Genomic DNA, 56464 nt, shown 5'->3' with positions numbered 1-56464 from the left:
CGACGCCCGGGTCCTCCTCGGCCACCGCGAGCCGTTCGGCCAGCTCCTCGGCCTCCTCGGTGGCCCGCAGCAGCGCCTCCTCGGCCTTGGCCGCCGCCGCCTCGCAGCGCTCGGCCTCGCCCGCGGCCGCCCGCGCCTGCCCGCCGAGCCGGCCCAGGTCCCCGGCGACCTTCGACTTCTCCCGATCCGCCGCCCGCCACCGCTCGGCCAGCTCCTCGACCAGCGCGGCACCCGCCGTACGGCGTTCCGCCGCGGCCCGCTGCGCCTCCGCCAGCCTCTCGCAGCGCGCCGCCAGTTCCTCCAGCTCGGCCGCCGCCTCGTCGACGGACGCCTGCACCTCCAGCAGACTCGGCGCACCGGCGGAACCGCCCTGGGCGAAGTGCGCCCCGAGCAGATCGCCCTCACCGGTCACGGCCATCAGCTCCGGCCGCGCGGCCACCAGGTCCTCGGCGTCCTCCAGCGTCCCGACCACCACGACATCCCGCAGCAAACGGGCCACGGCGGCGGTCAATTCCGCCGGGCCCCGGACCAGTTCCGCCGCCGGTACGGGCTCGGCACGGGGACCGGGGACACGGTGCACGGCCGCCTCGGACGCACCCGCACAGACCTCGACCACGGCCCCTTCGGCCGCCCCGGCGACGCCGTCGTCCCCACGCACCGGCTCGGCCCCGTGCGACCCGGCAGCACCGGTGCCCCCGGCAGCATTGGTGCCCCCGGCAGCCCCATCAGCGCTGAGGGCACCCGCGCCCCCATCCCGCGTCGCCCCCTCAGCACCATCAACAGCCCCCACGGCCTCCGCGGCTCCCCCGCCCACCGTGGCCTCCACCGCCCGTGCGGGCGCGGGCACCCGTCCCGTCCCGCTCCGGCCCCCGGTTCCCCCCAGCACCATCGCCGCCCGGCCCGCGTCCTGCCGGCGCAGCAGCCGGATGGCCTCGGCGGCGGTGGCCGGGCCGGTGACGGCCACGGCGTCCGCGGCCGCGCCGAGCGCCGCCGCCACCGGGACCTCGAAGCCGGGGGTGACGGTCAGCAGTTCCGCCGCCGGCCCGAGCAGTCCGGTGAGCCGGTCCGCGGCAGCGAGCAGCGCACCGGTGCCGTCCTTACGGCGCAGCCCGAGCGCCAGCGCGTCGTGCCGGGCGGCGGTCGCGGCCCGCTCGCGCTCGGCCGCGGTCAGTGCCTCGCGGGCGGCGGTCAGCGCGGTCTCCGTCTCCGCCAGCTCGCGGCGGGCCGCCTCGTGCCGCTCCGCGATCTCCTCGTCGTCCGCGTCCAGCCCGTCGACCTCGGCCCTGAGCTGCTCGTACTCCTCCTGGGCGGTGTCCGCCCGGCGCCGGGCGGCGTCCCTGGACTCGGCGAGCCGGCCGATCTCCGCCTGCGCCGAGGCGGCCCGGCCCCGGGCGGCGGTGACCTGCCCGCTCAGCCGGGCCAGGCCCTCCCGGCGGTCGGCGATGGCACGTGCCACGTCCCGCAGCCGCCGCTCCTCGTCCGCCAACTGCCGCTCCAGTCCGGCACGGTGTTCGACGGTGTCCTCCAGCGCCCGGCTCGCCGCCTCCAGCGCGGCGGTCAACTCCGCCTCCTGCTCGCGGATCCGGGCCGCTTCCCGCTCCATGTCCTCGGGGTCCCGCCCGTGCCGCTCCTCCGGCGGCGCCGCCGTGGCGCTCTTCACCCGCGCCTCGGCCAGCGAGATCGTGCCGCGCACCCGCTCCGCGAGCTGCGACAGCTCGTACCAGGTCTGCTGCGCACGCTGCACCCGCGGCGTCAGCGTACGGACCTCCTCCTCCAGTGCCGCCTCCCGCTGCTGGGCGGTGCGCAGCCGGTCCTCGGCGGTCTGCTTGCGTTCCTTGAGCGCCGCCTCGTCCGCGATCTCGGCGCGCAGGGCCCGGCGCAGGGTGACGAGGTCGTCGGCGAGCAGCCGCAGCCGGGCGTCGCGCAGGTCCGCCTGGATGACGGCGGCGCGCCGGGCGACCGCGGCCTGCCGCCCCAGCGGCTTGAGCTGGCGCCGCAGCTCATCGGTCAGATCCTGGACCCGGGCGAGATTGGCCTTCATCGCGTCCAGCTTCCGCAGCGCCTTCTCCTTGCGCTTGCGGTGCTTGAGAACGCCGGCCGCTTCCTCGATGAAGGCCCGGCGCCCCATCGGGTCGGCGTGCAGTACGGAGTCGAGCTGGCCCTGCCCGACGATGACATGCATCTCCCGGCCGATACCGGAATCGGAGAGCAATTCCTGGATGTCCAGCAGCCGGCAGGTGTCACCGTTGATCTGGTACTCGCTGCCGCCGTTGCGGAACATGATCCGGGTGAGGGTGACTTCGGCGTACTCGATCGGCAGTGCACCGTCGGAATTGTCGATGGTGAGCGAGACCTCGGCACGGCCGAGCGGCAGCCGCCCGGTCGTCCCGGCGAAGATCACGTCCTCCATCTTCCCGCCGCGGAGCGACTTGGCGCCCTGCTCGCCCATGACCCAGGACAGCGCGTCCACGACGTTGGACTTGCCGGAGCCGTTGGGGCCCACGACGCAGGTGATGCCCGGCTCGAAGCGCAGCGTCGTTGCGGAGGCGAAGGACTTGAAACCTCGCAGGGTCAGACTCTTGAGATGCACGCCGTGGGACTCTACCGGCCGCTCCCCGGCGGCGGATCCCAACATTCCGGACCGCTCCCCGGCCCCGTACGGCCCCCGGGTATACCGCACCGTTCATTTTCGGTTTCACTGCCGAAAGCGCAGGGCACATCATGCGGTAAGGGAGGGCCGTCAGGGCTGAAGTGACCAGGTGGTTCGCAGGAAAAGCCGCAGTACGGAAAAGCCGGAAACGACGAAGGGACGCCGAAGCGTCCCTTGCAGATCTTGAAGAAAGCGGTGCCTCAAGCGGCTGGCGAGCAGCCCTACCGGCCCTGGGGGCGGGGTCAGGTGAGCGCGGGCTCCGCCTGGGGTACGTCGATGTCGAGCATCGAGTCGTCGCGACGTGCGGCAGCGGACAGCATGTCGTTTTCGGCCTGCATCCGAATAAGTTCGGATTCAAGGTCTTGGACGCGCTGCTGAAGCCGTCGCATCTCGGAGAGGACTCGGGGGTCGGAGCCGCCGACGTAACCGAGAAGCGCCTTTGCCATGATGGATGGTCCTCCACAATGAGTGACCGACCGAAGCGGTGTGGGTCGTGAGGGATTCGCACCCGCGGTGCTTGTCATTCTCTGGTGTACTCAATGCCAAACAGCTAAGGTGCGCGGGGATTCCAGAGTCTCACCAAACGGTTTGACGGTCAACACGATCACACCCCGTATCCTCGGGCACCTGAGAGTGCGCGGCCGTGAAGGCACTGCGCCGACTCTCCAGAAAGGTCCCGTCGGGGCGTGGAGATCATCCGTACAGCGGCAGCCTTGCACGGGTCGGCCGAGTTGGCAACCACCAGGGCTTATCTCCCGTAAGCAGCTCACAAAGACGCATCCGCGAGATCGCTCATGACGGCCGTACGGACGGTTCCGGCGGGCCGGATCAGCGGATCTCGAAGCCGTCGTAACCGCCGCGGGGCGTGTCCCAGATCTCAGTGACTCCGTCGACCCGCCCGGGCGTGTCTCCGGTGCGGAGCCAGTCGAGCAGCTGATCGCAGCGCTCCTTCGAGCCCTCGGCGACCACCTGGACGCGGCCGTCACCCAGATTGACGGCAAATCCCGCGAGTTCGCCGATGCGAAGGGCGTTGGCCCGGGTGAACCAGCGGAACCCGACGCCCTGGACCTGACCACGCACCCACGCGGTCACTCGGACAGCTTCATTCATGTGTGCACGTTAACCGGCCAATTGCTCAGTGGTCACTTCTGCCTCTTACGCCATGGCGTACAGTCCCCCGACAGCGAGGCTCACTCGTATGGGTGAGTCATCTTGACGCCAGGAAAGCTGTGCGGCGTAGCCGCTCCAGTGGAGCCGGTGCTCGCACCGGTGGAAGGAAGACAGCGGATGGGCCGGCATCGACGCTCTGCTCCCCCTGCCCCCGACTCCGCCGGTGCGGGGCCTGTTGACGCCCCGACGGCGGAACGGCCGGACACGACGCGGCACCGCGGACACCGCGCGGCACGCGGGAGCGGGAGGGCACCCGTCCGCACCGGACTGCTCGGTGCCTCCGCGATGGTGGCGATGGGAGCCGTGGCGGTCGCCTCCGGACTGGTCCCCGGCCACGGCCAGTTCGACGGTGGTGCGGACGGCGAGCAGGGCGACCGGGTCCGGGCCGGTGCGCTGCCGGAGGCCACCGAGCCGATGGGCGGCGTCACGGCCTCGCCGACCGACCGCGCCACCGAGGAGGCGAGCCGCGGCGGAGCCCGTACCGAGGCCCCCGAGAGCGGGCGCCCCTCCCGCAGCGCCACCCGCCCGGTGTCCCCCGCCCCGCACCAGCCGTCCAAATCGCCCACCGGGGCGACCGGTTCGCACCGGTCCGCCAAGCCCGCCGAACGGCCGGGCTCCGCGGCGCCCGAGCGCACCGTGGCGGCGTCGAAGACCCCCGACGCCCAGTCGTCCGCGGAGGCCCAGGTCCTGTCGCTGGTCAATCAGGAGCGCGCCCAGGCCGGCTGCTCGCCCGTGACGGCGGACAAGGAATTGGCCGGTCTCGCCCAGGGTTTCAGTGACGACATGGCCCGGCGGGGCTTCTTCGACCACACGGACCCGGACGGCGACACGCCCTGGGACCGTGCCGAGGACGCGGGCATCGACGACCTCGGCGGCGAGAACATAGCCCGCGGCCAGGCCAACGCCCAGTCCGTCATGGACTCCTGGATGAACAGCCCCGGCCACCGCGCGAACATCCTCAACTGCGAGTACAAGACCCTCGGCGTCGGCGCCCACTTCGGGTCGGGCGGCCCGTGGTGGACCCAGGATTTCGGCTTCTGAGGCAACCCGCCCCGCGGTGACACCGCCGCGTCCGGACGAAGGCCCGCGCCGCCCCGTGATCGATCACGGGGCGGCGCGGGCGTTTCGCGTACCGGGCCTGCGCCCTGCGCTGTGCCGGTCAGGCGGCGAGTGCCGCGCGGCCCGCGACGACGATGCGGGCCTGCTCGGCGATCCGCCGTCCGAGGTGCTCGGCGGTGGCGATATCGGCCTTGTGGACGCCCTCGGCCCCCTGGTCATTGGGGGACTGGGCGGCGGCGCCCAGGAAGAAGCCCAGCCGGTTGAGGTCGTTCTCGGACGCGGTGGAGGAGTTCCAGCCGGGGAGCAGGTTGAGGCTGACCCAGTTCATCCCGTGCTGGGCGGCGAGCACCGTGAAGAACTGGAGGGTGTGCAGCTTGTCGCCGCTCTTGGAGGCGGAGTTGGTGAAGCCGGCGGCGAGCTTGTCCTGCCAGGCGCGGGTGGCCCAGCGCTTGGAGCTCGCCTCGGCGAAGGTGTGGAAGGCGCCGGAGGCCGTACCCATGTACGTCGGCGAGCCGAAGACGATCGCGTCGGAGGCGTCGAGCTGTGCCCACTGGGCTTCGGTGATCTCGTCGACCTTGATCAGGTGAACGGTGGCGCCGGCCTCGGCGGCGGCGCTCCGGACGGCCTCGGCCAGTACGGCGGTGTGGCCGAAGCCGGAGTGGTAGGCGAGCGAGACGACGGGGGCGGGCAGAGCAGGCGTGGTCACGGTGGTTTCTCCTCAGGGGTCACGGCATGCCGGGACGGCCGGCACCCGGGAACGTCGGGCTGCGATGAGGAAAAGAGAAGCACTAACTTTTAGAGAGCGCAACCCGTTGGTTAGCGCTGCGCAGGGGTAGGGTGTCTCCATGGCGACCGAAACCACCGGCGAGACGGACGGGGAGCCCACCCCCGGCTGTACGGACGACCTGGCCTACAACGTCTTCGCGCGCGACTGCCCGTCCCGCGACGCGCTCCGGCACATCACCGACCGATGGGGCAGCCTGACCCTCGGCGCCCTGCTCGACGGCACCTTCCGCTTCAACGAACTGCGCCGCCGGGTGGCCGGGGTGAGCGAGAAAATGCTGGCCCAGACCCTGCACGCGCTGGAGCGGGACGGACTCGTGCACCGCACCGCACAGCACACCAACCCGCCCCGGGTCGATTACGCGCTGACGCCGCTGGGCGACCAGGTCGCCCGTCAGCTGCGGATGCTGATCGACCTGGTGGAGGACCGGATGCCGCAGGTCATGCAGGCCCGCGAGCAGTACGACGCGCAGCGCCCCGCCGGCTGAGCCGACGCACGGGCCACGGGCCGGCGCTCAGCCGCGCGGCGGCCGCTGGCAGCGGGGGCAGAAGTAGCTGGAACGGTTCATCCAGGGGCGGCGGCGGATCGGCGTACCGCAGCGGCGGCAGGGCTCGTCCTCGCGGCCGTAGGCGTCCAGCGAGCGCTCGAAGTAGCCGGACTCACCGTTGACGTTGACATAGAGGCTGTCGAAGCTGGTGCCGCCGACGGCCAGCGCGGCGTTCATCACGTCCCGTACGTGGCCGAGCAGCTCGGCGGTGCGCGGCCGGGTGAAGGTGGCGGTCGGCCGCTCGTAGTGGAGCTTGCTGCGCCACAGCGCCTCGTCCGCGTAGATGTTGCCGACGCCGCTGATCAGCGTCTGGTCGAGCAGCGCGCGCTTGACGGTGGTCCGGCGGCGGCGCAGCGCGTCGTGGAAGGCCGCGTCGTCGAAGGCCGGATCGAGCGGGTCCCGGGCGATATGGGCGATGACGTCGGGCAGCAGGTCGGCGTCGCCGGGGACGGTGTCGTGCAGCGAGAGGCCGCCGAAGGTGCGCTGGTCGACGAAGCGGAGCTCGGTGGCCAGCTCGTCGGCGAAGCGGACCCGGATCCGCAGGTGCTTCTCGTCGGCGGCGTCCTGCGGCTGGACCAGCAGCTGGCCGCTCATGCCGAGGTGGGCCAGGATCGCCAGCCCGTGGGTGACGGAGGGCGTGACCCTCGGGGAGATGCCCTCCGCGGCGGTCTGGGCGGCCGGACCGCCACCGGTCACCGGAAGCCAGAGGTACTTGCCGCGCCGGCGCGCCGTCCCGAGGCGCAGCCCCTTGAGCCGGGCCGCGAAATCGGCCGCCCCGGCCGTGTGCCGGCGGATCGCACGCGGATGCCGCACCTCGACGGCGTCGATCGTGCGGCCGCTGACCCAGCGCTCCAGTCCGCGGCGTACGACCTCGACCTCGGGCAGCTCGGGCACGAAGGGCTCCTTGGGAACGACGGTGGGGTGAAAGACCTCTGACCCCGTCCGGAGCGACGCGCGGTCGCCCCGGACGGGGTCAGAGTCAGTGCTTCAGTGTGCCGACGACGAACCGTCGCCGGCGGCCGGAGCCGAGGAGGCCGCCTTGGCCGCCTCGTCCGCCGCGGCGCGAATCGCACGCCACGCGGACTCGGCCGCCTGCTGCTCGGCTTCCTTCTTGCTGCGGCCGGTGCCGGTGCCGTACGAGACACCACCGACGCGGGCGGCAGCAGTAAAGGTCTTCTCGTGATCGGGGCCGGTCTCGGTGACCAGGTACTCCGGAACGCCGAGGCCCTCGGTCGCGGTGAGTTCCTGGAGGCTGGTCTTCCAGTCCAGGCCCGCGCCCAGGCTGGAGGACTTCTCGATCAGCGGGTCGAAGAGCCGGTGCACCAGCTCGCCGGCCGCGTCGAGGCCCTGGTCGAGATAGACCGCGCCGATCACCGCTTCAAGGGTGTCGGCGAGGATGGAGGCCTTGTCCCGGCCGCCCGTACCCTCTTCGCCCCGTCCGAGGCGGATGAAGGCACCGAGGTCGAGGCCGCGGCCCACCTCGGCGAGCGCACGCGAGTTGACCACCGCGGCCCGGAGCTTGGCCAGCTGGCCTTCCGGGAGATCGGGGTGGATCCGGTACAGCGTGTCCGTGACCACCAGGCCGAGCACCGAGTCCCCGAGGAATTCGAGCCGCTCGTTGGTGGGCAGACCGCCGTTCTCGTATGCGTACGAGCGGTGCGTCAGCGCACGCACCAGAAGGGCGGACTCGAGCTGGTACCCGAGCCGCCCTTCCAGAAGCGTGTGCGACGAGGCTGTGTCCGCCGGAGTCGGTTCATCCCCGCGTTTGCGGGAAGTCGAATTGGCGTCTGACATGGAGCCTGTCACCAGCCGCTCAGACCTCGAGGACCTGGCGCTTGTTGTAGGTGCCGCAGCTCGGGCACGCGATGTGCTGCTGCTTCGGCTCGTGGCAGCGCTCGCACGCCACCAGGGTGGGGACCGCAGCCTTCCACTGCGACCGGCGGTGGCGCGTGTTGCTGCGCGACATCTTCCGCTTCGGAACAGCCACGGCTACTTCTCCTGCTTCTCGTCGACGCCCGCTTCGGCGCCGCCCATGTTGTCCTTCTCGCCGTCCTTGACGGTCCCGGCGAGTCCCTGCAGTGCCGCCCAACGGATGTCGACGGCGTCGTGGTGGTGGTCCGGGTCGTCCGCCAGCCGCACTCCGCAGTCGGAGCACAGGCCCGGGCAGTCGTCCTGGCACACCGGCTGCATCGGCAGTGCAAGCACCACCGCGTCTCGCAGCACGGGTTCGAGGTCGAACAGGTCGTCCTCGAGGAAGAGGGTGTCCTCCTCGTCCTCGGCGTCGTCGCCGGCGTCCTCATGGACCCGGGCATCGGCGTCGGGGTAGGCGAACATCTCCTGGAAGTCCGCGTCGAGCTCTCGCTCCAGCGGCTCCAGACACCTTACGCACTCCCCCTTGACGGTTGCACGGCCGGTGCCTGTGACAAGCACCCCGTCCATGACCGACTCCAGGCGGAGGTCGAGCTCGATCGGTGCGCCCTCGGGCACGCCGATGACCTCATTGCCGAGGTCCCGGGGAGCCTCGACGGAGCGGGAGACCCTCTTGAGCGCACCGGGACGCCGCCCCAGCTCGCGTGTGTCGAACACGAGAGGGGAACGGTGGTCGAGGCGGGCGTTGATGGCTTCCTGCTTTCTACGGGGTTTACGCGCCGCCCGTATTCCAGCAGTGCGGGATTCGGGCAGCAGAGATCGCGGACATACGCGCGACCGAAGAGCCAGGATACTGGACGGGCCCCGATAGGCCCAATCCGCTCCCGGCCGTCCCCCCGGTCCCGCGGGCGGCAGCGCCTACTGGCGCCCCTCCTCGTACGCCCGGAGCTGGTCCAGGTCGATCATGCTCGTGTCGAAGAGGCTGGTCTCGTCCAGCGCGCCCGGCCGGTCGGCGTGGCCGTGCGGGGCGTGCTGGGGCTGCGGGGGCACCTGCTGCTGGAGGTACGCGTGCGGGTCGTAGCCCTGCTGCTGGGCCTGCTGCTGGGCCTGCTGCTGCCAGTCGTAGCCGTACGCATTCTGCTGCTGGGGGTCCTGGGCGTAGGCCGCCTGCTGCGGCTGCTGATAGCCGTAGACGTCCTGCTGCGGGTACGCCGCGGGGTCGGTGTAGTAGCCCTGCTGCTGAAGCTGGGGCTGGAGGGGCTGCTGATGCTCCTGGGGCTGCTGCTGGGGTTGCGTCTGGGGCATCGGGGGCGCCTGGGGCGGCTGCGGGGACTGCTCGGCGCCGATGTCCGCCAGGCCGGCGAGGTAGTCGGCGTCGGCCTGCGGAGGGGCGGACTGCGGATCGCCCTGCGCCGCCAGGTGAATGGCCAGCTCATCGATCGCGCGGGCGCCCTGGAGCTTGTCGCGGCCCCGGCCGACGGCCTCCAGCGTCTTGGTCAGCACGGCCTGGAACGCCCCGAACTTGGCGTCCACATAGGCGTCGGCACGCTGCCTGAGGGTCTCCGGGTCGCCGCTGCGCTCCGGGGCCTCGGTGTCCTCGTAGCCCTGCTCGTCGAGCCCCGGGCCCCGGCCGAGCAGCTTCTCCCGGCCGCGGTCGACGGAACCGATGGTCTTGGTGAGCACGACCTCGAAGTTGGCGAGCTTGCTGTCGACGTAGTCGTCGGCCTCGGCGCGGATCTCCTCCGCCTCCCGGCGGGCCTCCGCCAGGATCCGGTCCGCCTCCTCCTGGGACTGCCGGGCGACCTCGGTGTCGGAGATCAGCGAGCCGCGCTGGGCGTGCGCGGTCTCGATGATCCGCTCCGCTTCCGCCCGCGCCTGCTCGACCATCTGCTCCCGCCCGCCGATCAGCTCCTGCGCCTGTGCGAGGGAGCCCGGCAGCGCCGCGCGCACCTCTTCCAGCATGGCGAGCAGCTCGGCGCGGTTGACCACGCACGAGGCCGACATGGGCATGGACCGGGCACCGCCGACGGTCGCGACGATGTCGTCGAGCTTCTTCTGCACGTCCACCTTGGACTCGCCACTCTCTGAAGGGTTTTGAACGACGGGAACGGGACGACTGTACGTCCACCGGCCCTCCGCCCGACACCGGCCGACGCACCGTCAGTCCGGCATCGCGCGCGGTGCGCCGGGGGCGCGGCTCAGCCCTTCTTCCGCAGGCGCTCGGTGAGGGCTTCGAGGACGAACGGCGGGACCAGGTGGGAGACATCGCCGCCCCAGGCGGCGACCTCCTTCACGAGGCTGGAGGAGAGGAAGCTGTAGGTCGGGTTGGTGGGGACGAAGAGCGTCTCCACACCGGACAGGCCGTTGTTCATCTGGGCCATCTGGAGCTCGTAGTCGAAGTCGCTGACGGCCCGCAGCCCCTTGACGATCGCGGGGATGTCACGCTGCTTGCAGAAGTCGACGAGCAGGCCGTGGAAGGCCTCGACCTCCACGTTGCCGTACTCGGCGGTGGCCCGGCGGATCAGGTCGATCCGCTCGTCGACCGTGAACAGCCCCTGCTTGGACTGGTTGATCATCACGGCGACATGGACCACGTCATACAGCTTGGAGGCACGGGCGATGATGTCCAGGTGCCCGTTGGTGATGGGGTCGAACGACCCCGGACAGACGGCGCGGCGCAACTCGGTCTCCTCGCTCTCCGGTCCGGTCATGACACGGCTGCTGACGTCGATTCGGCCGACGTCGAAGCGGCGCGACCGTACCAAAGCGTCCCCTCGCCGTAGCGACGGGCCTTGATCGCTTCAAATCCGTCCGGCCATGGGAACGTGCCGCCTCTGGTGCTGCGTTCCACGGTGACGAGTGCCTGCTCCGCAAACCAGCCCTGACCACGGAGTGTGAGCAGGATCTCGCAGAGTTGGGCGTCGGTGACCACGTAGGGCGGGTCCAGGAAGACGATGTCGTACGGCTCGCCCGGGGGCGGTGCCGCGGCGGTCTGCTCGGCCTTGCCGGTCCGGACCTCGACGCCGGGCAGGCCGACCGTACGGACGTTGTCCCGGATCGTGCGCACGGCGCGGGCATCGGCCTCCACCAGCAGGACATGCGCGGCGCCGCGGGAGAGCGCCTCCAGGCCGACCGCGCCGGATCCGCCGTACAGATCGAGGACCCGGGCACCGGCCAGCGGCCCGTCGAGCGACTCCCAGGTGGAGAACATGCCCTCGCGCGCCCGGTCGGAGGTGGGGCGGGTGCCGTTTCCCGGTGGTACGGCCAGGCGGCGGCCGCCGGCCGTACCGGCGATCACGCGGGTCATGGGCCCGTCCTTACGTTGCGCGTGGTCGGTCTGCTGAGGGGGAGCCGGGCAGGCTCCGCACCTCCACGATATTCCGTCAGCCGACGGCCGATGCCCGCCCGGAGCCTCCGGGGAGCGCGGCGGGCGGTGATCGATCTCACCCGCGGCGGGCCGGCGGACCCGTTCGCCGCGCCCTCCCTGCGCCGCGGCGGTGCTCATCCCTTATCCAGATACTGCTCCCGTTCGTCGTCCAGCAGGGCGGACAGGGCGATCCGCAGCTCCGGATATCCGGCCAGCTCGGGGTCGGCGGCGACGAGTTCGGTGGCCTCGTCGCGGGCGGCCGCGATCACTTCCTCGTCGTCGATGACCGCGAGCATCCGCAGTGAGGAGCGGACGCCGGACTGCGCCTGGCCGAGGACATCGCCCTCACGGCGCTGTTCCAGATCGATACGGGAGAGTTCGAAGCCGTCGAGGGTGCCGGCGACGGCGGCGAGCCGGGCGCGGGCGGGGCTGGCCTCGGGCATCTCGCTGACCAGCAGGCACAGGCCGGGGGCCGCGCCACGGCCGACCCGGCCGCGCAGCTGGTGCAGCTGGGAGACGCCGAAGCGGTCCGCGTCCATGATCACCATGGCGGTGGCGTTCGGGACGTTCACACCCACCTCGATGACGGTCGTCGCGACCAGCACATCCAGCTCACCGGCCGCGAACCGGCGCATCACGTCGTCCTTGTCGTCCGGCGCCATCCGGCCGTGCAGCACCGCCACCCGCAGGCCGTCGAGCGGGCCGGTGGTGAGCTGGTCGGCGATGTCGAGCACCGCGAGCGGCGGCCGCTTCTCCGCCACGTCCTCCGGTGACGGTGAACTCGCCTTGGCCGCCGCGCCCTTGGAGCCGGACGCGCCCTTCTTCGCTCCCTTGGGCGTGTCCTCCTCGTCGCCGATCCGGGGGCAGACCACATAGCCCTGGTGCCCGGCCGCCACCTCTTCGCGGACCCGCTCCCAGGCGCGCGCCAGGAAATGCGGCTTGTCCTTGGCGGGCACCACATGGCTGGCGATCGGCGAGCGTCCGGCGGGGAGCTGGTCCAGGACGGAGGTCTCCAGATCGCCGAAGACGGTCATGGCGACCGTGCGCGGAATCGGGGTCGCCGTCATCACCAGCAGATGCGGTGGCTGTTTGCCCTTGCCGCGCAGGGCGTCCCGCTGCTCGACGCCGAAGCGGTGCTGTTCGTCGACGACGACCAGCCCCAGGTCGTGGAACTGCACCTTGTCCTCGATCAGGGCATGGGTGCCGACGACGATGCCTGCCTCGCCGGTGACCAGATCGAGCAGCGCCTGGCGGCGGGCGGCGGCACCCATGGAGCCGGTCAGCAGCACCACCTTGGTGCCGCGCTCCGCGCCGCCGAGCATCCCGCCCTCGGCCAGCTCCCCCATCATCTCGGTGATCGAGCGGTGGTGCTGCTGGGCCAGGACCTCGGTCGGCGCCAGCATCGCGGCCTGGCCGCCGCTGTCGACCACACCGAGCATGGCGCGCAGCGCGACCATGGTGTTGTGCGTGACGGTGAAGTGGTCGGTCACATAGGCGTGGTCGGGGTGCGCGACGCTGATGCACTGGACGGGTTTGCGGCCGACGTACTCGATGGCCTCGATGGTGCGGCGGAAGCCGGCGCCGTCCTCCGGGTGTCCGTCCGACCCGTCCGACCCACCCGGCACCGCCCGCTCGGGGGCCCGGTCGCGGAAGAGCGGATACGCCTCCGGCAGCGCCACCAGGACGTCGTACGCACCGTCCCGTACGGGGCGGAGCCGGGCACGGCCGCCCAGGGAACGCACCAGCCAGGCGAGGTCACCGGCCAGGGGAGCGGCCGCCGCGCGGTACATCGCGGCGCCCCCCGCGGGCTGCCCCCCGGCGTCCATCAGGCCCTGCACCACGGCCAGCCGGTCCTTGAGGGGGGCGTTGCGGCAGGCGTCCGGGACCCGGTCCGCCGGGCGGGCGGCGCCGTCGTCACCGAGCGCCCTCCCCACCTCGTAGGGGTCGAGCGGCCGGGCCTCGCCACCGTCCAGATCCACCGGGGTCGCCGGAGCGATGGACCACCGGGGCCGGCCGTCGGCGCCCAGCAGATCGCCGCGCAGCTCGCGCGTGGTCAGGACCCGCTCCGGGTCGGTGCCGTCCCCGACGATCCACAGATGCTCGTCGTCGCACTCGACGGTGCTCCCGTCGGACAGCACCAGCCGCCACACCTCCCGCTCCCCCTGCGGGAAGACGCCGTCCACCACGGCGAGGTCGCCGCTGGGCACCACCACTTCGGTGCCGACGGCCATCTCCCCCATGGGGCGGAAGCCGCGCGGCGTCAGTACCAGGGCGTCCAGGGGCTGCGCCTTGCCCGAGCCCACCTCGCCCTGGAGGAGGCGGTGCATGGGGTGCTCGGTCGCCAGGTCGTCGAAGATCTCCCGGCTGACCTTCTGCTGGCCGTCGGTGAGCGTGAAGGGCAGCTTGGCGTCGAACGCGTCGAGGATGCCGTCCTTGACCAACCGCCTTGCCACCGCCGGGAGTTGGGTCTCGGCGCGGCGGCGCCGGGCCAGCGCCACCTGGAGGACGAACGCCTCGTCCCACTTCAGCCGGGACCGCGCATCGGCGATATCGGCCTTGGTGGCCGGCCTATGGATCTTCAGCAGCGCCTCGGTGAGCGGGACGAGGGCCCGGCCGTCGCGCAGCGCCTCCGGCAGCGGGTCGACGGCGTCCTGCGCGCTGGGCAGCACCGCGTCGACCGCCTTGGCGATCTTCCAGGACGCCATCTGCTGGCAGGCCGGGTAGATCGGCATGAGCTGGTTGGCGAAGGCGCTGACGGCGTCATCCCCGTCGTCGGCCGTGCGGTCGAGGAGCTCGTATTCGGGGTGCGCGAGCTGGAGTTTGTGATTGAAGACAGAGACCTTGCCGGCGAACATCGCGCGGCGCCCCGGGAGCAGGTCCTTGTGGGGCTTGTGAATGCCCTTGCCGAAGAAGACCAGCCGGAGCCGGCCGCTGCCGTCGGTGAGCGTCACTTCGAGGCGCTGGCCCCGGCCGCCGTTGAATTTCAGCACCCGGGCGTCCGCGACCTGCGCGACGACCGTGACGTGCTCGTCCAGCGGGAGGTCGGCGAGGCGGGTCAGTTCGCCGCGCTCCGCATAGCGGCGCGGATAGTGGTGCAACAGGTCGCCGACCGTATGCAGGTCGAGATGCTCGGCCAGCACCTTCGCGGTGGTGCCACCGAGGATTTTCTTCAGGGGTTCGTCGAGCGCTGCCACGCATCCATTGCACACCACGCCTGTGACAATCGCGGTGCACTCACCGGTCCGGTGCGCTCACTCCACGCCGATGAGCAGCGGCGCCGCGCGCTGGCCGCCGTCGTAGACGACGGTGTCCACGGCGAGATGGCGCGCGCGGACATGCCGCTCCAGCCGCTCGGCGAGCCCGTCGGGCGCGTCCGCGCCGAGGACCAGGGTGACCATCTCGCCGCCCGCGGACAGCATCCGGTCGAGCACGGCCGTCGCGATGCGGGTGAGATCGGAGCCGATCACCACGACATCGCCGTCGATCAGGCCGAGCACGTCCCCGGCCTGGCAGACCCCGGCCATCGTCCACGACTGCCGCTCGGCGATGGCCAGCTCGGCGTAGCGGGTGGCGCCGGCGGCCGCGGTCATCGCGACCACGTCCTCGTCGAAGCTGCGCCCCGGTTCGTGGACGGCCAGCGCCGCGATGCCCTGGACGGCGGAGCGGGTGGGGATGAGCGCGACCCGTACGCCTTCGGTGCGGGCCTGTTCGGCGGCGGCCGCCGCGGTGTGCCGCAGGTCGGCGTCGTTCGGCAGCAGCATCACCTCGCGGGCGCGGGCCTGCCGGATCGCCTGCACCAGTTCGCCGCTGGCGGGCGGCTCTCCGGGCCGTACGGCGACCGGTGTCGCACCGGCCTGCGCGCACAGCCCGGCGAGCCCGTCGCCCGTTACCACCGCGACCACGGCCCGCGCCGTCATGGCGGGCTCCTTGGCGCGGGTGACGCCGCCGAAGTGCGTGATGCGGACGCGGTACGGACGGCCCGCCTCGATGCCGGCCTCCACCGCGGCGCCCGCGTCGTCGACATGGACATGGACGTTCCACAGGCCGTCGCCGCCGACCACCACCAGGGAGTCGCCGAGCCCGTCGAGGCGGGTCCGCAGCCGCGCCACCGCCGCGTCCTCGGCCTCCAGCAGGTAGATCACTTCGAAGGCGGGCCCCTCCGGGTCGCCGCGGCCGTCCGTGGCCGCCCGCGCCGCGACCGCGCAGCCGGCCGCCTCGGGGAGCGGGGCGTCGGCCCGTACGGCGACCGGGGTCGCCGAGACCTCCCCGGACAGCGCGTCGGCGAGCGCCCCCAGCAGCGCGACCAGGCCGCAGCCGCCGGCGTCGACCACACCGGCCCGGCCGAGGACCGCGAGCTGCCCCGGGGTGGCCTGGAGCGCGGTGCGGGCGCCCTCGTGGGCGGCGCGGGCGACCTCGGCCGCCCCGGCCCCGTCAGCCCGCTCCGCGGCGTCGGCGGCGGCGGTCGCGACCGTCAGGACGGTGCCCTCCACGGGGTGGGCGACGGCCTCGTACGTCGATGCCGCGGCCCGGCGCAGCGCCTGCCGCAGCGCGTCGGCCGAACCGTCGCCGGCCGCCAGCACCTCCGTCATCCCGCGCAGCAGCTGGGCCACGATCGTGCCGGAGTTGCCGCGCGCCCCGATGAGCGCGCCGTGGGCCATGGCGCCGATGGCGTCGGCGAGGCAGGGAGCGGTGCCGGCCGAGGTGTGCCCGTCGAAGGCGGCCTCGACCGCGCGGGCGGCCGATTCGAGCGTCAGATAGAGGTTGGTGCCGGTGTCGCCGTCGGCCACCGGGTAGACGTTGATGGCGTCGATCCGCTCGCGTTCCCGGCCGAGCGCCTCCAGAGCCAGCCCGCACCAGGAGCGGACCGCGGCGGCGTCGAGCGGGTACGGCACGTCGTCCTCCTGGGTCACGGGATGCACCGCACAGTAGCCGCGCTCCGGCAGGGCGGCCGGGGCGGGGGGCCGGGGGGTGCGTGGTAGTTTCGTTCTACGGGAGCGGTCGTTGTATGCTGCTCCGGTTGCCCGATGAGAATCGGGCCATTCCTCTCCTGACGGTGCCGGTCGGGCAATGCACTCGGCTCGTCGGGATTTCACCGTAAGTGCATCTGAAGTCTTTGGAGTGACCCGTGGCTGCCAACTGCGACGTCTGCGGCAAGGGGCCGGGCTTCGGCAAGAGTGTCTCGCACTCGCATCGCCGCACCAACCGTCGTTGGAACCCCAACATCCAGACGGTGCGTGCAGTGATCGGGCGCACGCCGAAGAAGCTGAACGCCTGCACCTCGTGCATCAAGGCCGGCAAGGTCTCGCGCTGACGTCTTAGCCGTAGCGCAGCCCAGCCGGTTGCTTGTGAAGCCGGTCCACCTCCGGGTGGGCCGGCTTTTGCCGTTCCCGGGGACGGGTGCGATCCCGGGAACGGCCGCACCCGGGAAGCCGGTCAGTGCGCGCCGCGCAGGCGCCAGCCGTGGTCGACGGGGCCGATGCCCGCGCCGAGCCGGAAGCCGGCCGCGAGGGCGCCGGTGACGTAGTCCTTCGCCGCCATGGCGGCCTGCGGGACGGTGTCCCCCTTGGCGAGCTGCGCGGCCAGCGCGCTGGCGAGGGTGCAGCCGGTGCCGTGGGTGTGCCGGTTGTCGTGCCGGGGCGCGCGCAGCCAGTGCTCCTCGGTGCCGTCGGTGAGCAGATCGACGGCGCTGTCGCCGGGCCCGTCGCCGGCCGTCAGATGGCCGCCCTTGATGAGCGCCCAGCGCGGCCCGAAGTCCAGGATCGCGGCGGCCGCCCGCCGCATATCGGCCTCCCCCTCGACCCGTAGGCCGGTCAGCTGGGCGACCTCGTCCAGGTTGGGGGTGGCGACGGTGGCCGTCGGCAGCAGGGCGCCGCGGACCGCGTCCAGCGCACTGGCGGCGAGCAGCGCATCGCCGTGCTTGGAGACCCCTACGGGGTCGATGACGACCGGGACCCGGAGGCCGGCGAGCAGTTCGGCGACGGTTTCGACGAGTTCGGCCGAGGAGAGCATGCCGGTCTTCACCGCCTGCACGCCGATGTCGTCGACGACGCTGCGGAACTGGGCCCGTACGGCCTCGGTGGGCAGCTCCCACGCGCCCTGCACGCCCAGGGAGTTCTGCGCGGTGACGGCGGTGACCACGCTCATGCCGTGGGTGCCGAGCGCCAGCATCGTCTTCAGGTCGGCCTGGATGCCCGCGCCGCCGCCGGAGTCGGAGCCGGCGACGGTCAGGACGCGTGGAGGTATGCGCATGCCGCCGAATCTACTCGGCGGCACCCCGCGGTCCCGCGGGCGCCCGGACCGGGCCGCCCGTATCCCGCACGCACTAGTCGGCGTCCCCGTTGTCACCGAAGTGGTCCCAGCCGGCCTTCACCCACGGGGCGCCGTCCACCGTCACCTGGGGCAGCGCGGAGGGGTGGAGCACCTCGCCGATGACCTTCCACCGGGCGGGCAGCTTCACGTCGGGCGGGAAGGTGGCCACGATCGCGTGATCTTCACCGCCGTTGAGCACCCACTGCATCGGGTCCACGCCGACGGCGGTGCCGATGTCGGACATCTGCGTGGGGATGTCGATGCCCGCTGACCGCAGATCGATCCGGACCTTGCTGGCCTCGGCGATGTGCCCGAGGTCGGCGACCAGCCCGTCGCTGACGTCGGTCATGGCGGTGGCGCCGAGTCCGGCCGCCGCGGGGCCCGCGTGGTACGGCGGCTCGGGGCGGCGGTGGGCCTCCACGAAGGCGCGCGGGGAACGGAAACCGCGGGAGAGGACGGCGTGCCCGGCGGCGGACCAGCCGAGCCAGCCGGTCACCGCGACCACGTCACCGGGCTGGGCACCGGCCCGGGTGACCGGCTCCTGGTTGCGCAGATCGCCGAGCGCGGTGATGGCGACGGTGATGGTCTCGCCGCGTACGACGTCCCCGCCCACCACCGCGGCGCCCGCCACCTGGCATTCGTCGCGCAGCCCGTCCATCAGCTCGGTCGGCCAGGTCGCGGGGAGGTCCGCGGGGACGACCAGGCCGAGCAGGATCGCGGTGGGCACCGCGCCCATCGCCGCGATGTCGGCGAGGTTCTGCGCGGCGGCCTTGCGGCCGACGTCGTAGGCGGTGGACCAGTCGCGCCTGAAGTGCCGGCCTTCCAGGAGGATGTCGGTGCTGGCGACCACCCTCCGGTCCGGCGCGGTGACCACCGCGGCGTCGTCACCCGGCCCGATCCGTACGGCCGGAGTGGAGGTGAGCCGGGAGGTGAGCTCCCTGATCAGCCCGAACTCCCCCAGCTCGCCCACGGTGCCCTTCATGCTGTTGCCCTTCCCATGTGTACGGACGGTCCGTACGTGGCTGACGACTGTGCCGCACTTGCCGAGTTCACCGCGCGGGTCTCCCCGCTCCGCACGGTGACGCGGTACCGTGGCGTCCCTTCTTCCCACATGATCCTCGTAGCCGCCCTGGAGGTTCCGTGGTACAGGCCTACATCCTGATCCAGACCGAGGTCGGCAAGGCCTCGGCGGTAGCTGAGGTGATCTCCAAGATCCACGGCGTGCTGCAGGCCGAGGACGTGACCGGGCCCTATGACGTCATCGTGCGCGCCGAGGCCGGCACCGTCGACGAGCTGGGCCGCATGGTGGTCGCGAAGGTCCAGCAAGTGGAAGGCATCACCCGCACCCTTACCTGCCCGGTCGTGCATCTCTAGCTCCCCGTATCCTCGGCCGGGTGATCTCTGCGCGCCGCCGGCACCTGGCCCTGCCCGCGCTCACCGTGCTGTTCGCCGCGGTGAGCTGTTCCCCTTCCGAGGACGTGGCCGTCCCCTCCCCCAAGGGTGCGGCTGCGCGGTACTGCACGGCGCTCCACGGGAAGTTGCCGCAGACCGTGGACGGGCTGAAGCGGGCCACCGCCGAGCCGGTCTCCGACTTCACTGCCATGTGGGGCGATCCTGCCGTGAAACTGCGCTGCGGGGTACCGAAGCCCGACGTCCTGACGCACGGGAGTGAACATTACAACCCCTACGCCGACGCGGCGGAAGTCAACGGGGTCCGATGGCTCTTCGAGAAGCAGGACGACGGATATCGCTTCACGACCGTGCTGCGCAAGGCCTATGTCGAGGTGACCGTGCCGGGGAAGTACGCCCCCGAGGTCGATGCGCTCACCGACCTCGCGGGCGCCGTGAAGAAGACCGTTCCCGTAGGGGTCTAAGGGGTGTGGGCGTCCGGCGTCCGGTCCGCCGGGGCAGGCCGGAACCGGCCCCGGGAACCGGCCCGGCTCAGCGCAGTCCCGTGGAGCGGTGCAGCGCGGCCTGGAGCAGCCGGTCGATCAGCTCCGGGTAGCTCACTCCGCTCTCCTGCCACATCCGCGGGTACATCGAGATGGGCGTGAATCCGGGCAGCGTGTTGATCTCGTTGATCACGAACTCGCCGTTGTCCTGGAGGAAGAAGTCCGCGCGCACCAGGCCCTCGCAGGACGCCGCGTCGAAGGCCGCGACCGCCAGTTCCTGGACCTTCGCGGTCTGCTCGGCGGTCAGCGGCGCCGGCACGATCCCGTCGGCCGAGTCGATGTACTTGGCCTCGAAGTCGTAGAAGTCGTGCGCGGTGACCGGCGGGATCTCGGCCGGCACGCTGGCCCGCGGGCCGTCCTCGAACTCCAGCACCCCGCACTCGATCTCGCGGCCGCGCAGCAGCGACTCCACGAGGATCTTGGGGTCGTGCCGGCGGGCCTCCTCGATCGCCTCGTCCAGGCCGCCGAGGTCGTCGACCTTGGTGATGCCCATGGACGAGCCGGCCCGCGCGGGCTTCACGAAGAGCGGCCAGCCGTGCTCGGCGGCGAAGTCCACGATCTTCCGGCGGGCGGCCGCCGGATCGTTTTCCCACTCCCGCGGGCGGATGACCTCGTACGGGCCGACCGGCAGCCCGAAGGAGGTGAACACCCGCTTCATGTAGTCCTTGTCCTGGCCGACGGCGGAGGCGAGCACGCCCGAACCGACGTAGGGCACGCCGGAGAGCTCCAGCAGACCCTGGAGGGTGCCGTCCTCCCCGTAGGGGCCGTGCAGGACGGGGAAGACGACGTCGACCTCGCCGAGCGCCTTGGGCACCGAGCCCGGCTCGCTGTAGACGACCTCGCGGTTGGTCGGGTCGACGGGGAGCACCACGGCGCCCTCGGCGGACTCGGTGAGCGCGGCCACGGTGGGCAGCTGCCGGTCCGCGATGGCCATCCGCTCGGGGTCGTCGGCGGTCAGCGCCCAGCGGCCGTCCGTGGTGATGCCGATGGGCAGCACGTCGTACTTCTCGCGGTCGATGGCGCGCAGCACGGCGCCGGCCGTGAGCACGGAGATGGCGTGCTCGGAGCTGCGGCCGCCGAACACGACGGCGACGCGGGGCTTGTGGTGGGAGGTCTCGCTGCTCATATCGGGTTGAGGGTACCTGCTGACCGGCACGGAGTCAGTGCTGCGGCGGCCGTTGGTGGCGTCGTGCCCGGGCACCGTGGGTGACGGGCACCCGGGCGAACGGCGCCGGACCGCCACATTCCGTACCGTTTTCAGTGCCGCTCGGACTTGGCGCTGCGCGACATCAGGTCCTTGAGGGCGACCATCGGCGGCTTGCCCTCGTGGACGATCTCCACGACCGTCTCGGTGAGCGGCATGTCGACACCGTGCCTGCGGGCCAGATCCAGCACGGATTCGCAGGACTTGACGCCCTCGGCGGTCTGCTTGGTGACCGCGATGGTCTCCTGGAGCGTCATCCCCCGGCCGAGGTTGGTGCCGAAGGTGTTGTTGCGCGACAGCGGCGAGGAGCAGGTGGCGACCAGGTCGCCCATACCGGCCAGGCCGGCGAAGGTGTGCGCGTCGGCTCCCATGGCGAGGCCGAGCCGGGTGGTCTCGGCGAGACCGCGGGTGATCAGCGACGCCTTGGCGTTGTCGCCCAGGCCCATCCCGGTGGCGATGCCGACGGCGAGCGCGATGACGTTCTTGACCGCGCCGCCCAGTTCACAGCCCACCACGTCGGTGTTGGTGTACGGGCGGAAGTACGAGGTGTGGCAGGCGGCCTGGAAGCGCCGGGCGACCGCCTCGTCGGCGCAGGCCACGACCGCGGTGGCGGGCTGCCTCGCTGCGACCTCCTTGGCGAGGTTGGGGCCGGTCAGCACCGCGACCCGCTCCGCGGGCACCTTGGCGACCTCCTCGATGACCTCGCTCATGCGCTTGGCCGTGCCCAGTTCGACGCCCTTCATCAGGGAGACCAGGACCGTGTCGGCGGGCAGCAGGGGCGCCCATTCGGCGAGATTGCCGCGCAGCGTCTGGGCGGGGACGGCCAGCACGGCGAACTCCGCACCGCGCGCCGCTTCCGCCGGGTCGGTGGTGGCCCGTACGGACGCGGGCAGCTCGACCCCCGGCAGGTAGTCGGGGTTCGTACGGCCGCTGTTGATGGCGTCGACCAGGGCCGCGCGGCGCCCCCACAGGGTCACCTCACATCCCGCGTCGGCGAGCACCATCGCGAAGGCGGTGCCCCAGGACCCCGTGCCGTAGACGGCGCAGCGCGTCACTTGCTTTCATCCTCCTGTGCCTGCTGGGTGCTTCGGGCCTGCTGCGGGCCGACGGCCGGTTCGGTGGCGGCGGCCGGTTCGTCGGGGGCCGGGGCCGTTCCGGCGCCCTGGGTGGCCTTGGCGACTGCCCGGGCGGCGCGGCGCTCCCGGGCGATCGCCTTGCGCCAGTCGTAGGGTTCGGCCGGCGCGGGCTCACCGCGGACGACGGCCAGCTGCTCGGTGATCGCGGTCATGATGACGTCGGTGGCGGCCCGCAGCACCTCGGCGGTCGGTTCCCGGTCGTAGAAGGCGCTCAGGTCGACCGGCGGTCCCGCCTGCACCCGCAGCGTCTTGCGCGGGAGGAGCCGGAGCTTCTTCTCCTTGGCGTACGGCGGCATCGCGTCGTTGGCGCCCCACTGCGCGACGGGAATGACCGGCGCCTTCGTCAGCAGCGCCACCCGCGCGGCACCCGTCTTGCCCTGCATGGGCCACAGGTCGGGGTCGCGGGTGAGGGTGCCCTCGGGGTAGAAGGCGACGCATTCGCCCTTCTCGATGGCGGTGACGGCGGCGCGGAACGCGTTGGCGGCGTCGGTGGTTTCCCGGTAGACGGGGATCTGTCCGGTGCCGCGCATCATCAGGCCGACAAAGCCGCTCTTGAAGAGTCCGGCCTTGGCGAGGAATCGGGGGACGCGCCCGGTGTTGTACTGATAGTGCGCATAGGAGAGCGGATCGAGATACGAGTTGTGGTTGACCGCGGTGATAAATCCGCCGTCGGCCGGAATGTGCTCCATTCCCTGCCAGTCCCGCTTGAACAGAACCAGGAGCGGCGGTTTGCAGATGACCGCGGCCAAGCGGTACCAGAAGCCGATTCTGCGGCGGGACACTGGGACACCCTCCTTGTGGGACCTGCGAAGCTGCTGCGGGCCGGCAGCCGCACAAGTGTCGCCCCAGGTACCCGCTATGTCGAGGACACCGTAACCCCGACGCTCCCGGAGAGCGGCGGCGGCAGGTGAGAATGACGCCGATGCGACGAGACGGAGCGGATGTGGGCTGGAGCCTGGTGGTGCCGCTGAAGCCGCTGGTGCGGGCCAAGAGCAGGCTCTCCCGGGCCGCGGGCGAGGAGTTCCGGCCCCGGCTGGCCCTGGCGTTCGCCCTCGACACCGTGACAGCGGCGCTGGCCTGCGAGAACGTCCGGGATGTGGCGGTTGTCACGGATGACCGGCTGGCCGCTGAGCGGCTGGCGGCGCTGGGCGCGCGGATCGTGCCCGACACACCGGCCCGCGGGCTCAACGCGGCGCTGGCCCATGGAGCGGGCGTGGTCCGGGCGCGTCGTCCGGGCGCGCCGGTCGCCGCGCTGAACGCCGATCTGCCCGCGCTGCGCCCCGCCGAGCTGGAACTGGTGCTCCATTCCGCTTCGCAATTTCCCCGTGCATTTCTCGCGGATGCGGCGGATATCGGGACAACACTTCTGACCGCGACTTCCGGCCGGGAATTGGAACCGGCATTCGGAGGCGCGTCGCGGGCCCGTCACCTGGCGTCCGGAGCGCGGGAGATCACCGGAGCGAAGGCCCCGTCGGTACGCCGGGACGTGGACACCGGCGAGGATCTGCTGGCCGCGCTGGCGCTGGGCGTGGGCCCGCACACGGCGCTCCAGGCGCCGCGGCTCGTGGCGGGGGCGGCCGCGCCGGAGGGGTCGAAGCGGCTGCCGCCGCCGCAGGTCAGAGCGTCTGGAGCGTGATCAGGACGATCCTGCGGTCGTCCCCTGCGCCGGTGAGCTCGATCCGGACCCGCTGACCGGGCCGCAGCAGCAGCAGGCCGCCGGCGTCGAAGGCCGCCGCGTCGAAGGGGAGCGGGGTGCCGTCGTCCAGCAGCACACTGCCGGAGCGGGTCTCGGAGTCGTACGTATACGCGGTGGCCTGCATGGGAGAGAGCCTAGACGAGGAGGTCCCGGGCCCCTTCGGCCGCCCGTAGGGCCAGCGGAAAGGCCCTGCGACCCCTGGCCGGCCGGTGCCGGACGCACCGCGGGCCGGGCTCCCCGAAGGGAGACCGGCCCCACGCGTGGCGTCGCCGCTGCCGAATTACCGCTTGCGGGCGGTGGTCTTCTTGGCGGTGGTCTTGCGTGCCGTGGCCTTCTTCGCGGGGGCCTTCTTCGCCGTCGTCTTCTTCGCGGGCGCGGTCTTCTTCGCCGTCGCCTTCTTCGCGGTGGTCTTCTTCGCCGTGGTCTTCTTGGCGGCGGCCTTCGTGGCGGGAGCCTTCTTCGCCGTCGTCTTCTTCGCGGTGGTCTTCTTCGCCGCGGTGGTCTTCTTCGCCGCTGCCTTCTTCGCCGTCGTCTTCTTGGCGGCGGCCTTCTTGGCGGTGGCCTTCTTCGCGGCAGCCTTCTTGATGGCGGCACCGCCGGTGAGGCTGCCCTTGGGCGCCTTCTTGACGGAGACCTCGCCACCCTTGGGGAGCTTCTTCGAGCCGCTCACCAGGTCCTTGAAGCCCTGACCGGCGCGGAAGCGCGGCACCGAGGTCTTCTTGACCCGCACGCGCTCACCCGTCTGCGGGTTGCGGGCGTAGCGGGCCGGGCGGTCAACCTTCTCGAACGAGCCGAATCCGGTGACCGAAACACGGTCGCCGGAGACAACTGAACGGACGATTGCGTCCAGTACGGCGTCCACCGCGTCCGCGGCGTTCTGGCGGCCGCCGAGCTTGTCGGCAATGGCTTCTACGAGCTGCGCCTTGTTCACGTCTTCCCCTTCGGAGACATTGCTGGAACGAAAGTTTCCAAGCTTTTTCGCACGTTAGGCAGATATATACCGCAAATCAAACACGAAACGGGCTAATCACCCTTGTGCCGCAACGAACTCGACCTTCACGGACTTCCGTCCGCGTGCACATCTTCGGGATAACGACCTTCGTCGAGGTCAGCCATGAAGCACTCCAGACGCCTTGCCGCGTCCGCAAGATCGTGTTTAGCCGCGGCCGTGATGACGAGCAGCTTCCGGGTCAGCGCCATCCGTACGCCCTCCGGGACTTGCAGTGTCCGCACTCTTGTATGTGCGTCCTTGAGCCGGTCGGCGACGAGACCGTAGAGCTCGAGTTGGTCGTCGCGTTCCATGCGCTAATTGTGCCATCTGCGGCGAGTTGTCGCTTCACGGGGCCTCAACAGCCGCCTCGACACGACGATGCGCCCCCTGCCAACTGCACAGGGGGCGCATCGTACGCAATATAGCTTTGAGCCATAAAACCCGAGGTCAGACCTCGATGGTACGCGGCTTGAACGACGGCCGGTTCGCCTCGTACTCCACGATGGAGGACTCCTCCCGAAGGGTGAGACTGATGTCGTCCAGCCCCTCCAGCAGGCGCCAACGGGCGTTCTCGTCCAGCTCGAAGTCGGCGGTGACACCCTCGGCACGCACCTGCCTGCCGACCAGGTCCACCGTCACCTCGGCGGCCGGGTCGTTCTCCAGCAGCGTCTGGAGCCGGTCGACGGTCTCCTGCGGCAGCACCACCGTCAGCAGCCCGTTCTTGAGGGAGTTGCCCCGGAAGATGTCCGCGAAGCGCGAGGAGATGACGGCCTTGAAGCCGTAGTTCTGCAGCGCCCAGACGGCGTGCTCACGCGAGGAGCCGGTACCGAAGTCGGGGCCGGCGACCAGCACCGTGGCGCCCTTGTACTGCTCCTGGTTGAGGACGAACTGCGGGTCCTTGCGCCAGGCCTCGAACAGCCCGTCCTCGAAGCCGTCGCGGGTGACCTTCTTCAGCCAGTGGGCCGGGATGATCTGGTCGGTGTCGACGTTGCTGCGGCGCAGCGGGACGGCCCGGCCGGTGTGGGTGGTGAAAGCTTCCATGGTTCAGACTCCCGCGGGCGTGGCGACGGCGACGTCGGACAGATCGGCCGGTGAGGCCAGATGGCCGAGAACCGCCGTTGCGGCGGCGACCTGCGGCGAGACCAGGTGCGTACGACCGCCCTTGCCCTGCCGGCCCTCGAAGTTGCGGTTGGAGGTGGACGCGGAGCGCTCACCGGGCGCCAGCTGGTCGGGGTTCATACCCAGACACATCGAGCAGCCCGCGTGCCGCCATTCGGCGCCCGCCGCGGTGAAGACCTTGTCCAGACCCTCGGCGACGGCCTCCAGGGAGACCCGGACCGAGCCGGGGACGATCAGCATCCGTACGCCGTCGGCGACCTTGCGGCCTTCCAGGATCCCGGCCGCGGACCGCAGGTCCTCGATACGGCCGTTGGTGCACGAACCTACGAAGACGGTGTCCACCTTGATGTCCCGCAGCGGCTGACCCGCCGTCAACCCCATGTACTCCAGGGCCTTTTCGGCGGCGAAGCGCTCCGAGGCGTCCTCGTACGAAGCCGGGTCGGGGACGCTCGCCGAAAGCGGCGCGCCCTGGCCGGGGTTGGTGCCCCAGGTGACGAACGGCGCGAGCGCGGAGGCGTCGATGTGCACCTCGGCGTCGAAGACCGCGTCGTCGTCGGTGCGCAGCGTCTTCCAGTACTCGACCGCCGCGTCCCAGTCCGCGCCCTGCGGGGAGTGGTCGCGGCCGCGCAGGTAGGCGAAGGTGGTCTCGTCCGGGGCGATCATGCCGGCCCGGGCACCCGCCTCGATCGACATGTTGCAGATGGTCATCCGGGCTTCCATCGACAGCTTCTCGATGGCCGAACCGCGGTATTCCAGGACGTAGCCCTGGCCGCCGCCGGTGCCGATCCGGGCGATGATCGCCAGGATCAGGTCCTTGGCGGTGACGCCGTCCGGCAGCTCACCGTCGACGGTGATCGCCATGGTCTTGAAGGGGGCCAGCGGCAGCGTCTGGGTGGCCAGCACATGCTCGACCTGGCTGGTGCCGATGCCGAACGCCAGCGCGCCGAAGGCGCCGTGGGTGGAGGTGTGGCTGTCACCGCAGACCACGGTGGTGCCGGGCTGGGTCAGTCCCAACTGCGGTCCCACGACGTGGACAACGCCCTGCTCGACATCGCCCAGCGGGTGCAGCCGGACCCCGAACTCCGCGCAGTTCTTGCGCAGCGTCTCCAGCTGGGTGCGGGAGACCGGGTCGGCGATCGGCTTGTCGATGTCGAGGGTCGGGGTGTTGTGATCCTCGGTGGCGATGGTCAGGTCCGTCCGGCGCACCTGGCGGCCGGCCTTGCGGAGGCCGTCGAACGCCTGCGGGCTGGTGACCTCGTGCAGCAGGTGCAGATCGATGAAGAGGAGGTCGGGCTCGCCTTCCGCGCGCCGGACGACATGGTCGTCCCAGACCTTCTCCGCGAGTGTCCGTCCCATCGCTTTCCCTCCGACCGGCCGCATTGCCGGCCTTTCCTCGTCCGTGCGCGATGCCCGCAGAAATCCCCTTGCCGGGCCGTACGCCGGGCCCTGGTCGAGGGCCACACCTACAGATTGACGACTTCCCTGGAAAATTGAACTTGCGTTTCACAGTGTGAGACGCGAGTATCGTTGCATGGACAACTCTAGCGGCGTCGGCGTTCTCGACAAGGCAGCTCTGGTTTTGAGTGCCCTGGAGTCCGGTCCGGCCACCCTCGCCGGGCTGGTCGCGGCGACAGGGCTCGCACGACCCACGGCCCACCGGCTGGCCGTGGCACTGGAACACCACCGGATGGTGGCGAGGGACATGCAGGGCCGGTTCATCCTGGGCCCGCGGCTCTCCGAGCTGGCCGCGGCGGCCGGTGAGGACCGCCTGCTGGCCACGGCGGGCCCGGTACTCACCCACCTGCGCGATGTGACCGGCGAGAGCGCCCAGCTCTATCGCCGGCAGGGCGATATGCGGATCTGCGTGGCGGCGGCCGAGCGGCTGTCCGGACTGCGGGACACCGTCCCGGTCGGCTCCACGCTGCCCATGAAGGCGGGCTCGGCCGCCCAGATCCTGATGGCCTGGGAGGAGCCCGAGCGACTGCACCGCGGCCTCCAGGGTGCGCGCTTCACGGCCACCGCGCTGTCCGGCGTACGGCGCCGGGGCTGGGCCCAGTCGATCGGCGAGCGCGAGCCGGGCGTGGCCTCGGTCTCCGCCCCCGTGCGCGGCCCCTCGAACCGCGTGGTGGCCGCCGTATCGGTCTCCGGTCCGATCGAGCGGCTGACCCGCCACCCGGGCCGGATGCACGCCCAGGCGGTCATCGACGCGGCAGCCCGCCTTTCCGAGGGCCTGCGGCGCACCGGCTGAGCACCCCGTTACGGGGCGGGGCAGGGCAGGGACCGCCGTCGGCTGCGGTCGCGACGCCGAAAAAGACCGCGCACCGGCCGAGCACCCCGCTACGGGACAAGCCGGGGCAGGGGCCGCCGTCGGCCGCGGTCACGACGCGAAGGGGCGGCCCCGTGCAGACACTCCACACAGGGCCGCCCCACGCGCTCAGGCCGCCATCCGGTCCGCGGCCCGCTCCCCGCGGCGGCCGACCGGCACCGTCCCCAGGGCCTCCCCCAGCCCGTACGCCGGCATATTGACGTAGATGCTCTCGTACGAGCCCGCCGGGACGGCATAGGTCTCGTGCCAGAAGCCGACCTTGTTCCGCCCCTCCCGCACCCGCCGGTTGAACGCCGCCCAGGCCGGGCGGTGCTCGCCGCCCTGGTCCGCGGCGTAGGCGAACAGCTTCTCCTTCGAGTCCCAGTACTGGAGGACGGCGAAGTGCCTCGGCAGTCCGGGCAGCAGCCGGTAGCCGATCATCCCGCTGTCCGGATCCCGGGCCAGCTCCTTGATCATGCGCGGCATGGCGAGGAACACCGGCAGCCAACTGCGCACCGCACGCCAGCTGTTGAAGCGCATCCCGATGAGGAAGACCACCACCTCCCGGTCACCGTCCGCCGTCATCCGCCCCTGTACCGGCTTGCCGCTCATGGCAGCCCCCTTCCGACATCGGATAGCGTCGCTATCCACCTTTAGATAGTGACACTCCCCAATCGGAGGCGCAAGGGGTGGGCGACCGGCGGAGCCGAGCGAGCGCAGCGGGGGGCGACGGCCATGATCAGGAACTACCTGCGCGAGGGACTGCCGCCACCGGGACCGCAGGATCACCGCACCCGCTCCGTGGGCGAAGGGGGACATCCGCACCAGCCCCGGCCGGCTCGGGTGTTGTGAACAAGGCCGGGCGGCGCCCAACCGGCGCCATGCGCACGGCAGTTGACACGAAAAGGCCCCCCGCATGATGCGGGGGGCCTTCTCCGTCTTGTACCCCCGACCGGATTCGAACCGGCGCTACCGCCTTGAGAGGGCGGCGTGCTAGGCCGCTACACAACGGGGGCAAGTCTTCTTGCAGTTGGGAGCTTCACGAGGATGCTCCGCGCTGGGCTACCAGGACTCGAACCTAGACTAAATGAACCAGAATCACTCGTGCTGCCAATTACACCATAGCCCATGGTGGTTTAGACCAGTACCCCCGACCGGATTCGAACCGGCGCTACCGCCTTGAGAGGGCGGCGTGCTAGGCCGCTACACAACGGGGGCCCTAGCGATCCCCACCCGGCGGAAGCCGGATGTTTGTCTCCGTGAGTGACAGTGGGTGCGACCCGGACTGTCTCCCTGGGAAGGATCTGTACCCCCGACCGGATTCGAACCGGCGCTACTGCCTTGAGAGGGCAGCGTGCTAGGCCGCTACACAACGGGGGCTTTGCAGATAAGCTCTGCGAGCTGGCCTACCAGGACTCGAACCTAGACTAACTGAACCAGAATCAGTCGTGCTGCCAATTACACCATAGGCCATCAAAGCGCAACCCCCCGTGGGGGGTCTTATTTTGACTGCGCCTCCCGGCCGGGCCTCTCGGCCCTCTCGGGCGGCGCAGGAAGAACATTACCTGATCGTGGACGGCGCACCAAAACCGATAACTCCGCGCAACAGCTCGGGGAGCTCCGCCAGGCTCGCGATCCGACGCACCCCCGCGGGCAGCTCCTCGCCGGTGCCCGCACGGTCCAGCCATACGGCCGTCAGCCCGGCGTCCCGGGCGCCCAGCGCGTCGATGTCGAGCTTGTCGCCGATGTACACGACCTCGGCGGGAGTTAGGCCGAGCGCCTGACAGGCGCCGGTGAACGCCTCCGCGGCGGGCTTGGCGCACCCCAGCTCGTCGGAGCAGAAGACCGCCTCGAAGCAGGTACGGATCCCCAGGGCGGCCAGCTTGCGCTCCTGGTTGGCGGTGGTGGCGTTGGACAGCACCGCCTGCCGTACCAAGGGGGCCAGGGCCGCCAGTGCGGGCGCGGAGTCCGGGAAGAGGGTCCAGGACGCCTCGTAGTGCGCGATGTACCGGCCGAACCAGGCGTCCGCCTCGGTGTCGGAGAGCGGGGTCCCCAGGAACGTCCGGGCCCGGCCTCTGCGGTGATCGAGAAAGCCCACCTCGCCGGCGAGGAAGCGGGCGAACTCGGTCTCCATGGCCGTCCGCCAGCGCTCCAGGGCCGCTTCCTCGCCGCCGTACGCGTCGAGGAGGCCCTCGGTCCGCAGGTGCCGCAGGACACCGGCCCGGTCCGATCCGGTGTAGTCGAAGAGGGTGTCGTCGAGGTCCCACAGGACGGCGCGGAGGGGCATACCGGCAATCTAGCGAAGGGGTCCGGATACGCCAGGGGCCCGGACACCGTGCGGTGTCCGGGCCCCTTCAGGCGGTCGCGGGATCAGCCGGCCAGCTTGGCCAGGGCCGCGTCGATGCGCTGGAGGGTGCGCTCCTTGCCCAGGATCTCCAGGGACTCGAAGAGCGGCAGGCCGACCGTGCGGCCGGTGACGGCCACCCGGACCGGGGCCTGGGCCTTGCCGAGCTTGAGGCCGTGCTCCTCACCGGCGGCCAGGACGGCCTCCTTGAGGGGCTCGGGGCCGGCGGTCCAGTCGGCGGCGTCCAGCTTGGCGCGGGCGGTGGTCAGCAGCGCCACCGGGTCGCCCTTGCCCATGGCCTTGGTCCAGGACGCCTCGTCCTCGACCGGCTCCTTGCGGAAGAGGAAGTCGACATTGGCGGTGATGTCGGAGAGGACCGTCAGGCGGGTCTGGGCGTGCGGGGCGATGGCGCGCCAGGCGGCCTCGTCGAAGTCCTCGGGGGCCCAGTTGGCGTGCGGGGCCGTCAGCCAGGGCTCGCAGGCCGTGATGAAGGACTCCAGGTCCAGGCGCCGGATGTGGTCGGCGTTGATCGCCTCGGCCTTCTTCAGGTCGAAGCGGGCCGGGTTGGCGTTGACGTCCGCGATGTCGAACTTCTCGATCAGCTCCTGCACCGAGAAGAGGTCCTGGTCGGCGGAGAAGGACCAGCCGAGCAGCGCGAGGTAGTTGAGCAGGCCCTCGGGGAGGAAGCCGCGCTCGCGGTAGAGGTTGAGGTTGGCCTGCGGGTCGCGCTTGGAGAGCTTCTTGTTGCCCTCGCCCATGACGTACGGGAGGTGGCCGAAGGCCGGGATCTCCTTGGCCACGCCCAGCTCGATCAGGGCCTTGTAGAGGGCGATCTGGCGGGGGGTGGAGGAGAGCAGGTCCTCGCCGCGCAGGACGTGGGTGATCCCCATCAGGGCGTCGTCGACCGGGTTGACCAGGGTGTACAGCGGGGCGCCGTTGGCGCGGACGATGCCGTAGTCCGGGACGTTCTCCGGGGTGAAGGTCAGCTCGCCGCGCACCAGGTCGGTGAAGGTGATCGGCGCGTCGGGCATCCGGAAGCGGACGATGGAGGTCCGGCCCTCGGCGTCGTAGGCGGCCTTCTGCTCGGCGGTCAGCTCGCGGCAGGTGCCGTCGTAGCCGGAGGGCTTGCCGGCCTTGCGGGCGGCGTCACGGCGCTCGTCGAGCTCTTCGGTGGTGCAGTAGCAGTGGTAGGCGTGGCCGGCGGCGAGGAGCTTGTCGGCGAGGTCCTTGTAGAGGTCCATGCGCTGCGACTGGCGGTACGGCGCGTGCGGGCCGCCGACCTCGGGGCCCTCGTCCCAGTCGAAGCCCAGCCAGTGGAACGACTCCAGCAGCTGGTTGTAGGACTCTTCGGAGTCGCGGGCCGCGTCGGTGTCCTCGATCCGGAAGACCAGGGTGCCCTTGTTGTGCCGTGCGTAGGCCCAGTTGAACAGGGCGGTACGGATCAGGCCGACATGGGGGTTACCGGTCGGGGAGGGACAGAAACGGACGCGGACGGGGGTCGCGTTAGCCACGCTTGATCACCTTGTTGGTGAGAGTGCCGATGCCTTCGATGGTGACGGCGACCTCGTCGCCGACGTTGAGGGGGCCGACCCCGGCCGGGGTGCCCGTGAGGATGACGTCGCCGGGGAGCAGGGTCATGGCCTCGGTGATGTGGACGATCAGGTCCTCCACCGGGCGGACCATGTCGCTGGTGCGGCCGAGCTGGCGCTGTTCGCCGTTGACCGTGCACTGGATGGCGAGGCCGGCGGCGATGTCGGCGGGGTCCAGCCCGGTCTCGACCCAGGGGCCGAGCGGGCAGGAGCTGTCGAAGCCCTTGGCCCGCGCCCACTGGTTCTCGCGCTGCTGCACATCGCGGGCGGTGACGTCGTTGGCGCAGGTGTAGCCGAGGATCACGTCCTTGACGCGCTCGCGGGGCACCTCACGGCACATCCGGCCGATGACGACGGCGAGCTCCGCCTCGTGGTGCACCTCCTGGGAGAAGGAGGGGTACGCGATGGGGTCGCCGGGGCCGATCACCGAGGTGGACGGCTTGAAGAAGGTGACCGGGACGTCCGGGACGGCGTGGCCCAGCTCGGCGGCGTGTTCGGCGTAGTTGCGGCCGATCGCGACGACCTTGTTGGGGAGGACCGGCGGCAGCAGCCGGACCTTGTCGAGGGGGACCTTTTGGCCCGAGCGCTCGAATTCCGCGAAGGGATGCCCCTTGATGACGTCGAGTTCGCCGTCTTCGAGGACGCCGAAGCCGACGTTGCCGTCGATGGAGAATCTTGCGATGCGCACGGGTTGCCGTTGCCCCTCATTGATCACTGGCCGGAGTTGACACTCCAGGCTATCGCGGGGCTGCTGCCGGTCCGCCGCTGATTACGCCGGGACGACCTGCTCGGGGGCGGTCATCAGGACCGTACGGCGGGGGTTGGCGGTCTGAGCCGGCAGCTCGACGGTGTGCTCCGGGGCCTCGGTGCCGAGCTCCTCGGCGTCGGTGAGGTGGGCCAGGGTGGTGCGCCGCGGGTTGGCTATGTTGCGGAACATCATCGTCGTCTTCACTGCTGCATGCCTCGCGTCATCGAAGTCGGGAAAGGGCTTGCGGAAAGCTGCCTTGTCATTCTCGGCAACTGTGTAAAGCGTCAGGCTAAGCGCGCTATTCCCTGCGATGTGCCGGGGGACTCAATGATCTTCCTGTGAGTTTGCTCACGAAGTGTGTGACAAATGCCGCATTTCCCATGATCAACAACCCTGGGCGAATCGGACAATGGCGGAGTGAAGTGCACGTTCCGCTCCCGATCACCGCACCTGGGACAGCCTTGAGGGGCGGCCGACTCGCGGATAAAAGTCCGTTATCGACGGTGGAATCTTCGACACGTCGTAACGCCTTCCGCACATTGCGTCACCCAAGTCACAGTGCGGCACTCCGCTCTTGTTGGAGATCCGGCACTGTGCTGGAATTCCACGGACCGCCGCATGTTTGAGCCGGCGCGCAGGGCGCAACGAAGCGCCGCGCGGCGGTGCCGTCCACTCCGATCGAGAGGACAGCCCGCCGGTCATCACGACCGCCATGGGGGGACTTAGCGGTCCCCATACGACTCGACACCGTCCCGCCGAGGTGGGACGCCTGGTCCAGAGGTTGCGACGCTAGTGCAGGGACGTTTCAAGAGGGATGGCAGCGCTGCGGCGGACCCGGAGCTGCGCGGCGGAACCGACCGCGCCTCCTCGCCCCAGCGCGCCCAGGGCAACGGTTCCGCCGGGGGCAGCACACTGCCCGTCGACGGGGGCGGCCAGGCGCCGGGCAATGACGCCGTGGACAGCGGTAAGCCCAAGGCGTCGAAGGGGGCCAGTGGCCCCGGTTCGCGAATAGCGCTGCGCAACTGGCGCATCAGCACCCGTCTGGTCTCCCTGCTCGCGCTTCCCGTGGTCGCCGCGACCACGCTGGGCGGTATGCGCATCGGCACGTCGCTGGAGAACATCGACCAGCTCGACAAGATGCAGCTGCTCACCGAGATGACCCGGCAGGCCACCGAGCTCGCCGACGCGTTGCAGGTGGAGCGGGACAAGTCGGCCGGTCCGCTGGCCGGCAGCGGGAACGTCAAGGACGACGCCAACGTCGTCGCGCCCCGCGAGGCGACCGACCGCGCCCGGCTGTCGTTCAACCAGGCCACCGATGACATCCGGGGCCAGGACGCCACGATGACCGGTGTCCGGGCGACCGTCCTGGAGATCACCCGCCAGCTCAACACCCTCAACGAGATCCGCAACAACGCCTACAAGGACGCGGACAACTCGACCCGGACGGTCACCAGCTACAACCAGCTGATCAACTCGCTGCTGTCGCTCTCCCAGGACATGGCGCAGGCGACCAGCAACCCGGAGATGATCCGCAGTACCCGTGCGCTGGCGGCGTTCTCGTCGGCCAAGGAGTACGCGTCGATCCAGCGCGCCCTGGTCAGTGCCGGCCTCGCCCACGAGGGCGGCCCGCAGCTGTCCTCCAACGACCGGCTGGCCGGCCGTAACGCCGAGAACAACGAGAAGGCGGCCCGCGACCGCTTCTCGCAGATCTACACCAGCAACGGGGAGAACAGCGCCGGCGCGCTGACCCGCGGTCTGGACGGCAACAACGACGAGATCAAGGCCGCGGTGGCCTTCGCGCACCGCGCCTTCGCCAGCGGTTCCGGCATCCGCAGCCAGGACTACCGCTACCTCGACTGGTACGACTCCGACACCGTCAAGATCGACGAGATGTCGCGTATCGAGACCACGCTGCTCTCGGAGATGGAGCAGAAGTCCCGCGAGCTGCGCAACGAGGCCACCCAGTCCGCGATCATCAGCGGTGCGCTGATCCTGCTCGTCCTCGGCGTCTCGCTGGTCGGCGCGTTCGTCGTGGCGCGGTCCATGGTCCGCTCGCTGCGCCGGCTCCAGGACACCGCGCAGAAGGTCGCCCAGGACCGGCTGCCCGAGCTGGTCAAGCAGCTGTCCGAGTCCGACCCGCAGGACGTGGACACCTCTGTCGAGTCCGTCGGTGTGCACAGCCGGGACGAGATCGGCCGGGTGGCCGCGGCCTTCGACGACGTGCACCGCGAGGCGGTCCGCCTCGCCTCCGAGCAGGCGCTGCTGCGGGGCAACGTCAACGCGATGTTCACCAACCTCTCGCGCCGCTCCCAGGGTCTGATCCAGCGTCAGCTCTCGCTGATCTCCGAACTGGAGTCCCGCGAGGCCGACCCGGACCAGCTGTCCTCCCTCTTCAAGCTCGACCACCTCGCCACCCGCATGCGCCGTAACGGTGAGAACCTCCTGGTCCTCGCCGGTGAGGAGCCGGGGCGCCGGTGGACACGGCCGGTGCCGCTGGTCGACGTGCTCCGTGCCGCCGCCTCCGAGGTGGAGCAGTACGAGCGGATCGAGCTCAACGCCGTACCGCAGACCGAGGTCGCGGGCCGGGTCGTCAACGACCTCGTGCACCTCCTCGCCGAGCTGCTGGAGAACGCCACCTCGTTCTCCTCCCCGCAGACCAAGGTCAAGGTCACCGGTCACGCGCTGCCCGACGGCCGGGTGCTGGTCGAGATCCACGACACCGGTATCGGCCTGTCCCCCGAGGACCTGTCGGCGATCAACGAGCGGCTGGCCAGCCCGCCGACCGTGGACGTCTCGGTCTCCCGGCGCATGGGTCTGTTCGTGGTCGGCCGGCTGTCCCTGCGGCACGGCATCCGTATCCAGCTGCGGCCCTCCGACTCCGGCGGCACCACCGCGCTGGTCATGCTGCCGGTCGATGTCGCCCAGGGCGGCAAGAAGCCGGCGCCCAGCAACGCCAAGGGCGGCGGCGGTGACCACGGCGGCACGCCCGCCAGCCGGCTCGCGGGGCTCCAGCCGCGCGGTCAGGTCGGTTCGGGTCCCTCGGCCGGCGGGCGTCCCGCGCTGCCCGGCCGCGGTGGCCCCGGCGGCGGTGCGCCCAGCGCCTTCGGCGCCTCGGCGCCCTCCGGCCGTACGGCCCCGCCCGGTGCGGGCTCCCCCGGTGCCCCGGCGCAGGGCGGCGACGCCCGCCCGGCCGCCGGCCGTCCCGCCGGCTCGCGTCCCTCGCTGCCCACCCGCGGCGCGGACAACGGCCCGGCGCCCACCGTCGCCCCGCCGACCGGCGCCCCGCGCCGCGAGGAGCGTCCGCAGCTGCCCGCCCGTGGCGCCGCGGCCGAGCTGCCGAGCGGTCCGCCCGCCGGCGGCCAGGGCGGCGGCCAGGGCACTCAGCAGCCCGGCGGTACGAGCTGGGGCGCGCGCCGTGAGCGCGGCGGCTCCGACGACTGGCCGCTGACGCCCCGCGAGACGCAGGAGCGCCCGCGCGGCCACGAGGAGCCGGAGACCACCGGCAGCTTCGAGCGGCCCGCGCCGAGCGGCGGCCCCGGTGACACCGCGGCGTTCGCCCGTCCCGACTTCAACGGTCCGCCGCCCGCCGCGGACGCCTCCCCGCGCGGGTCCCGCCCGCAGGGCGCGCGTCCGGCCGGCCAGGGTGCGGGCAACGGCCCCGCCGACACCGGACAGTTCCCCGTGCCGGACGGCAACACGGGGCAGTACGAGACCGGTCGCTACGAGACGGGCCAGTACCGGCGCCCGGACAGCGACACCGGGCAGTTCCAGCAGCCCGACGGCGACACGGGCCGGTACCAGCGGCCCGACAGCGACACCGGCCAGTACGAGACCGGGCAGTACGAGACCGGGCAGTTCGAGACCGGGCAGTACCAGCGGCCGGACGCCGACCGGGCCGCGTACGCCGACGAGTCGCAGGGCACCGGGCAGTTCCCGGTGCAGCGGTCGCAGGACAGCGGTGCGCCGTCCGCCGATGTGCTCGGTGAGGCGGACGCCGGTCCCGGCGACGGCCGTACGCCGATCTTCGACACCATCGAGTCCAACTGGTTCAACCACCCGGCGGCCGCCGCTGCCGGGGTACCGCCTCAGGGCGACGCCGAGCCCGAGGCACCGCGGCTGCCGCGCCGCGCGGCCGCGCAGGACGGCCCGGCGCGCGGCGAGGCTCGCAACGACGCGCGCAGCGAGGCACCGCTCAACGGTGCGCGCGGCACGGCGCCGGCCGAGGCCACCGGCCAGTGGCGCAGCTCGCCGAACGACGAGACGTGGCGGCAGGCGGAGCAGATCCGCCAGCCCGCCGCGGGCGGTGTCACCACCTCCGGGCTGCCCCGCCGGGTCCCGCGCGCGAACCTCGTCGCGGGCACCGCGCAACAGCAGCAGTCCACCCAGAGCGGTCCCCAGGTCTCGCGTGCGCCCAGTGATGTGCGCGGGCGGCTGACCAATCTCCGTCGGGGTATTCAGCAAGGCCGGCAGGCCGGGACGTCGTCCACCGGCACCCACGGCATTGTCGATCCCACTCACCAGCAGGAGCGTTAGTTGAGTCCGATGAGCCAGGCGGCGCAGAACCTGAACTGGTTGATCACCAACTTCGTGGACAACACCCCCGGGGTGTCACACACGGTGGTGGTCTCCGCGGACGGTCTGCTCCTCGCCATGTCCGAGGGCTTCCCCCGCGACCGTGCCGACCAGTTGGCGGCGGTGGCCTCCGGCCTGACCTCGCTGACCTCCGGCGCGTCCCGCATCTTCGAGGGCGGGACGGTCAACCAGACCGTGGTGGAGATGGAGCGTGGCTTCCTGTTCATCATGTCCGTCTCCGACGGATCGTCGCTGGCCGTGCTGGCGCACCCCGAGTGCGACATCGGCCTGGTCGGCTACGAAATGGCCCTGCTGGTCGACCGCGCGGGCACGGTGCTGACACCGGATCTGCGCGCCGAACTTCAGGGCAGCCTGCTGCACTGAGCGGCGCCCGCAGCGCCGCTCCGTACAGACCAACCATCCATGTGCCGCACCCCCCACCGGCCCAACATCAGTTGTCCCGTCCGGAGGACCCATGACCCCGCCACCTGCCACTTCCGACCCGTACGGCGCCTACAGCCAAGCGCCGTACGGGAACGAAGGTGACCAGCCGCTGGTGCGCCCGTACGCCATGACCGGAGGCCGGACCCGGCCGCGCTACCAGCTCGCCATCGAGGCGCTGGTCAGCACGACCGCCGACCCCTCTCAGCTGCCCGGGCTGCTGCCCGAGCACCAGCGGATCTGCCACCTGTGCCGTGAGGTGAAGTCGGTCGCCGAGGTCTCCGCACTGCTGCACATCCCGCTGGGTGTGGCGCGGATTCTGGTCGCGGACCTGGCGGAGGCCGGGATGGTGGCGATCCACCAGCCGGGCGGCAGCGGTGAAGCCGGTGGCACGCCAGACGTGACCTTGCTCGAGAGGGTGCTCAGTGGACTTCGCAAGCTCTGACAGCGGTTCGGACGGGGCTGCGGCCCGCGCCACGACCTCCGCCAAGATCGTGGTGGCGGGCGGCTTCGGCGTGGGCAAGACCACGTTCGTCGGGGCCGTCTCAGAGATCAACCCGCTGCGCACCGAGGCCGTGATGACCTCCGCCTCGGCGGGCGTCGACGATCTCAGCCACGTCCAGGACAAGACCACGACGACCGTGGCGATGGACTTCGGCCGGATCACGCTGGACCAGGACCTGATCCTGTACCTCTTCGGTACGCCGGGCCAGGACCGCTTCTGGTTCATGTGGGACGACCTGGTCCGCGGCGCGATCGGCGCCGTGGTCCTGGTCGACACCCGCCGGCTCGCCGACTGCTTCCCGGCCGTCGACTACTTCGAGAACAGCGGGCTGCCGTTCGTCATCGCCCTGAACGGCTTCGAGGGGTATCAGCCCCACACGCCCGACGAGGTGCGTGAGGCGCTCCAGATCGGCCCGGGGACGCCGATCATCGCCACCGACGCCCGGCACCGCAACGAGGCGAAGAGCGCGCTGATCACGCTCGTGGAGCATGCCCTGATGGCGCGGCTCCAGTAGTCCGCCGGAACCGGCCCGCCGCCATCCGGCGCGGACCGTACGGCAGTTGTCAGGGGCGGGGTGCGCCCCCCTGCCCCGGACCGGATTCCGGCATCCTGAGTCGATCTGTGTCCTTCGACACGCCCACAATTTTGCTTCATAACGTTTCGACAGTGAATCAGCAGGGTTTCGACACCCCGCGCGCATGCCCGGCTTCGCTGCGCTCACAATTCTCCTGCATTTTGGCGCGGCTCGCCCTTAACGCCCCTTTTATCTCGGGCCCTTTCACGCCTCCTCCGGCTTTACCCAGTGTTTGGAACGCACCGCCCTGACGTGCTGAAATTCGCTGAACTCCGGAGTAGGAACGCCCAGAAGAAACGGCACACAAGTCAGTGCCGGCGCCGAGAGGTTGTTGGTCGAGTGAGGCGAAGCAAGGCGAGCCCCGAGCCGCAGGAACCGCGGCGGGGCAACTTCACACCGCCGCCCAGAGGTGGCCTACCGGCTTCCGACGCGCCCGAAAATTCGGTCGCGAAGCCTCCGGCCAGTGGCGGTAAGTACTCCCCGCGCAACTGGCGCGTGGCGACCCGCCTGAACGCCATTCTGCTGATCCCCGTAATCCTCGCCCTGATCTTCGGCGGGCTGCGGGTGGACAGTTCGTTCGCCACCTGGCAGGAAGCGCAGGACGCGGAGAACACCGCGAAGCTGGTCCGTGCGTCGCTCACCTACAGCAACGCCCTGCTCGACGAGCGGGACCGCACCGCGGCGCCGCTGCTGAAGGGCAAGAAGGACGACCCGGCCGTGCAGGGGGCGCGGGACGCCACCGACGCCGCCGCCGAGAAGTTCCACCAGGCCGCCAAGGCCATGCCGGACAAGCCGGGCCTCAAGCGCCGCCTCGCCGCGTTCGAGAAGTCCGAGCCCAAGCTCCAGCAGCTGCGCCAGGCGGCCTACACCGCCAAGCTGCGCGGTGTGCAGACCGAAGAGGGCTATGTCGAGGTCCAGCACCCGCTGATGGAGTTCGCCAACGAACTCGGCCTGGGCACCGGCAACATCACCTCCTACGGCCGTACCGTCTACGCCGTCGCGCTGGCCAAGGCCGCCGTGTCGCTCCAGCGGTCCATCGGCACCCACCTCCTGGTCGACCCGGCGTCCCCGCAGGGCGGCAAGGAGCACAAGCTTCAGCTGACCGCCTTCGCGTCGTACCGCTACCTGGAGGGCATCGCCATCGGCGAGTACACCTCCGGCGGTACGCCCGAGGACGTCGAGCGCCTCAAGAAGGACGGCGAGGCGCTCAAGCAGGCCGCGCAGCAGAAGATCGCGCGGGCGAAGGAGCAGGCGCAGGCCACCGGCCGGCCGTTCCGCACCCCGCCGTCGATCGACCAGATGGGCACCCTGATCGCCACCGGCGCGGCGCCCGAGACGCTGGGCGCGCGGGGCCTCACCTCCGACACCTACTTCGCGGCCGCGACCGGCAAGTTCGACATGTACCGGTCCATCGAGAAGGACCTGTCGGACAAGGCCGTGAACGAGGCGGCGCAGATCTCCGACGACGCCCGCCAGTCGACCTTCATCGACTCCGGCATCGTGCTCGCCGCGCTGATCATCGCGTTCGTCGTGGCCGGTCTGATGGCCCGCCGGATGAGCCGCAACATGCGCCAGCTGCGCACCGCCGCCTTCGGCATCGCCGAGCAGCGGCTGCCGATGCTGGTCGACCAGCTCTCGCGGACGGATCCGGGCCGGGTCGACACCCGCGTCCAGCCCATCCCGATCGCCACCACCGACGAGATCGGTGAGGTCGCCCGGGCCTTCGACCAGGTGCACCGCGAGGCCGTCCGGCTCGCCGCCGAGCAGGCGCTGCTGCGGGGCAACGTCAACGCGATCTTCACCAACCTCTCCAGCCGCAACCAGGGTCTGATCGAGCGCCAGTTGGAGCTGATCACCGACCTGGAGAACAACGAGGCGGACCCGGACCAGCTGGAGAGCCTCTTCCGGCTCGACCACCTCGCCACCCGTATGCGACGCAACGGCGAGAACCTCCTCATCCTCGCGGGCGAGGAGCCCGGCCGCCGCTGGAACCAGCCGGTGCCGCTGGTCGACGTCCTGCGGGCGGCGATCAGTGAGGTCGAGTCCTACGAGCGAATAGACCTCACCGGCGTCCCCGAGAGCGAGATCCACGGCACCGCCGTGACCGACCTCGTGCACCTGCTGTCCGAGCTGCTGGAAAACGCCACCACGTTCTCCTCCCCGCAGACGAAGGTGCGGGTGGCCGCGACCCGGCTGCCCGACGGCCGGGTGATGATCGAGATCCACGACAAGGGCATCGGGCTCACCCCCGAGGACTTCGCGGACATCAACCACAAGCTGGCGAACCCGCCGAGCGTGGATGCCGCGATCTCCCAGCGCATGGGCCTGTTCGTGGTCGGCCGGCTGGCCGACCGGCACGGAATCCGGGTGCAGCTGCGCCCCTCCGGCGAGCAGGCGGGCACCACGTCGCTGGTCATGCTGCCCGAGGCGATCACCCACGGTGGTGGTGGCGACGAGCAGTTCGACGACGACTTCACGGTCTCCCGGATCGTGCCGGAGAACCAGCAGCACACGGCGTACGAGAACCAGCAGCGCACCGCCGCCGAGCTGGGCTTCGACGACAGCCGCTACGGCCGGCCGGACTCCGGTGACCTGGACATGGTGGGCCGCTCGCTGATCCGCGAGGAGCGCCGGGCCGCACTGGAGGCCCAGGCCTCCGGTGAGCAGGCTCCCGGGTACCAGCAGGACGAGCGTCCGCTCTTCCGTGACGAGGTGCCGTCCGGCGGCGCGTACCAGGACTTCCCGTCCCAGGACTTCCCGTCCCAGGACTTCCCGTCCCAGGCATATGCGGAAGCCGATCAACCGCTCTACGACGACCGGTCGCACGGTGGCCACGCGTTCGGCGAGCCGGGCTTCGCGGAGACCACGGGCCAGCAGCCATACGTCTCCCACGAGGCGGCACAGCCGGACGAATGGACCGAACGCCCCGCATTCGAGGGCTACTTCGGAACCGAAGCGGAATCTGACCGGAATACAACTGCCGCTCCCGCTGACGCCGCTGAGCGCGTACCATTCGAGCGTCCGGGCCCCACACCGAGCGATGCCCCCTCGCTGACGGACGCCGGCCTTCCGCGCCGCGGAGGCCGCGACCAGCAAGCACCGCAGGTGCAGGAGCAGCGGGGCACGCCGGAGACCGGCCAGGACGGCTCCGACTGGCGCAGCTCCAACGACGAGCGCTGGGAGCGGGCGGAGCGGCTGCGTGAGCCGAAGGCGGGCGGAGTCACCTCTTCCGGCCTCCCCCGGCGGGTACCCAAGGCCAACCTGGTCGAAGGTGCCGCGGAGCAGACCCCGCAGGGCGGCCCCCAGGTCTCCCGCGCCCCGGAGGACGTCCGCGGCAGGCTGAGTAACCTGCGCCGCGGCGTCCAGCAGGGACGCAACGTCGGCACGGACCCCTCCGGGGTCCCCCAGAATGACCAACAGGGCTTCGGCCCCGGCAGCACCTACGATCAGGAGCGTTAGTGTGAGCCCGATGAGCCAGGCGGCGCAGAATCTGAACTGGTTGATCACCAACTTCGTGGACAACACCCCTGGGGTGTCCCACACGGTCGTGGTCTCCGCGGACGGTCTCCTCCTCGCCATGTCCGAGGGCTTCCCTCGTGACAGAGCCGATCAGTTGGCGGCGGTGGCCTCCGGCCTGACGTCGCTGACCTCCGGCGCGTCCCGCATCTTCGAGGGCGGTAGCGTCAACCAGACCGTGGTGGAGATGGAGCGCGGCTTCCTCTTCATCATGTCCGTCTCCGACGGATCGTCGCTGGCCGTGCTGGCGCACCCCGAGTGCGACATCGGCCTGGTCGGCTATGAGATGGCCCTGCTGGTCGACCGCGCGGGCACGGTACTGACGCCGGATCTGCGCGCCGAACTTCAGGGAAGTCTTCTCAACTAAAAGACAGGCAGTGCGTTTCCCGCCACCGCGCCTTATGGTTCGGTGGCGCGACCGGCGTCAGACAGGCAAGTTGGAGGAGGAGACGTGGCAACGCCCCCGAGCGGATACCCGTACGGTTCCGGACAGGAGTCCGGGCCTGTGGGCGAGACCCATAACAACCGCTTCAACTTCCCGTCTGCGCCGAGCCGCCGGCCGCAGCGGCCCCAGCAGCAGCAGCCCCGGCCGTACGACTCCCAGCCGTACGAGCCGCCGGTGTACGACCAGCCCCAGGCACCGCGCATCCAGCCGGTGCAGCCGCAACGGCGCGCGCCCGAGCCCGCCCCCACCGGCGCGAACAACCCGCTGGTGCGCCCGTACGCCATGACCGGAGGCCGGACCCGGCCGCGCTACCAGCTCGCCATCGAGGCACTGGTCAGCACGACCGCCGACCCCTCCAAGCTGCAAGGCCAGTTGCCGGAGCACCAGCGCATCTGCCACCTCTGCCGTGAGATCAAGTCAGTAGCCGAGATCTCCGCGCTTCTCTCCATCCCCCTCGGCGTCGCCCGGATCCTCGTCGCCGACCTGGCAGAGGCCGGACTCGTCGCCATCCATCAGCCCGGCGGGGACGAGACCGCCGGCGGACAGCCAGATGTGACACTGCTCGAAAGGGTGCTCAGTGGACTTCGCAAGCTCTAGCGGTGCAGCCCGCTCCACCACCTCCGCGAAAATCGTGGTGGCGGGCGGCTTCGGCGTGGGCAAGACCACGTTCGTCGGGGCCGTCTCAGAGATCAACCCGCTGCGCACCGAAGCCGTGATGACCTCCGCCTCGGCGGGCATCGACGACCTCACGCACGCGCCGGACAAGACGACCACGACCGTGGCCATGGACTTCGGCCGGATCACCCTGGACCAGGACCTGATCCTGTACCTCTTCGGTACGCCGGGCCAGGACCGCTTCTGGTTCATGTGGGACGACCTGGTCCGCGGCGCGATCGGCGCCGTCGTGCTGGTCGACACCCGCCGTCTCGCCGACTGCTTCCCCGCGGTCGACTACTTCGAGAACAGCGGACTGCCCTTCGTCATCGCCCTCAACGGCTTCGACGGACACCAGCCCTACACGCCCGACGAGGTACGTGAGGCGCTGCAGATCGGCCCCGACGCGCCGATCATCACCACCGACGCGCGGCACCGCAGCGAGGCCAAGAGCGCGCTCATCACGCTCGTGGAGCACGCGCTGATGGCGCGCCTGCGCTAAGGAAGCGTCCGGGCTCCCCGTGCCCGCACGCGCGCAACGACGAAAGGCCCCCACACCGTTCAGGTGCGGGGGCCTTCGTCGTCCCAGGAGCCCGTACGCGGCGCTCTACGGGCTCCTGGGACGCAATCCCGGCGTCAGCGGCGCTCGGGGCACTGCTTCCATGCGAAGTGGTACAGGGTGTTGATGCTGCCGTCGGTGGAGTCCATGGCCATGTAGCTGGTGGACTTGGGGTCCGCCGACTTGGCGTCCACCCTCATCTCGGTGTTGATGTTGAAGTAACGCTCCTCGCCGCAGGGGGCGTACACCAGCGCGTCGATGTCGGCCTCGTCCGAGGTCTGCCAGTTGGAGTCGTAGGGCCCGGTGAAGCTGTGGCTCTTACGGGTCGTCTGCTGCTGGCCCTGGAAGTAGTAGCCGGCCGTCTCCAGCCCCTTGGCCCCCGGCGCCAGGGAGGCGTAGCCGCGGTAGTCGGCCCGGGCGATGGCGTACGTGAAGCCCTGCGGGACATGCACGTTCAGCGCGATCTGGCAGTTCTTGCGGGAGTCGGTGGGCTTGCTGCCGCTGCCCGCCTGGGCGAGGTACTCGCTGTACGTGACGGTGAAGGCCGTGTTGTCGGGGGCGATGGCCACTGCGGCGCTGCCGGGTCTGCACCCCGAACCGTTGACCGTGGCGACGGTAATGGTGATCTTGCCGGTCGGCGGGTCGTCGCCGAACCGGGCGGTGGCGGTGGGGGATGCCGATCCGGCGAGGAGCAACGATGCCACTGCGGCACCAGCACTGAGCGTGCTGAGCATGGGCTTTCCTTCCGGTCGTCCTAGGCCCGCGGCGCGGGAACACCAGGAGAAGAAATGACGAGCGCATGCCAGCATGGGCAGCACCGCTTGAACAGCTCTGCTCCCGAGGGTTGAGGCGAACCTACGCCTTGATTCGGACGCGGGCTGCCGAACCGGAACACCGGTGTGGTGGGGGCCGGTTGCGCCTATGGCTTGTGGGTGGTGGGTCGGAGGGGACGCCCGGTAAGCCGTCCTCGGCGCGGGCGACGCGGGTCCCAGAGGTTCTTCGCCCCGTTGTTCGCTCCGGGTCCTGCGGGCGGCTCACCGGGCATCCCCTCCGACCTCCGTCTGTGCGCGGCTATCCCGCCGTACCGATGACCGTTACGGCAGCGCTGCACGGCACCCTTGGCAGGCACCGGGCCATGCCGCCGCTCTTTGGGCGCGGGCCGTCGCGAGGGCTGTGACGGGCGGTGCCACCGTCCGTCAGTCGGCAACGGGGGACGGTCGGAGGGGATGTACCGGGGCCCGCCCGCAGGACCGAAGCAAACACCGGGGCAATCAAACGCACGCAGCCGCGTCGCCCGCGCCGTGGGGGCACCTCCCGGCCGGAGGCTGGGGGAGGGTCCCGGTGCGTCCCCTCCGACCCCCGCGGCAACCACGCAACCCGCAACGGCGCCAGCCACCACGGCACCGCACCAAACAACGTACGCAGACAAAAACAAGGGACCCCGCAACCGCGGGGCCCCAAGTCGGCGCAATCAGCGAAGCGTCACCGCTGCCAGCTGGTAGCCCCATGGAAGCCACTCTGACGCTCCAGCCGCCGCCAACGGGCGGCCGTGGCGCGGGGACGCGCAGGCGCGGCCGGCCGGTGCGCGGCGCGGGCCAGCAGGACAGCGGTCAGGGCGGCCAGCTCTTCCTCGCTGGCCTGGCCCTTCTCCACGCGGATGGAGTCGGTGCGGTGGGCAGTGTTCACGGTGTGGTCTCCGTCGTCGCGGTGGGCGTGGTGCCGGTGGCGGGTGCGGTGGGTGGCTACTGGGGCGGGTTGCCGTGCTTACGGGCCGGCAGGTCCGCGTGCTTGGTGCGCAGCATCTCCAGGGCCCGGATGAGCACGTGGCGGGTCTCGGCGGGGTCGATGACGTCGTCGACCAGGCCGCGCTCGGCCGCGTAATAGGGGTGCATCAGCTCGGACTTGTACTCCTTGACCATGCGCACCCGCATGGCCTCGGAGTCGTCCGCCTCGGCGATCTGCTTGCGGAAGATGACGTTGGCGGCGCCCTCGGCGCCCATCACCGCGATCTCGTTGGTGGGCCAGGCGTAGGTCAGGTCGGCACCGATGGACTGCGAGTCCATGACGATGTAGGCGCCGCCGTAGGCCTTGCGCAGCACGAGGGAGATCCGCGGGACGGTGGCGTTGCAGTAGGCGTAGAGCAGCTTGGCGCCGTGCCGGATGATGCCGCCGTGCTCCTGGTCGACGCCGGGCAGGAAGCCGGGGACGTCGAGCAGGGTGACGATCGGGATGTTGAAGGCGTCGCACATCTGGACGAAGCGGGCGGCCTTCTCGGACGCCTCGATGTCCAGCACACCGGCCAGCGACTGCGGCTGGTTGGCGATGATGCCCACCACGCGGCCGTCGAGCCGGGACAGCGCGCAGATGATGTTGGTCGCCCAGCGCTCGTGGACTTCGAGGTACTCGCCGTCGTCGACGATCTCCTCGATGACCTTGCGCATGTCGTACGGGCGGTTGCCGTCGGCCGGGACCAGGTCCAGCAGCGCGTCACCGGAGCGGTCGGCGGGGTCCTCGCAGGGCACCGTCGGCGGGTTCTCGCGGTTGTTCGCCGGCAGCAGCGAGAGGAGGTAGCGGACCTCCTCCAGGCAGGTGGCCTCGTCGTCGTACGCGAAGTGCGCGACACCGGAGGTCTCGGCGTGCACATCGGCGCCGCCCAGGCCGTTCTGGGTGATCTCCTCGCCGGTCACCGCGCGCACCACGTCGGGGCCGGTGATGAACATCTGCGAGGTCTCGCGGACCATGAAGACGAAGTCGGTCAGGGCCGGGGAGTAGGCGGCGCCGCCGGCGCAGGGGCCGAGCATGACGGAGATCTGCGGGATGACCCCGCTCGCCTTGGTGTTGCGCTGGAAGATGCCGCCGTAGCCGGCGAGCGCGGAGACACCCTCCTGGATGCGGGCGCCGGCGCCGTCGTTCAGCGAGACCAGCGGCGCACCGGCCTGGATGGCCATGTCCATGATCTTGTGGATCTTGGTGGCGTGGGCCTCGCCCAGCGCACCGCCGAAGATCCGGAAGTCGTGCGCGTAGGTGAAGACGGTCCGGCCGTGGACGGTGCCCCAGCCGGTGATCACGCCGTCGGTGTAGGGCTTCTTCGCCTCCAGGCCGAAGCCCGTCGCCCGGTGCCGCCGCAGCGGCTCGACCTCGTTGAACGAACCCTCGTCCAGCAGCAGCTCGATCCGCTCGCGGGCCGTCAGCTTGCCCTTGGCACGCTGCGCTTCGGTGGCACGCTCGCTGGGGCCTCGCCGAACCTGCTCACGGATGGCGTGCAATTCGGCGACGCGCCCGCGGGCGTCGTTGGCGCCGGCGGGCACATCTTCGACAGTGGTCATGTATCGACGGTACGTGGGCGAGGCGCCGCGCACCGATGTCGGTTTCGTACAACGTCGCATGCGATTTGGTGGGCAGGCAGTACAGAACCGTGCTGTACGCGCCCCGCGTCGCGGCGTCCGTTCGGGTGGCGGGCTCGTGCGGCGTCTGTATGGGCCCGACAAACAGACGCGGAGCGATGTTGTGGTGACCGGCTGGTCCGGCGGGCCGGATTCCGGTCAGCCCAGCCGCACGGTGCAGGTGTGGGTGGCACAGCTCCTGCCGGGGGTCACCCGCAGCCGCAGGGCCCGCCCGGCGGTCAGCACCGCGATCGCCGGGTCGTGGGCGAGCACCGCGCGCACCGGCCGTGACCAGGTGATCTCCAAAGTATCGCCGGTGCGCTCGGGTGCGGCGACGCACAGCCGCGCGGTGCCACCGCGGCCCGCCGGCCCCCCGCCCCGCCGCTCCCGTACCAGCACGCTCGCCGGCCCGTCGGCGATGAGCGGCCCCGCGCGGCCCGCCCGCCAGAAATTGGCGGCGGTTACGCCGAGCGGGTCGACGGCGATCGCCTGCCGGCCCGCGTCATTGGCGAGCACGGTCAGCCAGCGCCGGTCGGCGGCGCGGGCGGCGAGCGTGCCGGGGGTGGCGCCCGGCATCAGGAGGTAGGCGTAGCAGGCGTCGGTGGGGTCGGTGCCGTGGTCGTGCCAGAGGGTGAGATAACGGCGGGTGAACGGCTCGGTGGAGGAGGTGCTGTTGATGTCGTGCCAGGAGCCGGTGCGGGCCTCGCGCAGCGCCGTGAGGGGGGCGCCGCCGGGGAAGACATAGCCGCCGTGGCCGGCGAGGTGGGCCCAGTGGGCGCGGCGGAAGGCGGTGGTCCGGCCGAGGGTGCCGGGCTGCGGGACGCCGTCGACGGTGAGCGTCGCGGTGCCGGACTCCCCCAGGCAGCGGTTGTCGACGACGGTCTCGGCGGGCACCCCGTCGCGGGCGGTGATGCCGGCGCCCAGGCAGACGACGCAGTCCGCGAGCGTGAACCAGGATTTCCTGGCGGTGAGGGTCGAGGCCAGGCCGCGCAGGTCCTGGCCGATCGCGGCGAAGGTGCCGTCGGTGGTCCCGCCGACCCAGCGCGCGGCGGGCCTGGGCTCGCCCCAGCCGCCGCCCTCGTTGTCGGCCAGCCGCTTGGTGGACACGGTCGTGCCGGGGAGCCGGTAGGGGTCGACGGTGGGCCAGAAGGCGTCCGTGTACTGGTCGCCGCCGGAATCGGCGCCCCACCAGGAGAGCATGCCGGCGCCGGTGTGCCAGCCGCGCGGGTTCTCGCCGTTGCCGTTCTCGTAGTGGGCGATCCGGTCGGAGGCCATGGCCAGCCCGGCGGCCCAGCCGGGGCGGCGGTGCACGGCACGGTCCATGGCGGGGAACAGCCGGTGGCCGACGGGTTCGGGGGCGGGGGCCGCGGGGCTCCGGGCGATCTCGCCGAGCCGGGCGAGGTCGGCGACGGGGTACTGCCGGTCGGTGAGGACCGGCAGCGTACGGTCGCGGGCGATCCAGCCCTTGATCATGGCGTGCCAGCGGTCCCGTTCGGCGCCGCTCGCGCTCCGGGCGAGCAGCGCGACGGCGGCGATCAGCGCATGGCCGTGGTAGTGGTCGCTGCGCAGGATGCGCCGTTCGTCGCTGCGGAGATAACCGCGGCTGATGGCGCGGCCGTTGACCATGTCCATCATCAGGCCGTTGTGCAGCAGCGGGGCGTAGGACCGCTCGACACTGTCGAAGATGATCTGCCGGGCCGGGTCGGTGAGCTGCCAGGACGAGCCGCCGAGCAGCGCGAACAGCCGGCCGAGGCCGTCCAGCAGGACAGCGCCGTAGGTGCCGGAGTAGGCGACCCAGGTGTGCTGGACGAAGGAGCCGTCGGCGTAGAGCCCGTCGCCCTTGGTGACGTACGGGAAGACCGGGGAGAGGGCGTCGCGGGCCAGCGCGATCCTGTCGGGGGCGCGGCCGAGGACGCCGCGCAGCGCGACCACCCGGCACAGGTCGACGCGGTTGGCGCCGGTGCTGGTCCCGGTGTAGTCGCCGAGCATGGTGTCGGGCACGAAGTGGTCGACGGCGGCCAGACAGCGGGTGCGCAGGTCGTCGGGGAGGCCGTCGCCGGGCAGCCGCTCGTCGAGGATCGCGAGGGTGTCGAGGAGCAGTCTGGGGCTGCCGATCTGCCACTCCCACCAGTTTCCGTAGCGGGTGGTGGCGGTGTGGTAGACGGTGGCTTCGAGGTGGCCGAGGCCGGTGACGAGGGCGTCGGCGAGGGCGGGGTCGCCGGTGCGGCCGGTGCCGGGCTGGGCGTAGGCCCGGGCCATGGTGTGCAGCCGGCTGTAGCTCTGGGTGATGCCGGACGGCGGGTCGTAGCGGCAGTCGGGCCACAGGGAGCCGGCGGCCGGGCGCATGCGTGCCTGGAAGGTGCTCGCGAGGGCGCCGGTCTCCTGGAGGGCGGCGGCGTAGGGCGGGGCGGTGGGGTCGAAGCCGGTGCCCAGGGTGAGCTCGCACCAGCGGCGGCGGAGGGCGGTGAACTCGTCAGCGGGGGCGGCCGGCCCGGCGGCGGCGGGCGCGGGGCCAGCCGTGAGGCCGAGCGCGCCTACGGTGGAGATGGCGAGAAATCCTCGGCGTGACCAGACGGGCAGGGCGGGAACTGGCGACACGGTCGGTCCTCTCCAGGGCGTCAACTGAGGGGTGGCGCTGCGCACTTGGGAGTTCCCGATGGTCTAGCACGGGCCGTCGGCGAGCGGCAATGACCGCGCCGGAACGCCGCCCGCCACCCGCCCGGCGGAGCCCGTTCCCACCAAGAGGTTGAATATTGAACCAGATGCGGTTACGGTGAATCTCGTTGAAGCTTAAACAAACCTTCGCGCACACCGAGCGCACCGTCTTTGAGGAGGAGCCATGGCTCTGTTCCACCGCAAGCGCACCGCAGACACCGCCGACACCGCCACCGCCGCCACCGCTGCCGTCCTCGACGCGGACCCCGGGCTCGCGGCACTGACCGGCGACTACACCATCGACCCGGCCCACAGCACCATCGGCTTCACCGTGCGGCACGCCATGGTCACCAACGTCCGCGGCGCCTTCGGTGTGTACGAGGGCACGCTGCACCTCGACGGGTCCGAGCCGGCCCGCTCCACCGCCTCCCTCGACGTCACGATCGCCAGCATCGACACCGGGATCGCGGACCGCGACGGCCATCTGCGCAGCGCCGACTTCTTCGACGCCGAGACCTTCCCGCTGATGACCTTCCGCAGCACCGCCGCCGAGCGGGTGGGCGGTGACCACTACCGCATCACCGGCGATCTGACCCTCCGCGATGTCACCAAGCCGCTCACCATCGACCTGGAATTCCACGGCTCGGCCACCGATGTCTACGGCGCCGAGCGGGTCGGCTTCGAGGGCAGCGCCGAGATCCTGCGCTCCGACTGGGGCCTGACCTGGAACGCCGCGCTGGAGGCCGGCGGCGTCATGGTCAGCGACAAGGTCAAGCTCACCTTCGACATCTCGGCCGTCAAGGCGGCCCCGGAGGCCTGAGCCCGGCGCTCCGCCCTACGACCGCGGCCCCGCGCCGGCCTCTCCCCCGAGGGCCGTGCGGGGCCGCGGTCGCGGCGTCGCCGCGGCGGTCACTCCTGCGGCTCGACCCCGGCCCGCAGCAGCCCGTACGCATAGGCGTCGTCCAGCGCCTGCCAGGACGCGGCGATCACGTTCTCCGCGACACCGACCGTGGACCACTCGCCCCGGCCGTCGCTGGTGGAGACCAGGACCCGGGTGATCGAGCCGGTGCCCAGGGCACCCTCCAGGATGCGGACCTTGTAGTCCACCAGCTCCATGTGGGCCAGCTGCGGATAGATCCGCTCCAGCCCCACCCGCAGCGCCCGGTCGAGCGCGTTGACCGGGCCGTTGCCCTCGGCGGTGGCGACGATCCGCTCCCCCTTGGCCCACAGCTTCACGGTCGCCTCGTTGGCGTGCGAGCCGTCCGGGCGGTCCTCGACGATCGCCCGCCAGGACTCGACGGTGAAGTAGCGCATCGGCCGGCCCTGGAGCTCCGCGCGCAGCAGCAGCTCGAAGGACGCGTCGGCGGCCTCGTAGGTGTAGCCCGCCAGCTCCCGCTCCTTGACCCGCTCGACGACCCGGCCGACCAGCTCACGGTCGCCGCTCAGATCGATGCCCAGCTCCTTGCCCTTGAGCTCGATGGACGCCCGGCCGGCCATGTCGGAGACCAGCATCCGCATGCTGTTGCCGACCAGCGCCGGATCGATGTGCTGGTAGAGGTCCGGGTCGACCTTGATGGCGGAGGCGTGCAGTCCGGCCTTGTGGGCGAAGGCGGAGACACCGACATAGGGCTGGTGGGTGGAGGGGGTGAGGTTGACGACCTCGGCGATGGCGTGCGAGATCCGGGTGGTCTCGGCGAGCTTGCCCGCGGGCAGCACCTGGCGCCCGTACTTGAGCTCCAGGGCGGCGACGACCGGGAAGAGGTTGGAGTTGCCGACCCGCTCGCCGTAGCCGTTGGCGGTGCACTGGACGTGGGTGGCACCCGCGTCCACCGCGGCCAGGGTGTTGGCGACGGCGCAGCCGGTGTCGTCCTGGGCGTGGATGCCCAGCCGCGCCCCGGTGTCCGCGAGGACGGTCCGGACGACGGCGGTGATCTGCGCCGGGAGCATCCCGCCGTTGGTGTCGCAGAGCACCACGACATCGGCGCCGGCCTCGCTCGCGGTGCGGACGACCTGCTTGGCGTAGACCGCGTCCAGGGCATAGCCGTCGAAGAAGTGCTCGCAGTCGAGGAAGACCCGGCGGCCCTGATCGCGCAGGTACCGGACGGTGTCCCGCACCATCGCGAGGTTCTCCTCGGGGGTGGTGCGCAGCGCCAGCTCCACATGCCCGACATGGGACTTGGCGACCAGCGTGATGACCGGGGCCCCGGACTCCAGCAGCGCGGCGACCTGCGCATCGTCCTCGACGCGGACCCCGGCCTTGCGGGTGGCGCCGAACGCGACCAGCTGGGCGTGCCGGAAGTCGATCTCCTCGCGGGCCCGCTGGAAGAACTCGGTGTCCCGCGGATTGGCCCCGGGCCAGCCCCCCTCGATGAAGCCGACCCCGAATTCTTCGAGGTGCCGGGCGATGGTCAGCTTGTCGGCGACCGTGAGATTGATGCCCTCGCGCTGCGCGCCGTCGCGGAGCGTGGTGTCGAAGACGTGGAAGTCGTCGGACACCGCGTCGGCGGGGCGGGCTTGGGGTGCGTCCGTCATGCTGGTCTGGCTCCTGTCGGGATCTCGGTCTACCGGAATAACCGGTTCCACCGCCCCTCCATGTTCCCTCGCGCTCCGCCTCCGGTGAGATGTGGGCCGGAAACGAAAAAACCTCTCGCGGGTGCGAGAGGTCTGCGCGCGGGTCTGGGACGACGGTGGCCGCGCCGTACTCGGTTCGTACGGGGCGGTCACTGCGGACCGGCGCGCCTGCTGCCAATAATCATGGCGAACGAGAGCACGGTCCGCAGTGTGCCACAACCCCGGGTGACACAGCGGGACGTCTCACGATGCGGGCGGGCCGTCCTGCGGTGCGGTCCGGCTGTCCACGCCCGCCCAGCGGCGGAGCGCGGCGGTGGCCCGGGCACGGTCCCGGGGCGCCAGCTTCGCGATGCGCGCGAGGTGGCTGGTGTGCGGGGCCAGGTAGACGTGCGCGTCCCCGCTGCCCTTGCCGGTACGGAACGGCTCGGCCCGGGTGGGGTCCATCGCGCCGTACACGAAGAGCAGCTCGCTGCCGTGGTGCCGTACCCAGCGGTCGATGTCGGGCATGGCGTCCGGCTGGAAACGCAGGGGAATGCTGCGCGGCACATAGGTGCGCATCTCCTGGATTCCGGGGTAGCGCAGCAGTCCGGCGAGTTGCGGGGCGGCGAGCGACACATAGCCGAGCTGGGTGCCCAGCTGGTAGAAGGACGCGGTGACGGGGGCCATGTTCCGGTCGGTGAAGCCCTGGAGGCTGGTCACCCCTGCGAACCAGGTGTACAGCACGTCGCCGGCGGCGGAGGGCCCGGGGATCGCGCCGCAGTCGTCCCCTTCTTCCTTCTGCATCCAGAAGCGCATGGGCAACCCCAGCGCGGTGAGTTCCAGGGCGCGGTCGGCGCTGCCGATGGTGTGGATGGTGTCGCCCTGGCTCGCGGCCCAGCGTGCGAGGCGGCCCGCCATCTCCGCGCGCCGAGGCCCCAGCACTGCGCGCTGCACCGCCGTGAGCGCGCTCCGGCAGGCGGGCGGGCCGACCCGCTGGAGGAAGCGGTCCTCTGCGGTGTCGTCCCGGTCATCGGTGTTGTTGGGTGCCGAATACGCCACCGAGCCGGCCACATCGTGCGGGTAGAAGCGCCGGTGGTAGACGGTGGCCATGCCGCCCTTGCTGCCGCCGGTGGAGATCCAGGCGGCGCGGTAGAGCGTCTTGAGGGCCCGGATCAGCCGGTGGTGATCGGTCGCCGCCTGCCAGATGTCGAGTTTCGACCAGTCGGTGGGGCGGGGGCGGGAGGTGCCGAAGTACCGCTGCTCGACGCTGAGCTGGTTGCCGTCCAGGATCTCGGTCGGCTCGGAACGGTATGCGGGAGCCTGGTAGTTGAGGTCGTAGCCGTTGGTGTGGAGCACCATCGGCCGGGCGGTGGAGCGGTGGAGCAGCGACAGCCGCTGCTCGAAGCCGCCCTTGCCGGGGTGCCGGTGGTCGACGGGCTGGCGGTAGGTCAGCGCGAAGGAGCGGTAGCCGGCCGGGGCGGGGTTCTCCTTGACCACCCGCATCCCGGGCACGGCCGCGAGCCTGGCCCGGATGTCGTCGGCGGCCGGGCGGGACGTGGCCGGGCGCACCGTGGCCGGCGGCGCGGTGGCCGGGTGGGCCCCGCCGGTCCGGGCCGTCGCCGTGGCCGGGGCCACGACGGCCGAGGCCAGCAGGCCGGTCAGCAGCAGCGGCAGGCATAACTGTCTGGTGATCTTCATGCCCCCAGCCAACCAGCCGGCGCCCCACGCGCCTATCCCGGAACCGGCCCTGCCGCGGGCGGGGCAGGGCCGGTTCCGGCCAGAAAGGGCGGCGGCCCTCAGTCGGCGACGGGCTGCCCCACCCGCGCCCGTTCGGCTCCGGCGCCCTCGTCCTGCTTGCCGACCCGGTGCAGATCGATGGTCCGGGTCTCGCGCATGGTGATGTAGACGATCAGCGAGACGGCGGCGCAGCCGGCGACGTACCAGTAGTAGCCGGACTCGATGCCGCCCTCCTTGAACCACAGGGCGACATACTCCGCGGTGCCGCCGAACAGCGCGTTGGCGATGGCGTACGGCAGGGCCACCCCCAGCGCACGGATGCCGGTCGGGAACAGCTCGGCCTTCACACAAGCGTTGATCGAGGTGTAGCCGGTGACGACGACCAGCGCGAGCAGCGAGAGCCCGAGGGCGGGCCAGAAGCTGCCGGCGTGCTTGAGCAGCGTCATGATCGGCACGGTCAGGAACGTCGAGCCGACCGCGAAGGTGATCAGCAGCGGACGGCGGCCGATCCGGTCGGACAGCTTTCCGGCGAGCGGCTGGATGCACATGAAGAGGAACAGGGCGCAGAAGCTGACCAGGGAGGCGGTCGGCTTGGGCAGACCGGCGCTGCCCGAGAGGTACTTGGTGAGATAGGTCGTGTACGTGTAGTACGCGACCGTGCCGCCCATGGTGAGCGCGATGACCAGGAACGCCTCACGCTTGTGCGCCAGCAGCGCCTTGAGGGTGCCGCGCGCCGGGTCGGCGTGGGCGCTGTCGTCCTCGGCGTACACCTCGGTCTCCAGCATGTTGCGGCGCAGATAGAAGACGATGGCGGCGCCCAGCGCACCGATGATGAACGGGATCCGCCAGGCCCAGCTGTGCAGGGCGTCCTCGGACAGGGTGCGCTGCAGCACGATCTGGAGGCCGAGGCCGAGCAGCTGTCCGGCGGTCATGGACACGTACTGGAAGCTGGAGGCGAAACCGCGGCGGCCGGGCGCGGAGGCCTCGGTGAGGTAGGTCGCGCTGGCCGCGTACTCCCCGCCGACCGAAAGCCCCTGGAGCATCCGCGCGATGAGCAGCACGGCCACGCCGCCGTAGCCCGCGACCGCGTAGGTGGGCGCGACGGCGATCAGGACCGCCGAGGCGGACATCAGCGTGACGGTCAGGGTGAGCGCGGCCTTACGGCCCCGGCGGTCGCCGACCCGGCCGAGCACCCAGCCGCCCACCGGGCGCATGAAGAAGCCCACCGCGAAGATGCCCATGGTGTTCATGAGGTTCGCGGTGTCATTCCCCTTGGGGAAGAACGAATCCGCGAAGTAGACCGCGAAACTGGCGTACACGAACCAGTCGAACCACTCGACCATGTTGCCGGCCGAGCCGACCCAGATCTTCTTCCATTGCTCTCGTCCCATAGCCGGTTACGGTCGCGGACCCGGGGGCCTGCGGCAAGGGCGCGGGCGGCAACGATCGGAGGTACTTACGTGCGTTGTGGTCACTGGCGCGGGACGCCGGCCCGTGGCACAGCCGCAGCAGCACGCCTCCCCCCTACGGCATAGGGTCGCCCTCGAAGCTGCGAGGCGCCACCGCCCCGGTCGCCGCGTGCGGACCGGGCCGGGCGAGAGAAGAGAAAGAAGCGAGATGTCCGAACCGCAACCGCAAGCAGGGCAACGGCCGATTCCCACCAGCGCCGAGGAGGCGCTGGAGATCGGCCGGGGTCATTTCCCCCGCGTCTGGCCGGACGGGGACGAACCGACGCTGCACGTCCACGAATTCGACCTCGGCTATCTGGTGTACCCGGTCTTCCCGCCCAGGACGGACCCCACCGCCTACCCCCGTGATCCGGGCGGCTCGCACATCGTGATCTCCAAGGCGGACGGTGCGGTCAGCGCGCTGCCCAACTACCCGCCGGAGCAGGCCGTCGAGATGTACCGCCGGCACTTCCTTCCGGGGGCGTAGGCGCCGCGGGGGGGGGGGGGGGGGGGGGGGGGGGGGGGGGGGGGGGGGGGGGGGGGGGGGGGGGGGGGGGGGGGGGGGGGGGGGGGGGGGGGGGGGGGG

The 56464-nt window shown here is 71.2% G+C and carries 52 protein-coding genes and 5 tRNA genes (1 of these 57 cut by a window edge); 17 read left to right on the top strand and 40 right to left on the bottom strand.

From position 1 onward, the window contains the following. The 3 genes from ACZ4XD_RS16055 to ACZ4XD_RS16045 all read right to left on the bottom strand — a co-directional run. Positions 1 to 2590, bottom strand: the 5' portion of a protein-coding gene (locus tag ACZ4XD_RS16055; protein WP_468042497.1) for an AAA family ATPase. 1256 nt of this gene lie to the left of the window's left edge; only the first 2590 of its 3846 coding nucleotides appear in the window; its start codon is at positions 2588 to 2590; its stop codon lies beyond the left edge, outside the window. Between the two features lie 302 nt (positions 2591 to 2892). Then, positions 2893 to 3096 carry a hypothetical protein gene (locus ACZ4XD_RS16050; protein WP_006602857.1) on the bottom strand — a complete coding sequence of 68 codons (204 nt, stop codon included), beginning with the start codon at positions 3094 to 3096 and terminating at the stop codon, positions 2893 to 2895. Positions 3097 to 3478: 382 nt separating this feature from the next. Next, positions 3479 to 3760: an acylphosphatase gene (locus ACZ4XD_RS16045; protein ID WP_042149323.1), complete on the bottom strand. Its 282-nt coding sequence runs from the start codon at positions 3758 to 3760 to the stop codon at positions 3479 to 3481. Between the two features lie 177 nt (positions 3761 to 3937). Between ACZ4XD_RS16045 and ACZ4XD_RS16040 the strand changes: the two genes are divergently transcribed. Beyond that, entirely contained in the window at positions 3938 to 4861 is a 924-nt protein-coding gene (locus tag ACZ4XD_RS16040; protein ID WP_468042494.1) for a CAP domain-containing protein, read from the top strand. Positions 4862 to 4979: 118 nt separating this feature from the next. Here the strand turns inward: ACZ4XD_RS16040 and ACZ4XD_RS16035 are convergent, their stop codons facing one another. Beyond that, the gene (locus tag ACZ4XD_RS16035) at positions 4980 to 5570 is read right to left on the bottom strand and encodes a flavodoxin family protein (RefSeq protein ID WP_468042586.1); all 591 of its coding nucleotides are present in this window, start codon (positions 5568 to 5570) and stop codon (positions 4980 to 4982) included. Positions 5571 to 5724: 154 nt separating this feature from the next. Between ACZ4XD_RS16035 and ACZ4XD_RS16030 the strand changes: the two genes are divergently transcribed. Beyond that, positions 5725 to 6150 (top strand): winged helix-turn-helix transcriptional regulator, encoded by a 426-nt coding sequence (locus ACZ4XD_RS16030; RefSeq protein WP_251083996.1) that lies wholly within the window; start codon positions 5725 to 5727, stop codon positions 6148 to 6150. A 27-nt stretch (positions 6151 to 6177) separates the two neighbouring features. On the opposite strand, the gene mutM is transcribed toward ACZ4XD_RS16030, so the two are convergent. The 9 genes from mutM to ACZ4XD_RS15985 all read right to left on the bottom strand — a co-directional run bounded on the left by mutM (position 6178) and on the right by ACZ4XD_RS15985 (position 16356). Next, positions 6178 to 7104, bottom strand: coding sequence for a bifunctional DNA-formamidopyrimidine glycosylase/DNA-(apurinic or apyrimidinic site) lyase (gene mutM / locus ACZ4XD_RS16025; RefSeq protein ID WP_468042491.1), 927 nt, complete (start codon positions 7102 to 7104; stop codon positions 6178 to 6180). A 93-nt stretch (positions 7105 to 7197) separates the two neighbouring features. Further along, positions 7198 to 8004 (bottom strand): ribonuclease III, encoded by an 807-nt coding sequence (gene rnc / locus ACZ4XD_RS16020; RefSeq protein WP_468042489.1) that lies wholly within the window; start codon positions 8002 to 8004, stop codon positions 7198 to 7200. Between the two features lie 19 nt (positions 8005 to 8023). Continuing rightward, the gene (gene rpmF / locus ACZ4XD_RS16015) at positions 8024 to 8197 is read right to left on the bottom strand and encodes a 50S ribosomal protein L32 (protein ID WP_003951102.1); all 174 of its coding nucleotides are present in this window, start codon (positions 8195 to 8197) and stop codon (positions 8024 to 8026) included. A 2-nt stretch (positions 8198 to 8199) separates the two neighbouring features. Then, complete coding sequence (locus ACZ4XD_RS16010) at positions 8200 to 8829, bottom strand: YceD family protein (protein WP_159471634.1); 630 nt, start codon at positions 8827 to 8829, stop codon at positions 8200 to 8202. Positions 8830 to 8997: 168 nt separating this feature from the next. Beyond that, complete coding sequence (locus ACZ4XD_RS16005; RefSeq protein WP_468042486.1) at positions 8998 to 10146, bottom strand: ATP synthase F0 subunit B; 1149 nt, start codon at positions 10144 to 10146, stop codon at positions 8998 to 9000. 131 nt (positions 10147 to 10277) lie between these two features. After that, positions 10278 to 10790 carry a pantetheine-phosphate adenylyltransferase gene (coaD, locus tag ACZ4XD_RS16000; protein WP_468042484.1) on the bottom strand — a complete coding sequence of 171 codons (513 nt, stop codon included), beginning with the start codon at positions 10788 to 10790 and terminating at the stop codon, positions 10278 to 10280. Beyond that, positions 10787 to 11386 carry a 16S rRNA (guanine(966)-N(2))-methyltransferase RsmD gene (gene rsmD / locus ACZ4XD_RS15995; protein ID WP_468042482.1) on the bottom strand — a complete coding sequence of 200 codons (600 nt, stop codon included), beginning with the start codon at positions 11384 to 11386 and terminating at the stop codon, positions 10787 to 10789. Before rsmD ends, coaD begins: the two co-directional genes overlap by 4 nt. A 194-nt stretch (positions 11387 to 11580) precedes the next feature. Then, positions 11581 to 14640: a helicase-related protein gene (locus ACZ4XD_RS15990; protein WP_468042480.1), complete on the bottom strand. Its 3060-nt coding sequence runs from the start codon at positions 14638 to 14640 to the stop codon at positions 11581 to 11583. Positions 14641 to 14697: 57 nt separating this feature from the next. Then, positions 14698 to 16356, bottom strand: a complete 1659-nt coding sequence (locus ACZ4XD_RS15985; protein ID WP_468042478.1) for a DAK2 domain-containing protein — start codon at positions 16354 to 16356, stop codon at positions 14698 to 14700. A gap of 215 nt (positions 16357 to 16571) precedes the next feature. On the opposite strand from ACZ4XD_RS15985, the gene rpmB reads away from it, so the two are divergent. Continuing rightward, positions 16572 to 16757 carry a 50S ribosomal protein L28 gene (gene rpmB, locus ACZ4XD_RS15980; RefSeq protein ID WP_006602870.1) on the top strand — a complete coding sequence of 62 codons (186 nt, stop codon included), beginning with the start codon at positions 16572 to 16574 and terminating at the stop codon, positions 16755 to 16757. A 122-nt stretch (positions 16758 to 16879) separates the two neighbouring features. Here the strand turns inward: rpmB and thiD are convergent, their stop codons facing one another. Together thiD and ACZ4XD_RS15970 are read right to left on the bottom strand one after the other, a co-directional pair. After that, positions 16880 to 17695 (bottom strand): bifunctional hydroxymethylpyrimidine kinase/phosphomethylpyrimidine kinase, encoded by an 816-nt coding sequence (thiD, locus tag ACZ4XD_RS15975; protein WP_468042476.1) that lies wholly within the window; start codon positions 17693 to 17695, stop codon positions 16880 to 16882. A gap of 73 nt (positions 17696 to 17768) precedes the next feature. Beyond that, entirely contained in the window at positions 17769 to 18737 is a 969-nt protein-coding gene (locus tag ACZ4XD_RS15970) for a thiamine-phosphate kinase (RefSeq protein ID WP_042149279.1), read from the bottom strand. A gap of 158 nt (positions 18738 to 18895) precedes the next feature. Here ACZ4XD_RS15970 and ACZ4XD_RS15965 point away from each other — a divergent pair, with 158 nt between their 5' ends. Then, complete coding sequence (locus ACZ4XD_RS15965; protein ID WP_235464431.1) at positions 18896 to 19129, top strand: Lrp/AsnC ligand binding domain-containing protein; 234 nt, start codon at positions 18896 to 18898, stop codon at positions 19127 to 19129. 20 nt (positions 19130 to 19149) lie between these two features. Beyond that, a complete protein-coding gene (locus ACZ4XD_RS15960) occupies positions 19150 to 19629 on the top strand; it encodes a DUF3515 domain-containing protein (RefSeq protein WP_468042474.1) in 480 nt (159 codons plus the stop codon). 67 nt (positions 19630 to 19696) lie between these two features. Here the strand turns inward: ACZ4XD_RS15960 and ACZ4XD_RS15955 are convergent, their stop codons facing one another. The 3 genes from ACZ4XD_RS15955 to ACZ4XD_RS15945 form a co-directional block, all read right to left on the bottom strand. Further along, positions 19697 to 20833 carry a D-alanine--D-alanine ligase family protein gene (locus ACZ4XD_RS15955; RefSeq protein WP_432142078.1) on the bottom strand — a complete coding sequence of 379 codons (1137 nt, stop codon included), beginning with the start codon at positions 20831 to 20833 and terminating at the stop codon, positions 19697 to 19699. Positions 20834 to 20964: 131 nt separating this feature from the next. Further along, positions 20965 to 21966, bottom strand: a complete 1002-nt coding sequence (locus tag ACZ4XD_RS15950; RefSeq protein ID WP_042149267.1) for an NAD(P)H-dependent glycerol-3-phosphate dehydrogenase — start codon at positions 21964 to 21966, stop codon at positions 20965 to 20967. Then, entirely contained in the window at positions 21963 to 22829 is an 867-nt protein-coding gene (locus ACZ4XD_RS15945; protein WP_468042471.1) for a lysophospholipid acyltransferase family protein, read from the bottom strand. Before ACZ4XD_RS15945 ends, ACZ4XD_RS15950 begins: the two co-directional genes overlap by 4 nt. A 131-nt stretch (positions 22830 to 22960) precedes the next feature. Here ACZ4XD_RS15945 and cofC point away from each other — a divergent pair, with 131 nt between their 5' ends. Beyond that, the gene (gene cofC / locus ACZ4XD_RS15940; protein WP_468042469.1) at positions 22961 to 23683 is read left to right on the top strand and encodes a 2-phospho-L-lactate guanylyltransferase; all 723 of its coding nucleotides are present in this window, start codon (positions 22961 to 22963) and stop codon (positions 23681 to 23683) included. On the opposite strand, the gene ACZ4XD_RS15935 is transcribed toward cofC, so the two are convergent. From ACZ4XD_RS15935 to leuC, 5 genes are all read right to left on the bottom strand, one after another. Continuing rightward, positions 23664 to 23867, bottom strand: a complete 204-nt coding sequence (locus ACZ4XD_RS15935; RefSeq protein ID WP_468042467.1) for a hypothetical protein — start codon at positions 23865 to 23867, stop codon at positions 23664 to 23666. The genes cofC and ACZ4XD_RS15935 overlap by 20 nt on opposite strands. Positions 23868 to 24023: 156 nt before the next feature. Further along, positions 24024 to 24674: an HU family DNA-binding protein gene (locus tag ACZ4XD_RS15930; protein ID WP_085925187.1), complete on the bottom strand. Its 651-nt coding sequence runs from the start codon at positions 24672 to 24674 to the stop codon at positions 24024 to 24026. 125 nt (positions 24675 to 24799) lie between these two features. Further along, on the bottom strand, positions 24800 to 25045 hold the full coding sequence (locus ACZ4XD_RS15925) for an SCO5555 family protein (protein WP_042149253.1): 246 nt from the start codon (positions 25043 to 25045) through the stop codon (positions 24800 to 24802). A 136-nt stretch (positions 25046 to 25181) separates the two neighbouring features. Then, a complete protein-coding gene (gene leuD, locus ACZ4XD_RS15920) occupies positions 25182 to 25775 on the bottom strand; it encodes a 3-isopropylmalate dehydratase small subunit (RefSeq protein WP_388185434.1) in 594 nt (197 codons plus the stop codon). 3 nt (positions 25776 to 25778) lie between these two features. Then, positions 25779 to 27209, bottom strand: coding sequence for a 3-isopropylmalate dehydratase large subunit (gene leuC / locus ACZ4XD_RS15915; protein ID WP_468042464.1), 1431 nt, complete (start codon positions 27207 to 27209; stop codon positions 25779 to 25781). Between the two features lie 175 nt (positions 27210 to 27384). Between leuC and ndgR the strand changes: the two genes are divergently transcribed. Then, positions 27385 to 28101, top strand: a complete 717-nt coding sequence (gene ndgR / locus ACZ4XD_RS15910) for an IclR family transcriptional regulator NdgR (RefSeq protein WP_026169203.1) — start codon at positions 27385 to 27387, stop codon at positions 28099 to 28101. A 186-nt stretch (positions 28102 to 28287) separates the two neighbouring features. On the opposite strand, the gene ACZ4XD_RS15905 is transcribed toward ndgR, so the two are convergent. The 10 genes from ACZ4XD_RS15905 to ACZ4XD_RS15860 form a co-directional block, all read right to left on the bottom strand. After that, the gene (locus ACZ4XD_RS15905; protein WP_468042461.1) at positions 28288 to 28770 is read right to left on the bottom strand and encodes a DUF4188 domain-containing protein; all 483 of its coding nucleotides are present in this window, start codon (positions 28768 to 28770) and stop codon (positions 28288 to 28290) included. Positions 28771 to 29101: 331 nt separating this feature from the next. Then, a tRNA-Glu gene (locus ACZ4XD_RS15900) sits at positions 29102 to 29174 on the bottom strand. Positions 29175 to 29215: 41 nt separating this feature from the next. Next, positions 29216 to 29287 (bottom strand) — tRNA-Gln (locus tag ACZ4XD_RS15895). A 16-nt stretch (positions 29288 to 29303) separates the two neighbouring features. Then, a tRNA-Glu gene (locus tag ACZ4XD_RS15890) sits at positions 29304 to 29376 on the bottom strand. 89 nt (positions 29377 to 29465) lie between these two features. Continuing rightward, positions 29466 to 29538, bottom strand: a tRNA-Glu gene (locus tag ACZ4XD_RS15885). Positions 29539 to 29559: 21 nt separating this feature from the next. Then, positions 29560 to 29631 (bottom strand) — tRNA-Gln (locus ACZ4XD_RS15880). A gap of 88 nt (positions 29632 to 29719) precedes the next feature. Next, positions 29720 to 30445: an HAD family hydrolase gene (locus ACZ4XD_RS15875; protein ID WP_468042459.1), complete on the bottom strand. Its 726-nt coding sequence runs from the start codon at positions 30443 to 30445 to the stop codon at positions 29720 to 29722. A gap of 83 nt (positions 30446 to 30528) precedes the next feature. Next, positions 30529 to 32013: a glutamate--tRNA ligase gene (gene gltX / locus ACZ4XD_RS15870; protein WP_468042457.1), complete on the bottom strand. Its 1485-nt coding sequence runs from the start codon at positions 32011 to 32013 to the stop codon at positions 30529 to 30531. Continuing rightward, complete coding sequence (locus ACZ4XD_RS15865; RefSeq protein WP_468042454.1) at positions 32006 to 32779, bottom strand: fumarylacetoacetate hydrolase family protein; 774 nt, start codon at positions 32777 to 32779, stop codon at positions 32006 to 32008. Before ACZ4XD_RS15865 ends, gltX begins: the two co-directional genes overlap by 8 nt. A gap of 81 nt (positions 32780 to 32860) precedes the next feature. Beyond that, positions 32861 to 33043 (bottom strand): hypothetical protein, encoded by a 183-nt coding sequence (locus ACZ4XD_RS15860; RefSeq protein WP_468042452.1) that lies wholly within the window; start codon positions 33041 to 33043, stop codon positions 32861 to 32863. A 588-nt stretch (positions 33044 to 33631) separates the two neighbouring features. Here ACZ4XD_RS15860 and ACZ4XD_RS15855 point away from each other — a divergent pair. The 8 genes from ACZ4XD_RS15855 (at position 33632) to ACZ4XD_RS15820 (ending at position 44048) form a co-directional block, all read left to right on the top strand. Further along, complete coding sequence (locus ACZ4XD_RS15855; RefSeq protein WP_468042450.1) at positions 33632 to 37372, top strand: sensor histidine kinase; 3741 nt, start codon at positions 33632 to 33634, stop codon at positions 37370 to 37372. A 9-nt stretch (positions 37373 to 37381) separates the two neighbouring features. Next, complete coding sequence (locus ACZ4XD_RS15850; RefSeq protein WP_018087200.1) at positions 37382 to 37795, top strand: roadblock/LC7 domain-containing protein; 414 nt, start codon at positions 37382 to 37384, stop codon at positions 37793 to 37795. A gap of 91 nt (positions 37796 to 37886) precedes the next feature. Continuing rightward, positions 37887 to 38297 (top strand): DUF742 domain-containing protein, encoded by a 411-nt coding sequence (locus ACZ4XD_RS15845; protein WP_127153185.1) that lies wholly within the window; start codon positions 37887 to 37889, stop codon positions 38295 to 38297. Next, the gene (locus tag ACZ4XD_RS15840) at positions 38278 to 38871 is read left to right on the top strand and encodes a GTP-binding protein (RefSeq protein WP_468042447.1); all 594 of its coding nucleotides are present in this window, start codon (positions 38278 to 38280) and stop codon (positions 38869 to 38871) included. The genes ACZ4XD_RS15845 and ACZ4XD_RS15840 overlap by 20 nt, the downstream gene beginning before the upstream one ends. A gap of 399 nt (positions 38872 to 39270) precedes the next feature. Beyond that, positions 39271 to 42390 (top strand): nitrate- and nitrite sensing domain-containing protein, encoded by a 3120-nt coding sequence (locus tag ACZ4XD_RS15835; RefSeq protein ID WP_468042445.1) that lies wholly within the window; start codon positions 39271 to 39273, stop codon positions 42388 to 42390. Between the two features lie 10 nt (positions 42391 to 42400). Then, the gene (locus tag ACZ4XD_RS15830) at positions 42401 to 42814 is read left to right on the top strand and encodes a roadblock/LC7 domain-containing protein (RefSeq protein WP_018087204.1); all 414 of its coding nucleotides are present in this window, start codon (positions 42401 to 42403) and stop codon (positions 42812 to 42814) included. Positions 42815 to 42898: 84 nt separating this feature from the next. Further along, positions 42899 to 43489: a DUF742 domain-containing protein gene (locus ACZ4XD_RS15825; protein WP_468042443.1), complete on the top strand. Its 591-nt coding sequence runs from the start codon at positions 42899 to 42901 to the stop codon at positions 43487 to 43489. Continuing rightward, entirely contained in the window at positions 43470 to 44048 is a 579-nt protein-coding gene (locus ACZ4XD_RS15820) for a GTP-binding protein (protein WP_073447656.1), read from the top strand. The genes ACZ4XD_RS15825 and ACZ4XD_RS15820 overlap by 20 nt, the downstream gene beginning before the upstream one ends. A gap of 134 nt (positions 44049 to 44182) precedes the next feature. On the opposite strand, the gene ACZ4XD_RS15815 is transcribed toward ACZ4XD_RS15820, so the two are convergent. From ACZ4XD_RS15815 to ACZ4XD_RS15800, 4 genes are all read right to left on the bottom strand, one after another. Next, the gene (locus ACZ4XD_RS15815; RefSeq protein WP_042149208.1) at positions 44183 to 44839 is read right to left on the bottom strand and encodes a DUF4360 domain-containing protein; all 657 of its coding nucleotides are present in this window, start codon (positions 44837 to 44839) and stop codon (positions 44183 to 44185) included. Positions 44840 to 45587: 748 nt separating this feature from the next. After that, positions 45588 to 45791, bottom strand: coding sequence for an acyl-CoA carboxylase epsilon subunit (locus tag ACZ4XD_RS15810; RefSeq protein WP_468042440.1), 204 nt, complete (start codon positions 45789 to 45791; stop codon positions 45588 to 45590). A gap of 56 nt (positions 45792 to 45847) precedes the next feature. Then, positions 45848 to 47431 (bottom strand): acyl-CoA carboxylase subunit beta, encoded by a 1584-nt coding sequence (locus tag ACZ4XD_RS15805; RefSeq protein ID WP_468042438.1) that lies wholly within the window; start codon positions 47429 to 47431, stop codon positions 45848 to 45850. Positions 47432 to 47647: 216 nt separating this feature from the next. Beyond that, positions 47648 to 50086, bottom strand: a complete 2439-nt coding sequence (locus ACZ4XD_RS15800; protein WP_468042436.1) for a polysaccharide lyase 8 family protein — start codon at positions 50084 to 50086, stop codon at positions 47648 to 47650. A gap of 241 nt (positions 50087 to 50327) precedes the next feature. Between ACZ4XD_RS15800 and ACZ4XD_RS15795 the strand changes: the two genes are divergently transcribed. Continuing rightward, positions 50328 to 50963 carry a YceI family protein gene (locus ACZ4XD_RS15795; protein WP_468042434.1) on the top strand — a complete coding sequence of 212 codons (636 nt, stop codon included), beginning with the start codon at positions 50328 to 50330 and terminating at the stop codon, positions 50961 to 50963. A gap of 89 nt (positions 50964 to 51052) precedes the next feature. Here the strand turns inward: ACZ4XD_RS15795 and cimA are convergent, their stop codons facing one another. The 3 genes from cimA to ACZ4XD_RS15780 all read right to left on the bottom strand — a co-directional run bounded on the left by cimA (position 51053) and on the right by ACZ4XD_RS15780 (position 55821). Then, positions 51053 to 52675, bottom strand: a complete 1623-nt coding sequence (gene cimA, locus ACZ4XD_RS15790; RefSeq protein WP_468042432.1) for a citramalate synthase — start codon at positions 52673 to 52675, stop codon at positions 51053 to 51055. A gap of 282 nt (positions 52676 to 52957) precedes the next feature. Further along, positions 52958 to 54391: a S28 family serine protease gene (locus tag ACZ4XD_RS15785; RefSeq protein WP_468042430.1), complete on the bottom strand. Its 1434-nt coding sequence runs from the start codon at positions 54389 to 54391 to the stop codon at positions 52958 to 52960. A gap of 98 nt (positions 54392 to 54489) precedes the next feature. Next, a complete protein-coding gene (locus tag ACZ4XD_RS15780; protein WP_468042428.1) occupies positions 54490 to 55821 on the bottom strand; it encodes an MFS transporter in 1332 nt (443 codons plus the stop codon). 226 nt (positions 55822 to 56047) lie between these two features. Here ACZ4XD_RS15780 and ACZ4XD_RS15775 point away from each other — a divergent pair, with 226 nt between their 5' ends. Continuing rightward, positions 56048 to 56365: a hypothetical protein gene (locus ACZ4XD_RS15775; RefSeq protein ID WP_468042426.1), complete on the top strand. Its 318-nt coding sequence runs from the start codon at positions 56048 to 56050 to the stop codon at positions 56363 to 56365. Positions 56366 to 56464: the final 99 nt, after the last annotated feature.

This window comes from Streptomyces sp. NPDC029466, from assembly GCF_055574515.1.
Note: the sequence above shows the minus strand (reverse complement) of the source record. Positions and strands in the feature narration are given on the sequence as shown.

What these genes read in the sequence shown, in the direction of transcription:
- leuD (WP_388185434.1), bottom strand. Translation starts at nt 25,775, where the DNA reads ATGGAAGCTTTCACCACCCACACCGGCCGGGCCGTCCCGCTGCGCCGC.
- cofC (WP_468042469.1), top strand. Translation starts at nt 22,961, where the DNA reads ATGACGCCGATGCGACGAGACGGAGCGGATGTGGGCTGGAGCCTGGTG.
- rnc (WP_468042489.1), bottom strand. Translation starts at nt 8,004, where the DNA reads ATGTCAGACGCCAATTCGACTTCCCGCAAACGCGGGGATGAACCGACT.
- ACZ4XD_RS15905 (WP_468042461.1), bottom strand. Translation starts at nt 28,770, where the DNA reads ATGAGCGGCAAGCCGGTACAGGGGCGGATGACGGCGGACGGTGACCGG.
- ACZ4XD_RS15850 (WP_018087200.1), top strand. Translation starts at nt 37,382, where the DNA reads ATGAGCCAGGCGGCGCAGAACCTGAACTGGTTGATCACCAACTTCGTG.
- ACZ4XD_RS16050 (WP_006602857.1), bottom strand. Translation starts at nt 3,096, where the DNA reads ATGGCAAAGGCGCTTCTCGGTTACGTCGGCGGCTCCGACCCCCGAGTC.
- coaD (WP_468042484.1), bottom strand. Translation starts at nt 10,790, where the DNA reads ATGACCGGACCGGAGAGCGAGGAGACCGAGTTGCGCCGCGCCGTCTGT.
- leuC (WP_468042464.1), bottom strand. Translation starts at nt 27,209, where the DNA reads ATGGGACGGACACTCGCGGAGAAGGTCTGGGACGACCATGTCGTCCGG.
- ACZ4XD_RS15785 (WP_468042430.1), bottom strand. Translation starts at nt 54,391, where the DNA reads ATGAAGATCACCAGACAGTTATGCCTGCCGCTGCTGCTGACCGGCCTG.
- ACZ4XD_RS15805 (WP_468042438.1), bottom strand. Translation starts at nt 47,431, where the DNA reads ATGACCACTGTCGAAGATGTGCCCGCCGGCGCCAACGACGCCCGCGGG.
- ACZ4XD_RS15970 (WP_042149279.1), bottom strand. Translation starts at nt 18,737, where the DNA reads ATGAAGGGCACCGTGGGCGAGCTGGGGGAGTTCGGGCTGATCAGGGAG.
- ACZ4XD_RS15925 (WP_042149253.1), bottom strand. Translation starts at nt 25,045, where the DNA reads ATGGAACGCGACGACCAACTCGAGCTCTACGGTCTCGTCGCCGACCGG.
- ACZ4XD_RS15955 (WP_432142078.1), bottom strand. Translation starts at nt 20,833, where the DNA reads ATGAGCAGCGAGACCTCCCACCACAAGCCCCGCGTCGCCGTCGTGTTC.
- ACZ4XD_RS15775 (WP_468042426.1), top strand. Translation starts at nt 56,048, where the DNA reads ATGTCCGAACCGCAACCGCAAGCAGGGCAACGGCCGATTCCCACCAGC.
- ACZ4XD_RS15875 (WP_468042459.1), bottom strand. Translation starts at nt 30,445, where the DNA reads ATGCCCCTCCGCGCCGTCCTGTGGGACCTCGACGACACCCTCTTCGAC.
- ACZ4XD_RS15795 (WP_468042434.1), top strand. Translation starts at nt 50,328, where the DNA reads ATGGCTCTGTTCCACCGCAAGCGCACCGCAGACACCGCCGACACCGCC.
- ACZ4XD_RS15935 (WP_468042467.1), bottom strand. Translation starts at nt 23,867, where the DNA reads ATGCAGGCCACCGCGTATACGTACGACTCCGAGACCCGCTCCGGCAGT.
- ACZ4XD_RS16045 (WP_042149323.1), bottom strand. Translation starts at nt 3,760, where the DNA reads ATGAATGAAGCTGTCCGAGTGACCGCGTGGGTGCGTGGTCAGGTCCAG.
- ACZ4XD_RS15815 (WP_042149208.1), bottom strand. Translation starts at nt 44,839, where the DNA reads ATGCTCAGCACGCTCAGTGCTGGTGCCGCAGTGGCATCGTTGCTCCTC.
- rsmD (WP_468042482.1), bottom strand. Translation starts at nt 11,386, where the DNA reads ATGACCCGCGTGATCGCCGGTACGGCCGGCGGCCGCCGCCTGGCCGTA.
- ACZ4XD_RS15845 (WP_127153185.1), top strand. Translation starts at nt 37,887, where the DNA reads ATGACCCCGCCACCTGCCACTTCCGACCCGTACGGCGCCTACAGCCAA.
- ACZ4XD_RS15780 (WP_468042428.1), bottom strand. Translation starts at nt 55,821, where the DNA reads ATGGGACGAGAGCAATGGAAGAAGATCTGGGTCGGCTCGGCCGGCAAC.
- thiD (WP_468042476.1), bottom strand. Translation starts at nt 17,695, where the DNA reads ATGCGCATACCTCCACGCGTCCTGACCGTCGCCGGCTCCGACTCCGGC.
- ndgR (WP_026169203.1), top strand. Translation starts at nt 27,385, where the DNA reads ATGGACAACTCTAGCGGCGTCGGCGTTCTCGACAAGGCAGCTCTGGTT.
- ACZ4XD_RS15830 (WP_018087204.1), top strand. Translation starts at nt 42,401, where the DNA reads ATGAGCCAGGCGGCGCAGAATCTGAACTGGTTGATCACCAACTTCGTG.
- ACZ4XD_RS16040 (WP_468042494.1), top strand. Translation starts at nt 3,938, where the DNA reads ATGGGCCGGCATCGACGCTCTGCTCCCCCTGCCCCCGACTCCGCCGGT.
- cimA (WP_468042432.1), bottom strand. Translation starts at nt 52,675, where the DNA reads ATGACGGACGCACCCCAAGCCCGCCCCGCCGACGCGGTGTCCGACGAC.
- ACZ4XD_RS16030 (WP_251083996.1), top strand. Translation starts at nt 5,725, where the DNA reads ATGGCGACCGAAACCACCGGCGAGACGGACGGGGAGCCCACCCCCGGC.